This is a genomic window from Nocardia sp. NPDC057272 (genome assembly GCF_042668615.1).
GTDB lineage: Bacteria > Actinomycetota > Actinomycetes > Mycobacteriales > Mycobacteriaceae > Nocardia.
Genome location: NZ_JBHUYK010000011.1, coordinates 1 through 55792, shown reverse-complemented (window position 1 = coordinate 55792; position 55792 = coordinate 1). Strand labels below are relative to the sequence as shown.

The following is a 55792-nucleotide window of genomic DNA, read 5'->3' as shown; positions in this document are numbered from 1 at the left end:
GCACCCACCCCGAGGTCGCCTCGATCCTGGTCACCCATCACCTCGAGGAACTCCCGAGCACCACCACCCACGCCCTCCTCATCGCCAACGGCCACACCGTCGCCGCGGGCCCCGCCACCGACGTCATCACCACCGACCACGTCTCCACCGCCTTCGCCCACCCGATCGAAGTCCGCTACGACGGCCGCTGGAGCGCCCGCGCCCGCTGAACACCGAATGCCCACCCGGGCAACACTTCACGCGCCGCGAGCCACCGCGCATAACGGCGTCGGAGGGAGCTAGACCAGCTCGACATCGTCGAATCCGACGGTCAGTTTGTGTCGGCGCTCGCGCAGGACATTTCCCTCACGATGGACGGTTCCCTCCCCGAACTCGATTCTCAGCTCCGCGCGTCGTGCGTCGACCTCCCGGACAACCCCGCAGATGCCGCTGAACGGGCCCGCCGGGAAATACACGACATCGCCCGGTCCGTAGTCGGTGAACCCCACGGCGCCACTGTAATTCACGTCAGCGGGCATCGCCGTTGTGTGATGGGACAAAGGGGGGAAGGATCGGTTCGTAGAGGTGGCGAGCGCGCTGCCGGTCGATGTTTTCGAGATCGAGAAAGTAGGCGGACTGCCACCGCTGCGACTTCTGCGCTTGCTTGTTCCGGGTCGCGGACCACGGCGGGTACAGGCGGAACCCGCGTTTGCCGCCATGACCGGCTACGGAAACGATTCCGTCTTCGACGAGGGCGCTTCGCGGGAAGACGAACTGTCCGGCACGCGATTCCTCGCGAACGGTGATCACCAGCAGGTCGACACCGTCCTCCACGGCGAACGGCTCGGTCGAGCCGTCCTCGGCACGCTGCCACACGGTTACGAACAGACCCGGCTTCGCCGGAGTCCGCTTGCCCACCCGGAATCTCACCCAGCCACGACCGGCCTCGGCCACGGATGCTCCGTATTCCGCGTTCTGCGTCTCGAGAACCGTGGCCGACATGTCCAGTCCCAGCGAGGCGATGAGGTTTCGCGCCGCGAGGAGGTCAGGGTGCGTCATCCGAGGCTTCGAAATCGGCGTCGAAGTTGTCGAGGAGTTCGTCGGCTCGGGAGAGAGCTCGGTCCAGTTCGTCGGTGACGGTGTCCAGCACAGACATGCCGTCGAGCATCCCGGACAGCTCGGAGTGCAGGGCGTGGAGTTCGGCGATGGCGGGGTCGACGGTGGTCCAGGCGACGGTGTCGGACCACCAGGTGTCGCGTTGGATCCAGGACCAGACGATGTCGCGGACCAGCAGGGCGTCGGTGGTGAACAGCTGGCGGTGTTCGGCGCCGGTGGTGTGCTCGAGTTCGTAGGTGCCGTCGTCGAGGTAGCGCGCCTGGATGGAGTCGGTCGGGGTGCGGGTGAGGAGGAGGAAGGGGTGCTCGGGCGCCGGATCGGTGGCGGAGGCGCCGGGTCGGGCAGGGTCGACGGGGTGTGGCTGCGCCGAGCCGTCACCGACGTGGACTACGACTTCGGGCTGGTCGTCGCGCTGGGCACCCATCGGGCCAGTGTGCCGGATCGGCGAACATCGTGAACAGCCGGACCGATGAATCGGTGACGCGTACAGCGTCTACATCGACAGCAGGTTTTCTGTCGACAGAGAGGCTCCACCAGTGCGCGAAAACGAAGTCAGGGCCGAGACCGCACGGCAGCGTGCCGAGACGGCGGAGTTCTTGGCGGGCTTGGACGAGGCCGCCTGGGACGCGCCGACACTGTGCGCCGGCTGGCGGGTGCGTGAGGTCGCCGCGCACCTGAGCATGCCGTACCGGACCTCGCTACCGCGTTTCGTCCTCGGCATGATCACCGCGCGCGGCAACTTCGATCGCCTGGCCGACCGGGCGGCCCACGAGGACGCCGCACGGCTGAGCACCGCCGAATTGGTCGCCGCCATCGGCGACAACACCGAGCACCCGTGGAAGCCACCGGGCGGCGGCTTCGCGGGCGCGCTGAGCCACGATGTGATCCACGGCCTCGACATCACCGTCGCTCTCGGCCACACCGATCCGGTTCCCCTCGACCGCATGCGCATGGTGCTGGAAGCGCTGAACCCACGCTCGGCCAAGTATTTCGGCGTCGACCGCGGGAATCGCGTTGCGCGCAGACGATCTCGACTTCAGCTACGGCGAAGGCGAGGTGCTGTCCGGACCGGCGCAGGATCTGCTGCTCGTGCTGTGCGGGCGAAAACTCCCCCCGGGCCGTCTCGATGGCGAGTCGGCGGCGCGATTCACCAGCCGCTGACAATCGAGCTGCGCCACACCATGACGGCGGGTAGCCTCGCACCGATGACGTGGACAGCTCCCGAACTCGAGCCGACCAGAACCCTGGTCGGCGCGGACGAGCGGCCGATGTTGCAGTCCTGGTTGGACTTTCATCGCCAGACCCTGCTCGGCAAGTGTGGTGGACTCGACGGCGAACAGCTCGCCACGCGCTCGGTGGAGCCGTCCTCGCTGTCGCTGCTCGGCCTCGTCCGGCATCTCACCGAGGTGGAGCGAGGCTGGTTCCGGACCTCCGCCGCGGGCGAGGAGGTCGAACCGGTCTACAGCTCCGAGGCCGAGCCCGACGCCGATTTCGACGACCTCGCCTCGCTACCCGCCGAGGCGGTGTTCGCGGCCTTTCACGCCGAGGTCGCCGCCTGTGACGCCGCCGTCGCCGAGCTCTCCCTCGACCACGTGTTCCACGTGCCGTGGCGCAGCGACGAGTACACGTTGCGCTGGGTGTACCTGCACATGATCGAGGAATACGCCCGCCACAACGGCCACGCCGACCTGCTGCGCGAGCGGATCGACGGCGTCACCGGCAGCTTCTGAGTCAGGCGTCGCCGGTCACGACGCCGGGGGTGAGCTGGTCGAGATCGTCGATGACGGTGTCGGCCAGGGCGAGGGCGTCGGGCAGTGGCGGGAACTCCGGGCGCGGCGCCGCGATCAGGCGCATCCCGGCATTGTGGGCGGAGCGCAGACCATTGGTCGAATCCTCGACGGCCGTACAGTCGTTCGGCTCCACGCCGAGTCGCTGTGCGACGGTGAGGTAGACGTCGGGCGAGGGCTTGCCGCGTCCGACCTCCTCGGTGGACAGCACCACGGTGAAATAGTCGAGCAATCCGGACTTCGCGAGCACCAGATCGATCAAGGTGGCCGGTGACGAGCTGGCCAGGCCGAGTTTCCAGGAACCCGCGCACCGCCGCACCGCGTCGACCGCGCCGGGCAGCAGCGGGACGTGGTGGGCGTACTTGTCGGCCATCAGGTCGATGACGGCGGCAGCCACCTCGTCGGCCGGTTCGGCCACACCCAGCTCGTCGGCCAGGTACGACGACCACTCGACGGTGTTCATCCCCATCATCTTCTTCTGCGAATCCGGTTGCCACCGGCCACCTTTGAGGACCACGTACTCGTGCCTGACCTGTTCCCAGATCGGCTCGGAATCGATCAGCACGCCGTCCATATCGAACACAACCGCCGCGATACCCATGCGTTCAGCCTTTCGCCGCTCACCCGGAGCGGCACCACCGGCTGGTGCGCCGACGCTCCGGTACGTAGGACCTACTCGGTGATCGGGACCCAGCCTAGTTGACCCGACACCGATCCCCGGCGCGAACATCCAGCTCGGCAGCGATAACGTGTTGCATATGGACGATACACAGGTCGGCAGCTCGCTCCCGGACGAGAAGCATCACGAAGGCGGATTCCGGCCGGTTGCCGAGCTGATCCAGGCACGCAAGGACCGCGGCACCGACAACACGGTGGGCGGACCGCACTACGGCGAGCTGATCGATCAGGTCCGCGCGCTGATGGACCGGGCGCGGCTGGTCAACCCCTCCGACGAGCTCGCCAAAGAGGCCATCGCCACTCTCGAACAGCTCAACGCCCGCCTCGACGAGGCCGTGGTGGACGAGTGGTCCTCGCCCAGCTGGACCCGCACCGACCTGCCGGCGCGGGGCAACATCACGCTGCCGCCGTACACGGTGGTCAGCGGTGACCGCGACGGTGTCACCGCGAAGGTCACCTTCCGCACCTTCCACCTGGGCGGCAACAACGCCGCACACGGTGGGCACATCGCACTCGCCTTCGACGACATCATCGGCATGACCGCCGCGCTGTCCACCAGGTCGGTGACCCGCACGGCCTCACTGACCCTGGACTACCGCTCGATCACGCCCCTCAATCGCGAGCTGACGGTGCGCGCGTGGACCGAACGCGTCGAGGGCCGCAAGGTGTACCTGCGGGCGACGCTGCACGACGGCGAACGGTTGTGCGCCGAGGCCAAGGGTCTGTTCATCGTGCTCAATCCCGGCCAGCCGTGACCGCGCGCCGACATTGCGATCGACGTGATCGCAATGTCGGCCGTACGGTCCGAGGTGGCGCAATAGCGGTTTGTCCGCGGATACCCGCAGGTCGTGTGAGCCGCCACCCGGCGTAGAAACATCCGCTGAATTCTCCCCCCGATCGCGGCGCGCGGAGTGCCTCGTAATCGCCGCTATCGTCGCTGTTCATGCAGGTCAGCGAGAAAACAGGGGCTACGGAGCCCACCCCGATCCGCGGTCAGCGCGCCGATCGGGCGCGCCGGGTCGCCGACATCCTGCGCCACCAGATCCTGGCGGGCGCGGTGGCGGGCACGGTGCCCGGCGAGCAGGAGCTCGCCGCCGAGCACGGCACCTCCCGCAATACCGTGCGCGAAGCGCTGGCGCTGCTACGCGACGAGGGACTCATCGATCGCGCCCCGAAGCTCGGCACCCGGGTCGCCGCCCGCAAGTTCGACCACGGCCTCGATGCGCTGCTCGGACTGCAGGAGACGCTCAAAGGGCACGGCACGGTCCGCAACGAGGTCAGGGCCGCTACCACCATCACCGCTCCCCCGGCCGTCGCACGCCGGCTCGAGCTGGCGCCGGGCGACAAGGTCGTCTACATCGAACGCCTGCGGTTTCTCGCCGATCTGCCCCTGAGCCTCGACCTCACCTATCTCGCGCCCGATGTCGGCGCTGAAGTGCTCGCCCACGATCTGGAGACCACCGACGTGTTCGTGCTCCTCGAACAGGTCACCGGCCGGCCGCTGGGCGCCGCCGAGCTCGCGCTGGAAGCCGTCGCGGCCGACCCGCACACCGCGACCACCCTGGATACCCCGGCCGGTGCGCCCTTGCTGATGCTCGAACGCCTCACCCACCTCGACGACGGCCGCCCCGTCGACCTCGAATACATCCGCATGCGCGGTGACCGCATCACGATGCGCGGCAGCCTCACCCGCAGCACCCCCGAATGGAAGGTCCTGTAATGGCACTGGTCCCCCAGCGCGCCGACGTCCCGGTGACGATCGACGAATCACTGTGCATCACCGGCTGCACCCTCTGCGTGGACATGTGTCCGCTCGATTCCCTTGCCATCCACGATGATTCGGGCAAGGCCTACATGCACGTCGACGAGTGCTGGTATTGCGGGCCGTGCGCGGCCCGCTGCCCCACCGGCGCCGTCACCGTCAACATGCCCTATCTGCTCCGCTGAAACCGGGAATCCCACGCATGAAGATCACTCGATTCGCCCCTGTCGCTCTGGCTCTCGCGCTCACCGCGGCCGGCTGCTCGCTCGAAAGTTCCGACGCCGCACCGGCGGGCACCGTCAAGGTCGTCATCGGCTACCAGTCCAAGACCATCAACACCGTCACCGCAGGCACGCTGCTGAAAGCGCAGGGTTACCTGGAGCAGCGGCTACAGAAGATCACCGATGGTGGTGGCGCGAAGTACCAGGTGGAGTGGCAGGACTACGACACCGGAGCACCGATCACCGCCCAGATGGTGGCGGAGAAGATCGATATCGGCTCGATGGGCGACTACCCGTTGCTGATCAACGGCTCTCGTACGCAGGCCAACGAACGCGCACGGACCGAGCTGGTGTCGATCACCGGCTACAACCCCAAGGGCGCGCTGAACATGGTGGTGGTGCCCAACGACTCACCCGCTCGTTCGCTGACCGATCTGGCCGGGCAGAAGATCTCGGCCAGTGTGGGTTCGGCGGGCCACGGCACCTTGGTGCAGGCGCTGAGCCGGGCCGGGATCGACCCGGCCAAGGGCGTGGAAGTACTCAACCAGCAGCCCCAGGTCGGGGCGACCGCGCTGGAATCACACCAGGTGAGCGCCCTGTCGCAGTTCGTGGCGTGGCCGGGTCTGCTGGTGCAGCAGAACAAGGCGAAACTGCTCTACGACGGCGCCGAGCTGAATGTGCCGACCTTCCACGGCGTGGTGGCGCGCCGGACGTACGCGGCCGATCATCCGGAGGTGTTGCAGGCGTTCCTCGCGGCGCAGCTGGACGCGACCGCGTTCCTCAACGAGAAGCCTTTCGAGGCAGCCGATCTCGTCGCCAAGGGCTCCGGCCTGCCGCAGGAGGTCGTGTACCTCTACAACGGTCCCGGCGGCACCAGTTTCGACACCACGCTCAAGGCGAACCTGATCGCGGCGTTCAAGGACGACGTGAACTACCTGAAGTCGATCGGCGATTTCGCCGAGCTCGACATCGACGCCTTCGTCGAGGACGGCCCACTGCGGCAAGCCTTCGCCGAGACCGGCCGTGGGAACTACGACGCGGAGCTGGCGTCGGGGGTCAACCCGAGCAAGGTGACCGGTACCGATCCGATCTGCGCGGTGGCGGTGAGTGATCCGGCGCTGGCCGGTGAGGTCTGGGTCGACGGCGCCGACAAGCCCCAACCCGCCGCGAACCCCGGCTGCTTGCTGCGGGCGGTGCAGGCAGCGAAGGCGCAGGGCAAGACGATTCGCGCGGTGTATGTCCCCGATGCCGAACTGGGGACTCGCTGGTTCGCCGACAAGGCCATCTGGCTGCGCGAGGGCGCGCGATACCTGCCGTTCACCACGCAGGCAGCGGCCGACCGCTACCGCGGCACCCACCCCGCCGCCGCGCCGGTCTCCTATGAGCAAGCCGTGACGGAAGTCCGCGGATGAGCACAGTTTCCGGGCTGTCCACCCCGATCGGGATCGACCCCGACAGCGCAGATCCCACGGCTCTCGATGCCGAGAGCGCACCCACCCGATCGGTGTGGGTGTCGCGGGCGATCCGGGTGGCCTCGGTGGCCGCCGCCATCGGCCTGTGGCAACTGCTCACCGTGGGCAATGTGCGTGCGGGGCTGCGGTTCGACACCCAGCCGACGGTGACCGAGATCGTCGCCGAGTTCGGCGAGCATCTCGGAACCGGCCAGTACTACCTCGATGTGGCGCAGTCGCTGATCCGGATCGTCACCGGATTCGGGCTGGCCGCGGTCGTCGGAGTACTGGCGGGCATCGGGCTCGGCCGGTCACGGCTGCTCGCCGATGTGTTCGGGTCGCTGGCCGAGCTGATCCGGCCGATTCCGGCGATCGCGCTGGTGCCGGTGGCGATCCTGCTGTTCCCCAGCGACGAGTCCGGCATCGTGTTCATCACGTTCACCGCGTCGCTGTTCCCGGTGCTGGTGAGCACCAGGCATGCGACAAGGGCGCTGCCGACCATTTGGGAGGACGCGATCCGCACGCTGGGCGCGTCGCGGCGCGAGGTGCTGACCAGGGTCGTCGTGCCCGGCATCCTGCCCGGGGTGTTCAGCGGGTTGTCGGTGGGAATGGGCGTGGCCTGGATCTGCCTGATCTCGGCGGAGATGATCTCCGGGCGGCTCGGCATCGGCTACCGCACCTGGCAGTCCTACACCATCGTCGACTACCCGGCCGTGTTCGTCGGGATGATCACCATCGGTGTCCTCGGTTTCCTCACCTCCGGAATCGTCGAACTGGCAGGCCGTCGGGTGACCCGCTGGCTGCCGCGAGAGGTTGCCTCTTAACCCTTCCCCACGGATAAATCCGGGGGATTTCCAGCTCGGACCGCACCATCAACCGCCCCGAAGGGAGGCCAACAATGTCTGATGTCTTCAGCACTGACACGGTCGAGTTCCACCGTGGCCGCCAGGATTACAGCGGCGGCGTTCCGGTCGCGGTCTGCGGTGTGCCCACAGTCCCCGCAACAGAAGATCCGTACATCCAACGCAAGCCGCTGCTTGGCTCTCGCTCCACAGCTCGCGCAGGTCATGGTTGTGTAGGCGGGCGGAACCAGCACCACCCTTCGCCCCGCCCGCGTAGCACGTTCGATCAACTCTCGTTTCGCGGCACCGATCGCAGCGTCCGCCGCTTTCCGCGCCATCGTGGAGCGGGCGAGGAACTTCGGCTTGAAGTCCTCAACCGCGATGGTGTGATGGTCGGCGACGACGCGGCGAGCCCATACCCGCGCGGTGTGGGTGTTCTGCCTGGCCGCTTTCTTGTGCAAGCGGGCGGCTTCACGCCGAGCCTGCCGGTAGCCGTTGCTCTGTGCCTGCCCCTTCGGCCGTCGACGGCGGGCCATCTTCCGCTGAGCACGCGCGAGTTCAGCAGCGCACCGCTTCCGATGCCCGAGATACGGCAGATCATGGTCGGGGTCGGTCGTGGTCGCGGTCGTAGTTATACCCCAGTCGATCCCGATACTGCCGGTCGCGACAGGAAGCGCGTCGACCGATCGGCGTACGACGAACGAGGCGTACCAGTGGCCGAGGCTGTCTCGGTAGACGCGGACCGAGGTTGGTGCGCAGGGCAGTTCCCGCGACCACACCACGGGAATGCTGACGCCTTTCGGCAGGGTCAGACGACCACCGCTGATACCGAACCCGCGCGTCGTGTACTCCAGCGACGGCAGAGAGTTCTTGCGGGACTTGACGACCGGTCGGCCGCGCCCCTTCACCTTGAACGACTGGTCCAGCGCTTGAGAGTAGGTGCGCAGCGTCTGCTGTTGGGCGACCTGCGATCCCTCACGCAACCATGCGGTGCGGGCACGCGCTTCGGTGAGCATCTTCGACAGGCGCGAGAAGTTGGGTTTACCGCCCTTGCGCCGCTGATGGACGGCTTCGTTCCACAGGAATCGGCAGCGATGCCATTCGGATTCGAGCGCGCGCGCCGCGTGCGCGCCGGGACGCAGACGGTAGGTATAGCGCACGACTTCATCCACACCAAAAGTTATACAGCTGTAGAAGTCTGCACCGAACGAGACGCCCCATCATCGAGCTGGAAACCATGCCCGACCATGTGCATCTGCTCGTCTCGTGCGATCCGCAGTTCGGGATTCACCGGCTGGTCAAGCAGATCAAGGGCCGATCCTCCCGAGTGCTGCGCGCCGAGTTCCCCGCCCTCATGCTCACCGACCTGGCCCGCTCTTCGGCCGAGTCCCGCCTGCCCACCCTTTGGACCAATTCGTACTTTGTCGCCTCTGTCGGCGGCGCAACCCTGGAGGCAGTGAAACGCTATGTCGAGAACCAAAAGGACGCTTGAAAGGCACTCCCATTCCTCCCCACAGATAGATCCGCGGGTTTCCTTGGAGCTTTCCCGATGACCACGACCACCGCCACGCCGACCGTCTCCGTCGGCATGCGTTTGAGCCTCGAGGCCGTCCGCATCAGCTACGGACCCAAAACCGTGGTGCGCGACGTCGATCTGACGGTCCCGGCGGGTGAGATCCTGGTCCTGGTCGGCAAATCCGGCTGTGGCAAGTCGACGTTGTTGCGTGCGATCGCCGGGCTGCGTAAACCCACCGCCGGGGTGATCCGTGCCGACGAGGACGCGGTCGCCGGCCCCTCGGCAGATCGCGCGCTGGTGTTCCAGGACGACGCGCTGCTGCCGTGGCGCACCGCGCGCGCCAATATCGATCTGGCGCTGCGCCTTCGGGGCGTGTCACGCAGCGACCGCGCGGCACGGTCGCAGCGCTGGCTCGACGAGGTCGGGCTCAGCGGCTACGCCGACTATCTGCCGCGCGATCTGTCCGGCGGGATGCGCCAACGGGTTCAGCTCGCCCGTAGCCTGGCGGGCTCGCCGCGCGCGGTGCTCATGGACGAGCCGTTCGGCGCGCTCGACAGCCAGACCCGTGCGGAGATGCAGCGCCTGCTGGTCGACACCTGGCGCGCGCACCCGACCACGATCGTTTTCGTCACCCACGACCTCGACGAAGCCCTGCTGCTCGGCGACCGGATCGCCGTGCTCGGCGCGGGTTCGCTGCGCGCGGTCGTCGAGGTACCCGACCCGCGCGAACCGGTGGACCGGAGCGCCCTGCGGGCCCGAATCCTGGAGACTCTGTGAACATTCCCGAACTGTCCGACCGCGTTCGCCTCGACTGCGACGTGCTCGTCATCGGCGGCGGCACCGCGGGCACCATGGCCGCGCTCACCGCCGCCGAGTCCGGCGCGAACGTGCTGCTGCTCGAGAAGGCGCATGTGCGCCATTCCGGTGCACTCGCCATGGGCATGGACGGTGTGAACAACGCTGTCATCCCCGGCAAGGCCGAGCCGGAGGACTACGTCGCCGAGATCACCCGCGCCAACGACGGCATCGTCGACCAGCGCACCGTGTATCAAACGGCGACACGGGGTTTCGCGATGGTGCAGCGTCTCGAGCGGTACGGGGTGAAGTTCGAGAAGGACGAGTACGGCGAGTACGCGGTGCGCCGAGTGCATCGGTCGGGGTCGTATGTGCTGCCGATGCCCGAGGGCAAGGACGTGAAGAAGGCGCTCTATCGCGTACTGCGCCAACGCAAGATGCGGGAGAAGATCCGCATCGAGAACCGGCTGATGCCGGTGCGGGTGCTCACCGCCGACGGGCGCGCGGTAGGCGCGGCCGCGTTGAACACGCGCACCGGCGAATTCGTCGAGGTGGCCGCGAAGGCGGTGATTCTGGCGACGGGCCCCTGCGGTCGGCTCGGTCTGCCCGCGTCGGGCTATCTCTACGGCACCTACGAGAACCCCACCAACGCCGGTGACGGCTATTCGATGGCCTACCACGCCGGTGCGGAGCTCTCGGGTATCGAGTGCTTCCAGATCAACCCGCTCATCAAGGACTACAACGGCCCCGCCTGCGCGTACGTGGCCAACCCGTTCGGCGGGTACCAGGTCAACGCCGAGGGTGAACGCTTCGTCGACTCCGACTACTGGTCGGGGCAGATGATGGCCGAGGTGAAGCAGGAGATCGAATCCGCACGCGGACCCATCTATCTCAAGGTCTCGCACCTGCCGGACGAGACGCTGTCGACCCTTGAATCAATTCTGCACACGACCGAGCGGCCGACTCGCGGGACCTTCCACGCCAACCGGGGCCACGACTACCGCACCCACGATATCGAGATGCACATCTCCGAGATCGGTTTGTGCGGTGGACATTCCGCGTCGGGCGTATGGGTGGACGAGAACGCGCGAACCACCGTGCCGGGCCTGTACGCGGCGGGCGATCTGGCATGCGTGCCACACAACTACATGATCGGTGCGTTCGTCTACGGCGATCTGGCCGGCGCGCACGCGGCCTCCACCTTGACCGAACTCGATACCCCTGCCGAACTGCCCGAGGATCAGCTCGCCGAAGCACACGAACTGATCTACCGGCCGTTGCGTCAGCCCGAAGGCCCGCCGCAGCCGCAGGTCGAGTACAAGCTGCGCCGGTTCGTGAACGACTATGTGGCGCCGCCGAAAACGGCCGCCAAGCTGTCGATCGCCGTCGAGACCTTCGAGCGGATGCGCGCCGAAGTCGACGGGATCGGCGCGCAGACACCCCACGAACTCATGCGTGCCGTGGAGGTGCAGTTCATTCGCGATTGCGCCGAGATGGCCTCGCGCAGTTCGCTCACACGAACCGAGTCGCGCTGGGGCCTCTATCACGACCGCGCGGATCTGCCCGATCGCGACGACGAGTCGTGGAACTTCCATTTGAACCTGCGCAAGACCGTCGACGGCGAGATGGAATTCGTCAAGCGGTCGGTGGCGCCGTATCTGGTGCCGGTGCCCGGTCTCGATGATGTGCCGTCGGCCGAGCCGATCGTCGAGGTGATCGCCCAGCCCGACCTGGTGGGAACGCGAGCGCCGCAGCGCGAAGCCCCGGTCCGGAGCGAGGCGGCGCCGGTGTCGCCGTCCTCGCCTCGACTGGTCACTCTGCTCGCGCTGGATTCGCCTGCGGTCGAGGAGCTTTCGAGCTACCTCACCGACCCCGATCCGGTGGTGCGGGTGGCCGCACTGTCGGTGCTCACCGAGAACACCCCGGACGGATTCGCCGATGAGCTGATCCGGGCACTGGGCGACGAGGCCGCCTCGGTCCGCCGGGCGGCCACCGAGAGTCTGCGGGAACTGGTAGAGGTGCTGGCGGGGGCCGGTGCGCTGAGCGAGCATCTCGGCTCCCCCGATCCCCTCGTCCGCGCGACCGTCGTCGATCTGCTGCGGGCTTTGCGGGCCGGGTCTGCCTCGGATTACCGTGCGGCACTGGGCGATACCGATCATCGCGTCAGGATCGAGGCGGTGCGCGCACTGGTCTCGCTCGACGACGCCGATGCGGTGTCCACGATCGCGGGCGATGTCAACCGTGAGGTCCGCATCGCGGTCGCACACGGACTCACCTCGATCGGGAGCGGCGGCGTGGACGTGATCCGCGTGCTCGCAGGCGATCCCGATCCGCTGGTCCGCGCTGCCGCCCTCACCGCCTACGCCGCGCTGGGTACCACGGAGGAAGATGTCGCCGAACTCAGCGCGGCACTGCGTCATTCCGCCTGGCAGGTGCGTGTCGGTGCGGCGCGCGGGCTGGCGGGCTCGACCCCGGAGGCGGGCGTGGTGCCGTTGAGCGAGGCGCTCACCGACCGTCACCTCGATGTGCGCAAGGCGGCGGTACTGGCCCTGTCCACCTGGCCGGGTAGTGCCACCGCCCTCGACGCGCTCGAGTCGGCGACTACCGATCCCGACGCCGACGTCCGCGCCTACGCCCGGCGCGCGGTGACCGCCGCGGGTCGCACCCCGGTCGACGCTGTTCGCGCCGACGCGGAACTGACCGAGGCCAGGGCGTGATCGGCAACTCGCCGGGGCGGTGCCGCAGCGCGACCGCGGCACGATCGTCGCCGCTGTGGGCAGCTGGCGCCGGCTCCGGCACGCAGCGGCCGAACACCGAGGAATACCTCGGTGACCGGGCGGCCGAGACCGAGGATCCCGGTCGTCGCACTCCGGGTTTCGTGGACCCGTCGACGTCGCTATGCCACCGTTCACCGGGCAGCGCGCTCAGGATTATCACAGCTCACCGTCGGTAGGCTGGCCCGATGAGCGCACTTCCTGCCACCCTGGTGAGGGTCACCGACAACCTGGACGCGGTGACGACGATCGGCCACGAGGACGATCCGGCCGACGTCGGGTCCTCGCGGGCCGACGTCGAAGCGATCTGGGCGTCGGTGCGCGCGTGGTACGCGATGGGCACGACACCCGCCATCCAGGTGTGTCTGCGCCGCAACGGCGGGATCGTGCTGAACCGGACGATCGGTCACGGTTGGGGCAACGCACCCAGCGACCGACCGGATGCCGAGAAGATCCTGGCGACGCCGGAAACCCTGTTCTGCGGATTCTCCACCGCGAAGGGTGTCGCCGCCACGCTGATGTTCATGCTCATCGAGCAGGGCGCCTTCGCGCTGGAAGACCGGGTGGCCGACTATGTTCCCGAGTTCGCGGCCCACCGCAAGGGCGTGATCACCGTCGGCGATGTGCTGTCGCATTCGGCGGGCATTCCGTTCATCACCGCACCACACAGCGGAACCGCGGCGGTCCTCGACGAGGACCTGGCTGTCGCCGCTCTCACCGACCTGGTGCCGAGCTGGGCGCCCGGCCGCTTTCGCGTCTACCACGCGCTGACCAGCGGATTGATCCAGCGCCTGCTCGTCCAGCGCGCCACCGGCAAGCGGATGCGCGAGCACCTCGCCGAACAGGTGCTGACCCCACTCGGCTTCCGCTGGAACAACTTCGGCGTCGATCCCGCCGATGTCGGCAAGGTCGTGCCGAGCGTCAAGACCGGCCCGCCCCAACCCCGGCTCGCCCGATTCCTGGCGAACAAGGCCCTGGGCGGGCATCTGGACAAGGCGTCGAAGGCCACCAACGATGCTTTCCTGGCCGCCGAGCTCCCCTCCGGCAACCTGGTCACCACCGCCTACGAACTCTCCCGCTTCTACGAAATCCTCGCGCGCGGTGGCGAACTGGACGGAACGAGGATCATCGGGACCGGTACCCTGCGCGACGCGATCGCCCCCGCCGATCGCATGCTCGGACTGGCCGGTCGCGTCAGCCGCGCAGGATTCGAGCTCGGCGCCCGCCGGTCCAAGTTCGGCCGCGACACCGGGTCGCACTTCGGCCGCAGCGGTCTCACCACCCAGTACGGCTGGGCCGACCCCGATCGTGGCCTGTCCGGTGCGGTTCTCACCAACGGCAAAGCGAGCACCGACCTCGATCGCCCGTGGCAGCTGGTCGCCCAGATCTCCGACACCCTGCGCCCACTGCCGCCCGCCGCGCGGCTGTTCCGCCCCTGACCCGGCGAGCGACGTCGATCAGAAGAAGGTGCCGCTGAAAGGCAGTGAGGCAGTGGCGAAAAGGTCGTCGGCGGCGTCGACGGCACCCGCGCGGTGCTCGACGACACGACCGGCGAGGGCGAGCTGGCGCCATGTCGACCCGCCGAGGTAGATCGCGCCGAGGGTGGCGACGTCGACGGTGACATCGGCGGGGTCGTCGACTCCGGCCACCTGCTCGGCGGAGATCCGGTACCGGCCGGTGTTGGCGGTGCGGATCGCGTCCTCGACCTCGATGATCACCGGCGGCGCGTCGCGATAGGTCCGGCGGGCCAGTGCGGTGGGGACATCGACCAGACGAAGCCAGGTTTCGTCGTGCACCCCCGCGACGCCGACCGCGCGTTCGTCGGTGAACAGATGCCGCAGCGGCGCGTCCACCGGCGCGAACGCGAAACTCACCTTGTCGACGAGATCGACCGAGAGCAGGTGCCGGATCAGGCCGAGGTAGGCCTGCGGGGTGGTCGCGACGAGGTCGTCGACGACGATCGTGCGTTCGCGGCTGGTGAACCAGTTCGCGGTGTCGACCGGGTGGTAGCGCGCGAACCCGTCCTCGGCGCCGACCGGGCCGTGCGTCACGGTGTACACCGGTTCGGCCGCGGTGCGTTCCTTCAGCTTCCACCAATAGCCGGGCCGATCGATCGCCCCGGTCCAGGCGATCGCGGCGGTCGCGTAGATCTGCGGGAACAGCTTCCACGCGTCGGCGGGTTCGACGAAACGCACCGGACCGGACGGCGGGACCGTGTCACGCAGGCGGGCTCGACCTCGGTGCAGGTCCAGGCGTGCGAACGAACTCGCCACGCCGTACCCGAAACGCTCGTAGATCGAACCCTCGGACGCGCGCAGGGTCGCCACCACTTCCCCTCGCTCGGCGATGTCGTCGAGCTGTCGGCGCAGCAGGGTGGTGAGCACTCCGCGCCGGGTGTGGGTGGGTAGCACACCGACATGGGTGACCGCGGCGTGTGAGACGCGCGCGCCACCGGGAACGACCAGCCAGCTGGTGTAGGACTCCGCGGTGCCGACCAGCCGGCCATCGATGCGAGCGCCGAGCGTGCGGCCCGGTTCGGACAGGTGGTCGCGATGTGGTGGCAGCGGCGGCAATCCCACCATCGCGGCCCGGAACAGCGCGCCCGCGGCGTGCAGGTCGTCGTCGCCGTGCAGGGTGTCTACGTCAACAGCCATCCCCTCACTGTTCCCTATCCGGGGCGGCGCCTCTACTCCGGATCGACCACGACCACGATGCCGGTCGGCGCTTCGAGCAGCTCGAGCGTGCGCGCGGCGGCGGTGTCGACGTGGATGCGTGGGTGCGCCGGCGGGGTGGACTCGTAGTACGTTCCGGGACCGTAGAACTGGCCGTAGCGCAGGACGACGCCACCCGCGGCGAGGACGGCGGATTCGTGGGTCGCGATCGCGTCACCACGGCCCGCCGGCGGCGTCCAGGCGATGCTCTGGGCGAGAAAGCGTTTCGCTCCGGCGGCCGCGGCCGCCGCGAGCAGATTGGCGGTGCCCTCGGTGCGGATACGGGAGTTCGCCTCGCCGGAGCCGGCCAGTCGCGCCACATCGTCGGGCAGGTCGGTGAGCTGGTGCATGACGAGGTCGGGGGCGAAGTCGAGCACCGCGGTGGTGAGGCCGTCGGCGTCGTAGACGTCGTGGACCACCGCGGTGGCTCCGCTGGCACGGACCGCCGCCGCTTTACCCGGGGAACGGGTCAGGCCGGCCACTTCGTGACCGGCGCCGACCAGCAGTGGCAGCAACCGTGATCCGATGACGCCCGTGGCGCCCGCGAGAAAGATACGCACAACCCCGACACTAGCGGGGCCGGCGATCAGGCCCCGATGACCGCGTTCATGATCGTGCCGGCGCTGGTGGCGACCGCGCCGCCCGCCATGGCGCTGGCGATCATCTTCGGCGATTGCAGGCCGCCGCCGTTCCACTTCTCCCAGGCGAAGCGGCCGCCGCCATAGGTGATGGCGGTGACGCCGGACAACAGGATCATCCAGGTGAAATACCGGCCCAACTGCATCACCTTGTCGGCCATCGGCGGCGCTTCCGGCGTGGGATTGCCCACCTGGGCGACAACGACGTTATAGGTGTCATGCACTGCGGCCAGGATCATGCTCACGATCGGTGCTCCTTCGTCGGTTGTTCGTGGTGAAGCCGATGTCGAGAACTCGTGACGCGGTAGAACCCAGATATGTTGAACATTCAACCTCATGGGCGGTTCGGTGACGTGGGCGACACTCCGCGTAAACCATGACCGCAGTCACAGCCGCGGATCCATGCCCGCGTCGCGCCGTGCCCCTAGTATCGAACGTGCGGGGCTCGTTCAGATTCGGCGCGACGAGGCGCTGACCACCACCTTCATCGCACGACTACCGTACCGCGAGGAGGGCACCATGGCTTTCCTGATTCCCTTGTTCGTCGCGTTTCTTCTGGTAACCGCAGCAGTGGTCCTGGCTTCCTACGCCACCGTTTCCCTGACCTATTGGTTTGAATCACGCCGGATCCGTCCGGAACAGTCCGACCCGCAACCTGCACGCTGAGCCCTGTTCCGACCCGATGTCCCGGTACCCGGCGCGGTACCGGGACATCGTCGGTTTCGTACCCGATCGCAGTCAGGGCAGATCGAGACCGGACTGCGATGCGATCACGGCCGCCTGCACACGCGACTGCACACCGAGCTTGCTCAGCACCCGGGAAACGTGCGTTTTCACCGTGGCCTCGCCGATGCGCAGGCGGGTGCCGATCTGGATGTTGGACAGACCGGCGCCCAGACCGGCGAGCACCTGCCGTTCACGGTCGGTGAGTGCGGACAGATCGGGCGGTGGCGCGACATCGGCCGCGCGAGGCAGCGCCGCGATCACCGCGCGCGTCACCTTCGGGTCGAGGACCGCGTCTCCTTCGGCCACCGCCAGCACAGCGCTGACCAGGTCGTCGCCACCGACGGACTTGAGCAGGAATCCGCTCGCACCGGCCGAGAGCGCGCCGAGGACGTATTCGTCGATGGCGAAGGTGGTGAGGACCAGCACTTTCGCGCTGGTCTGCGCGACGACGGCGGCGGTCGCCTCCAGCCCGTCGACGCGCGGCATCCGCACGTCCATCAGCACCACATCGGGGCTCAGGGCCCTGGCTTGGCGGACCGCGGCGGCGCCGTCGGCCGCTTCACCGATCACCCGCACCTCACCGGACACTTCGAGCAGCATCCGCAGACCCGCGCGGATGGTGGCGTGGTCGTCGGCCACCAGCACTGTGACTGTCACTTGTCTCCCAGGGGAATTCGCGCGCACACCCGCCAGGTGCCGTCCTGTGCGCCCGCGGTGATGGTGCCGTCGACTGATTCCGCGCGAAACATCATGTTGCGCAGCCCGTTTCCCTGCCCTACCGGAGTGCCGGGTGGGATCGGGTTCATCGCCGTCACCACCAATCGTGTCGCATCGCGGTGCAATTCGATATCGAGGGGTGCGCCGGGGGCGTGTTTGGTCGCGTTGGCGAGAGTCTCGCTCAGGATCCGGGTGAGGACGGCCTCGACCGCGGTGGACAGTTCAAGGTCAGCGGGTCGGCGTAATCTCACCGAGCCGCCGGCCGCCTCGGCCGCGTCGATCAGGCCGTCGAGGGAGGCCAGTCGCGTGGTCACCGCGGTGTCGTCGGGCGCGGTGAGCAGTTCGATGGTCGTGCGCATCTCCTCGACCGCGGCCAGACTGCTCGAGCGGATCGTCGACAGCACCGCGGTGTTGGCGGGGTCCTTGAGGGCGACTTCGGCGAGGATCGCGACGGCGGAAACGTGGCCTGCCACCGCGTCGTGCAGGTCACGGGCCAATCGCCGGCGCTCCTCGCCGATCGCCGCGGACCGTTCGGCGTCGCGGGCGGCGAGTTCGGCGCGGGCCGCGGCCCGTTCGGCCTCGACCGTGCGGCGCGAGGCCCGCACCGAGCGGGCATAACCGAGCGGCGACCACGTGAGCGCGACACCGATCAAGCCGGTGTAGAAGGCCGCTCTGACGCCGAACACGGTGAGCGCCAGCAGCGACCCGCCCAGGGTCACCGTCACCGAGAACCAGCCGACCACCGCGCCCAGCCGATCCGATCCGGTGCTGACCGCCAAGAAGATCACGTCGGTCAGCGCGATCCACAGTGGCAGCGACGGACCCAACACGAAGTCACCGGCCAGCAGCGCGACCATCAGGCCGAAGGCGAGCGCGGGTCTGCGCTGCGCGGTCAGCTGGATCGCGAACGCCGCGCACAGCAGCGCCACTTTCGCCGGTGGTGGATACAGATCGTGGTCGACCACGACCGCCCAGCCACCCGCCGCCCACAACAGCAAGCCCACCAGGAACACCCCGACGGCAGCCGCGGTCGAGCTGTCGAAAACGTCCGCGAGCCGGCTCAGGAGCGTGCGGGACGTGGGCATGCCCCATTTCAGCACATCGCCCGCACGGGCCGGGTCCCCCGAAAGACGGACCGGCGGCGGACCACAAGCGGGACGACGGTGGACCGACGTGCCCGGCACAGTGGGGGAATGAACGAACTGAGCAACCCCGTACTGCTGACGATCGCCGCGTGCGAAGTCGGTTTCTGGGTGCTGGTGGTCGGCGGATTGCTGCTGCGCTATGTGATCCGGGTGCCGCGTGCGAGCACCGTGACGCTGGCTCTGGTGCCGGTCCTGGATGTGGTGCTGGTGGTGGCGGTAGCGATCGACCTGCACCGTGGGGGCGAGGTGACCTTCGCCCATCGTGTCGCCGGGATCTACCTCGGCTGCACGGTGATGTTCGGTGGCCGGATGATCCGGTGGGCCGACGAGCGATTCGCCCACCGCTTCGCCGGTGGACCGGTCCCGGTGAAGGTCCCGAAGTACGGGCCGGAACGCACCCGCAAGGAATGGGCCGATTTCTCCCGCTGGCTCGGTGCGGCGGCTATCGCCGGCGCGCTCACCCTGGCGTTGAGCTACACCGTCGCCGACGCCGCGCAACGCGAGCAGTTGATGGGGGTGTTCGGCAGCCTCGGGGTGATCACCGTGATCTGGCTGCTCACCGGGCCGGTGTGGGTCACCGGGTCACGGCGCGACTGAACGCGATGCTCGGGATGATCGGTTCGATCACCCCGAGCATTCCGGGCTCAGACGGTGGCCGCGGACTGTTCGCTGATCACCTCACCGATCCACGGCAGCACCGCGGACCGCACGTCGATCGTGCGCGGGAGCAGCCCGTTGGCCGCGAGGAGGTCGGCGGCGCGTTGCTGTTCGTCGAGGAAGTCCTCGCTCACCGGGTGCACGCCGAACGGACGGCCACGCAGTGCCGCTTCCCAGGCATCCAGGTCGGCGGGGATGCCGCGTGCCTGTGCGTCGTCGACGAAGTACTGGGCCGCCTCGCGGGGGTTGGCGGCGATCCAGGCGTCGGACTCCTGCAGCGCGGCCAGCACCGCTTCCACTGCGGCGCGGTTGCTTTCGGCCAGGTCGCGACGGGTGAACCACAGCGACGGGTGGCTGAAGACCGAGGCGGTGTCGACCAGCGTGGCGAGCTCGGTGGCCGCCTCCACGTCCTGAAGACCGGGGTAGGTACCGACCCAGGCGTCGAGTTCACCGGCCAGCAGCGCCGCGCCGCCCTCGCGCACGTCGACATCGACCGGTTCGACGTCGGCCCAGCTGAGACCGGCCTGGTCGAGGGCGAACAGCAACAGGGTGGTCTGCCACGAGCCGTGCGCGATGCCGACCCGCTTGCCTTGCAGATCCGCGGCGGAGGTGATGCCACTCGCCGCGGTCGCGACCAGCCTGCCGTTCTCCACGCGCGGGCCCGAGATGCCGAGATAGACCATGTCGCGCTGGTTGGCGAGCGCGGTGATCGGCGGGGTGAACCCGGTGCCGATGATGTCGTAGCCGTCCTCGGTGAACAACCAGTCCGAATGTTCGCTCGGCAGCGCGGTTGTGGGATCGACTCGCTCGGGCTGCGGCAGCGCACGCAGGTCGACCCATTCGACCTCGGGCAGCGACCGCTCCAGGATCGCGCGATGGCGCAGGACGAACAGCGAATTGTTGTGCGGGAAGTAGCCGACCCTGATACCACTCATCGCGCGTCTCCGATCAGGCCGAGACGACGGGCCTCGTCGGCCAGACCGCTGCGCTGCCACTGCACGGCGAGATTCGACGGATCGAATTCTACCGAGCCGCCGAGGGTTTCGGCGATCGCCTGATACTGCGCGCCCTCCTCGAGCAGCACGACGAACTTCGCCAGTTCCAGCAGACCGGAGCGACCGATCACGTTCGCGCCACCGTTGGCCTCGAAGATCGCGACCAGGTGCGGGTCGACCTCCAGGCGGCCGAGGATGAAATCGCCCGCGCCGATCGTGCGGTCGATGTGCGGCGGGATCTCGCGCGAGAGGGTGAGTCGCTGCGAGGCGGCGTAGCGGATCGGCAAGGTGCGGTGGGTCTGTGCCCAGCCGCCCAGCCACGGAGTGTGGATGTGGACGACGGAGGTGATCTCGGGGTGGGCGCGAAACACCTTGGCGTATCCGGTGACGAATCCGGCAGATCCCTTGCCGGACAGCACTTCTCCGTCGAAGGTGGCGACAACCGGCTCGACGGTCCGGTCGTCGGCCCACGGGCCCGGCTCGTTCAGGGCGACGGCGATCTCCTCGCCGGGCACGCGCTCGACGAAGTTGACGGTGCCGTTACCGGTGACGGTTCCGGTCTCCCGGAATACCCGGAACGCGGTGTCCGCGTCACGGGTGACCGCATCGACGAAGGCGGTGACGGCCTCCGGCAGACGGGTTTCGGTGGTAGTCAAAGTGGGCTCCTGCGTTATCGGGCCGTCGCGAGGACGGTGTCGGTGGACGGGGTGGTGAGCCGGGAACGGCCCAGCAGTGGCAGTACTTCCTCGCCGACCCGGTAGGCCTCTTCCAGGTGCGGGTTGCCCGCGAGGATGAAGGCGTCGACGCCGAGGTCGATCAGTTCGTCGAGCCGCTGGGCAACCTGCTCGTAGCTGCCGACCAGGCCGAAGGCCGGGCCGCCGCGGATCAGGCTGAATCCGCACCAGACGTTGGGCTGGACTTCCAGATCGCGGTAACCGGTGATGGTTTCGGGCACCCAGCCCTTGATCCGGGCCGCCCCGACGGAGTCGCCCTGGGCGGCACGGTTGGCGGCGTCGCGGTCGACGAAGGCCCAACCCTTCTCGATTTCGGCCCAGGCCGCTTCCTCGGTGTGGCGGGCGACAATGTCGATGCGGACCGCGAACTTGGGTGTGCGGCCGGTGGTTTCGGCGTTGCGGCGGACACCGTCGAACTTGGCGCGCAGGTCCGCGTAGGGCTCGAGCCAGGACAGGTAGTAGTCGGCGTGGCGGCCCGCCGCGGCGACGGCGGCACCCGAGGAGCCGGAGAAGTAGACCTCGGGGAAAGGCTGTCCGGCCAGACCCGGTGGCAGTGCGGCGCCTTCGGTGCCGAAGAAGCGGCCGTCGTGGTCGAAGGGTTCGCCGTCCCAGACCCCACGCAGCACGTCGAGGAATTCGCTCGTCCGCGCGTAGCGGTCGTCATGGGAAACCTTGTCCCCCCACCACAATTGGGCCGGTCCGCCGCCACCGCTGATGATGTTGTAGACGAGCCGCCCGCCGGTGGCGCGTTGCAGACTCGCCGACATCCTGGCCGCCTGCACGGGATGGAGGAAGCCGGGCTGGAAGGCCACCATGAAGCGGTAGGTGGTGGTCTCGGCGGCGAGCGCGGCGGCCACGGCCCACGGGTCGTCGGTCACCGGGAACGAGGGCAGCAGCCCGCCGAGGAAGCCCGCCGATTCCGAGGCCTTGGCGACCGCGGCGACATGGTCGAGATAGCTGTACTGATCGAGTGCGCCGTCGCGGATGGCCGGTGCGATATTTCCGGGCCCGTAGCCGCCCGCGTTGCCCCGGTTGTAGCGGCGCGGGGTGCGCAGGGAGGCGTGGTCGCCTTCCATGCCGATGCGCCAGTAGACGTCGATGGTCATGCGGTGAGCTCCTGCGCGGTGGGGAGGGTGCGGCCTGCCGGGTCGGCGAGGAACAGCAGGTGTTCGCCCGCGCGGTGGATTTCCTCGATGTTGGGGTGGCCCGACAGCACGAAGGTCTGCACCCCTGCTGCCTCGTAGGCCGAGAGTTGCTGTGCCACCTGCTCGTAACTGCCCACCAAGCCGATGCGCTGGTCGTAGCCGAGGGCGTCGAAGCCCGCCCACCGGCCGTCGCCGAGCGCGTGTTCGGTCGCGGCGTCGGGACGGTCCAATTCGGCCCACTGGCGGTGGACCCTGGCCCAGGCTTCGTCCTCGGTCTCCCTGGCGATGATCGGCAACTCGAGACCGACCCGGACCCGGCGCCCTGCCGCAGCGGCCCGCTCCCCCAGTTCGGTGACGGCGGAGGATATTCCGCCGGCCTGCTCGGCGAAGAGGTGGACGTCGCCGTGCGCGGCCGACAATGCCAGCGCGGCGGGCGACGTACCGCTCAGGTGGACGGCCGGGAACGGCAGACCGGACAGGATGCCGCGAAATCCCCCGTCGATGACGTCGTAGTACCGGCCCGCGTAGTCGAACCCGGTGCCCGCGAATCCCGCTGCGCTGATCTCGCTCTCGTTCCAGACACCGCGCGCGACGGTGAGGAATTCCGCGGCGCGGTCGTAGCGCTCGTCGCCGGTGACGCGATCGCCGCGCGAGCGGGCCTCGGCGGCGTCGGTGTCGACAGCCAACCGCCAGTTCAATCGGCCCGCCGAGTGCCGCTGCAGGGTCGCCGACACCTTGGCCGCGTACACCGGTGTGCCGAAGGCGGGCTGGAATTCGACCGTCACCCGGGTATAGCGGGTGGCGCGCAGGGCGGCGGCCGCCACGATCCAGGATTCCTCGCCGAGCGGGTCGTAGGGCGCGAGCACACCGTCGAATCCGTTCAGTTCGGCGGCATCGACGATCTGGGCGAGATCGTCGAACGGACCGAAGCGACCCGGACGTACATCGGTGGTCTCGAGGGGAGGTGTCGGCAGGCCGAAGCCGCCGCGACCGCGCAGAGCCGGGTCGGCGCGCCGACCGTCGCCGCGGCTGGGCAGCCGCCACACGAACTCGGTCATGCGGGCACCCGCTCGGCGGCGACGAGTTCTCGCGCGCGAGCCAACGGCTCAGGGGCCACCCAGGATTCGAGATCGAAATCGGCGGCCAGGAACCCGTGGGTGTAGAGGAACTGCTTCTGTACGCCGAGCAGTTCGACGCGTTCGCCGGTGAGCGAGGGATGCAGGCCGCGATGGAACTCGTCACCGTAGGCCGCGGCGACACCGTCGGGACCGGACAGCGTTTCGCGCTGCAGCACCGCGCGGACTCCGTCGAGATCACCGGCGGCCCAGTCGGCGGCGCGCAGGCTCTGCGCGAGGAAGCCGACGACGACCTCGGGCCGGGATTCCAGCAGGTCCGCGTGCACGGTGATCGGGCGCGGAGTGCCGTTGTTGACCCGCAGGTGCTTGGTGGCCGAGGCGTCGAGATCGACCGCGACGCGCAGCCCGTTCTCCTCGGCGACTTCCTGGGCGCGGGCGCCCTTGACGTAGATGGCGTCGACCTTGCCGTCGAGGAGTTCCTCCACACCCCACGTCGTCGAGCGCCGTGCGCTCTGGATCGCGGTGCGCACCTGCGGATCCCGCTCGACATCGAGCTCGACGACCCGGACATCGGCCAGGGTCAGCCCGGCGGGGCGCAGCGCGTTGGCGAAGCCGTGCAGTGCCATCGCGCGCGGGAAGCTGCGTGCCTGGTCCTGGGCCCATGCGGGGACGCCGATGCGCAGACCGGCCAGGCCCGCCGCGTCGGTGACCGGCGAATCGGGGCCGACCAGGATCGCCTGGGACTCGTCGATCCAGGTGAGCCCGATCAGGCGGGTGGGTGAACCCTGCGCGCGAGCGGCCAGGGCGGGCACATTGCCACCCTCCCGGATCAGACCGGACAGGTCGTGGGAGAAGTGGTGGCCGGCGAGCTCGGGGCCCGCGTCCTGGAGAACGCCGAATTCGAGGCCGGCGCTCGCGGCGGTCTCGCCGAGCCAGCCGAGGCTGTGCGCGAGACCGCTCGCGGTCGGCACGGGGCAGCGGGTGTACCACAGGGTTTCGGTCATGACAGGCTCCTGGTGTGTGGTCCGACGCCGAGCTGGGCGAGGAATTGCGTGCGGTACCCGAGGGTTTCGGGTGCCGCGTGATCGCGCGGGTGGGGTAGATCGATGACCTCGTCGACGGCGAAACGGCCGTGGTCGAGGATGATCACCCGATCAGCGAGGCGGATCGCCTCGTCGACGTCGTGGGTGACCATGAGGACGGCGGGCCGGTGCCGGGCGACGAGATCGCCGACCAGGTCCTGCATCTGGAGCCGGGTGAGGGCGTCCAGTGCCGCGAACGGTTCGTCGAGCAGCAGCAGTTCCGGTTCGCGCACCAGCGCCCTGGCCAGTGCGGCGCGCTGGGCTTCACCGCCGGACAGGGTGGCGGGCCACTGGCCCGCTTTGCCGTCGAGGTGGACTTCGTTCAGTGCGCGCAGACCGGCTTCGCGTTGCGGCTTACCGCGCCGCAGGCCGACGATGACGTTGGCCAGTACCCGCTTCGACGGGATCAGGCGGGGCTCCTGATAGACCGTCGTGCGTCGGGCAGGCACCAATACCTCACCGGCATCGGGGGTTTCGAGCCCGGTGAGCAGACGCAGCAGGGTGGTCTTGCCGGTGCCGCTCGGGCCGAGCAGCACCACGAACTCGCCGCGGCGGATGGTCAGGTCGACTCCGTCGAGAACTGTCTTCTCGCCGAACGCCTTACGCAGACCGGTGATCGATACCGCGACCGGGGCGGGGGCTTCGGTCTCGACTGGGACCGGCGCGGCTGTTGTCGTCGTCATCGGATCGCCACCTGCTTCCGCCATGGCATCGCGTAGCGTTCCGCGAGCCGCACGAGTGCGTCGAACACCAGACCGAGCAGCGCGTAGAGCACGACGCACAGCACCATGTAGTCGGTGCGGTTGTATTCCTGAGCGAGGGTCACCAGGTAGCCGACGCCCTGCTGGGTACCGACCTGCTCGGCGGCGATGAGCGCGGTGATGCTGATCGACAGGCACACCCGCAGCGCCATCAGAATCCCGGGCAGCGCGGCGGGCACGATCACCTCGACCACCAGCCGGGTGCCGGTGAGCCCGAAACTGCGTGCCGCCTCGACCATCTTGCGGTCGACATTGCGCACGCCGAGATAGGTGTAGGCGTACATCGGCGCCGTCGTCGCCACCGCGATGAGCAGGATCTTGTACAGCTCGTCGATCCCGAACCAGGCGATGAACAGCGGAACCAGCGCCAGGAACGGCACCGCCCGCACGATCTGCATGGTCGAATCGACCAGTTCCTCCCCGAGGCTGGACAATCCCGACAGCAGGCCGAGCACCAGCCCGACCGCGACGCCGATCGCCACACCGGCCGCCGCGCGCCCGAACGAGGCGAGCGCGAAATCCACCAGCCGGCCGCTGTCGAACAGTTCGACGAACGCCGACCAGACCGCGCCGGGACCCGCGATCACCCGCGGCGAGATCGCGCCGCTCGCCGACCCGACCCACCAGACCAGCACGATCGCGGCGGGCAGAACGGCGCGCAGGCCGAGTGACAACCATCGCGGCCGCTGCCGGGCGACGCGCGCCCGGGGTGGGGCCAAGGCGAGGGTGCTCATCTCACTTGCCCTTCAGCGCGGCGAGCTGGTCCGGGGTGAGCTTGGATTTCAGGTCGTAGAAGATGTCGGCGGCGGTGATCCGGCGGGAGATGACGCCGTTGTCGGCGAAGGTGTTCACCACGTCGGCCAGGTCGACGGCATCGGATTCGGCGGGCAGGCGGGGCACGGTGACCTCACCGCCGACCCGGACCGCGTCGGCGAGCCGGTCACCGGTCAGCGCACGCGGGCCGGACTTCTCGAAGACGTTCTCGAAGTCGGCGGGCGCCGCCTTCTGCTTCGCGGTGAGTCCCTGCAGTACTTCCAGGTACTTCGCGGCGATATCGGGGCGTTTGTCGAGGACCTCGGTGCGGAACACCACCACGGTGTTGTCCTTGGAGCCGACGGACTTCTCGGTGGCGATCTCCTTGGCGCCCGCGGCCTTGGCCTCCTGGTAGGGCACCAGGAACGAGGCCCACGCGTCGACCTTGCCGGTCGCGAAGGCCGAAGCGGCGTCCTTCTGCTGCAGGGGCACCCGGGTCACCTTGTCGGCCGGAATGCCCGCCTGGGCGAGCGCTTTGAGCGTGATGTACTCGCCCTTGCCCGCGGGATTCACCGCGATCCGCTTGCCCACCAGGCCCGCCACGGTGGTCACGCCCGACTCCGGGGTCACCACGATGCCGCTCTGATCCTGACCCGCCGGGTCGGCCACGGCGACGATCTTCACGCCGACGTCCTTGGACAGCGCGCCGACGACGGGGCTGAACGCGGCGCCGGAGACATCGAGTTCGCTGGTGTTGAACAGCTTCAGCATGGAGCTGAAACCCGGTGTGGTGCTGACCCATTCGATCTTGGCGCCCAGCGGGGCGAGTGCGGCGTCGAAGGTGCCGTCGCGCTTGCCGACCGCGAGCGGGCCGCTGTTGCCCGGATCGGTGACCTTGAGAACGAACGAGGCTTGCGCTCCCTGTTCCGGCGTGGAGTCGGAGCCACACGCCGCGACGAGGGCTACGACGGGGACGATCGCGAGGGCGATCCGCGAGAAGGCCGGCAGCCTGCGGGACATCGGGGCTCCTGTTCGGGGCTGGGGGTTGATGCCTTCGCAGCGTAGGAGCGGGTGTGGTCTCGAACGAGGTATGCCTTTCCACGGATCGGAAAGCTTGACAGCGGTGGACTTGTCGTTCTATGGCGAGTGATCGGGGTTCGCGGGCGCTTGTTTTCCACATAGCGGAAATTTGGGAGGTCGAGCGGTCGAACACCTGTGTTACCGTCGGCTCTGTGGAGACCTCCAGCGTGCAGACCGTGACCAGGGCCCTCTCGGTACTCGACTGCTTCCGCGGCGGCGAGGAGCGTGGAGTCTCGGAAGTCGCCCGCGCCCAGGGCTTGGCGGTCAGCACCACCCACCGTCTGCTCGGTGCGCTCGTGCAGGCCGGGTTCCTGGAGAAGGACGCCGAGTCCAGTCGCTACCGCATGGGTGGCGCGCTGGCCGAATACGGTCAGATCGCCTATCGCCAACACCGGATCTACCTTGCCGAGCCCTACCTCGAGCAACTGGCCGCCACCACCGGAGCGACCGGGTCGGTGGCCACCCGCCACGGCATCCACGCCGTGCTGCTCGGGACCAGCCGGTGGCGCGAGAGCGACGGACACAGGCTCCAGGGCGTGCGACTGCCGTTGCACGCCAGCGCACTCGGCAAAGCGTTGCTGGCCTGGTCGGATGCCAGCGATGACGAATTGCGTTCGCTGCCTTACGAAGAGGGCACCGAGCGTTCGGTGTCGAGCCCCGAGGAACTGCGCGCGGAACTGATCACCACGCGCGAGCGCGGCTACGCGTTCAACGATCGCGAACTGGATCCAGGATTTCGCACCATCGGCCTGCCGATCCTGGATCCACAGGGGCGCTGCCGCTTCGCCCTCGGCATGCGCGGACCCGCGACGCTGATGATCGACGAGCGGGTGCCGTTCTTCGTGGAACTGGCCAAGGTCACCGCGGCCGATATCGCGGCGCGATTCGCCGCCGACTGACGACTTCCCCCGACACCGATCGCGTCACACCCTCGGAAAATGCCGCGCGGAAACCGTCGCGCCCCCGATACCGTGAACCCGAGTGGTTAGTCGATGCAACGAAAGGACCTCGGTGGCTACCGATACCGTGAGCCCGGCTGTCGGTCTGCGATCCGAACGAGGTCCGATCCTGGCCTCGCTCATGCTCTCCACCGGGCTGGTGGCCCTCGACTCGACCATCATCGCCACAGCGGTGCTCACCATCACCGACACTCTCGGCGGGTTCGCGATGTTCCCGTGGCTGTTCTCCATCTACCTTCTCGCGCAGGCCGTGACGGTGCCGATCTACGGCAAGCTCGCCGACATGGTCGGGCGCAAGCCGGTGATCCTGTTCGGGATCGCGGCGTTCGCGGTGGGGTCACTGCTGTGCGGGCTGGCCACGAGCATGGTGGCGCTCATCGCCTTCCGGGCGATCCAGGGCATCGGAGCGGGCGCGATCCAGCCGATGACGATGGTGATCGCCGGTGACCTGTACACGCTGGCCGAACGCGCCAAGGTCCAGGGGTACCTGGCCGGGGTGTGGGCGAGTTCGGCCGTGCTCGGCCCGCTGCTGGGCGGCTTGTTCGCCGACCATCTGAGCTGGCGGTGGATCTTCCTGATCAACCTTCCGCTGTGCGCGGTCGCGGCCTGGATGTTGGTGCGCCACTTCACCGAATCGGCGGTGCGCCGCACCCAGCGCATCGACTACCTCGGCGCGATCCTGCTCACCGTCGGTGCGGGTGCCTTGATCCTCGCCCTGCTCGAGGGCGGTCAGGCCTGGGAGTGGACCTCGCAGGTCTCGCTCACCCTGTTCGTGGGCAGCATGGCGGTGCTGGCGCTGTTCGCGGTCGTCGAGCTGCGGACGGCGAATCCGATTCTGCCGCTGTGGATCTTCACCCGGCGCGTGGTGATCGCGAGCAGCACGGTCTCCCTGCTGGTCGGTGCCGTCATCCTCGGATTGACCTCGTACGTGCCGACTTTCGCCCAGGGCGTGCTCGGGACCACCGCGCTGGTGGCAGGGCTCACCGTGGGTGGGCTCACGCTCGGCTGGCCGCTCGCCGCGACCCTGTCCGGCAGGCTGTACCTGCGCTGGGGATTCCGCATCAGCGGCGTCGTGGGCAGCACGATCGCCGCGCTCGGCTGCGCGACCACGCTGCTCGTCGGCCCGCAGTCGAGCGCATGGCAGATCGCGGCCTCGTGCTTCCTGATCGGCTGCGGCATGGGCCTGGTCGCCTCCCCCACCCTCATCGCCGCCCAGGCCAGCGCCGAATGGCACGAACGCGGCGTGGTCACCTCCGCCAACATGTTCGCTCGCTCCCTCGGCAGCGCACTGGGCGTCGCGCTGTTCGGCGCCATCGTCAACGCCGGCATCCACAACCCCGACCACCCCACACCCGGCGAACTCGCCCACGGCATCCACCTGGTCTTCGTCGCGATGCTCGCCATGGCTGTCGTCATGCTCATCGCCGCAGCGACCATGCCGGGCCGCAGCCACGGCGCCGCGACGATCAGCGCGCCGTGATCCACTGCGCGATGTCGGCCACGACCATCCCTTTGCGGCGGCGCGTCATCCGCAGCCATCGAGGCGGTCTGTGTGTCGCGACCAGCGTCGGTCGGCGAACCTCAACCTAGGTCGTCGAGCTGCTGCGCAGGCACGTCGGGCCTTTCCCGCCCGACGAACTCGTGGCGCATGCCCCGCAGAGAGACGAGACGGCTGCCGAGATCGGCATCGGCCCCGGGTTCGATCCCGAGATCCTCTCGGATCGCACGACGCAGCAGGCGGACGCCGAAGCCCACTGAGTCGTCCAGAAAGCGATAGAGTGCCGCGACCTCCGCAGCGTCGTCCTCGTCCAGCTCGAGCGCTGTGCGATGGGCGATGTCGAGGCAACGATTCACCTCGGACGCGAAATCGAGCGCTCGATCGGACACCACCATCTGCGCACGGGAATAGCTGACGCGCAACGCTTCCCGCGCTTCCTCGAACCTGACGAGATCAGGAGTGCGCCCGCCGCTCTTCTCGTCGAGATAGTGCCGGATAGCCGTTCGACAGGAATGCGCCGTGGTGTTGAGATCCGCGTAGACCGCGCGCTTCTCGTCGGTGGCCTCTTTCCGGGCGAGTTCCCGCAGTTCCTCCGCCCGGTTGTCGCGCTGCACCTTCGCATCGATTCGCTTGCTACGAATCGCGAAAGCCTGCGTCACGATGCCGCCCCCGAGCGTGCCGACAACCGTGATCGAGGCAACCGCCACATTGGTCCAATCCATGGTGGCCATTCTCTCTGCACCCCAATAAAATTCACCACCCGCGCGACCATTCCGCGGCGCCACGGCGGTAGGTAGCTTCCTACCATGGTGGGAATCGGCAATTCCGAGGACAGGACCGCGGACGAAGTCCAGCGCCGGAAGCGACGAGCGGGCTCGTTCGGCGCGCAGGCAGCCGTCTACGCCGAGCATCGGCCGGACTATCCGGAGGCGGGGATTCGGTGGGCGCTGGAGGCCGTCGCGGAACGGGATGGGGTTGTCGTTCTGGATTTGGGGGCGGGGACGGGCAAGCTCACCGGAGGCTTACTCGCTGCGGGGGTCGAGGTGATCGCGGTGGAACCCGATGAGGCGATGAGAGCTGAACTCGTTCGCCTCTATCCCGGCGTGACGGCGCTGTCCGGGGCGGCGGAGGCGATTCCGCTGGCCGACGGGTCGGTGGACGCGGTGCTCGCCGGGCAGGCGTTCCACTGGTTCGATCAGGCGCTGGCCTTTCCCGAGATCGCGCGGGTGCTGCGTGCGGAGGGGGTGTTCGCCGCGATCTGGAACAACGACGACAACAAGGTCGACTGGGTCGCGGGGCTGCGGGACGTCTCGCGCTCGTCGGCCTCGTTTCCGCCGTCGTCGTCCGATGACGCGCTGCCCGCGCATCCGCTGTTCGAGCCGTTCGAGTACGCCGAGTTCGCGCACAGCCAGCGGCGGACCGCCGAATCGCTGACCGCGTCCATCGGCACCAATTCACACACCGTGGTCATCTCCGCGCACGAACGAGCCGAAGTGCTCGGCCGGATCCTCGACTACCTGCGTGCGACACCGGAGACCGCCGACGGCGAGTTCGATTTCCCGCTGCGCACCGAGGTGATCCGCACGGTCCTGGGCCCGAATTCACCCCGGTGAGCGCCGATCACGGACACGAATGAACCCGCGCCGGACCGCGGGTTTCACCGTGCCGAGGTTCGCCGCCGCCATGACCGGACTCGGCTGTCGCGCCCGCTATGCCGAGCGTTCCTCCGATCTGCGCACCACGTCGACGATTTCATCGGAGGCGAATTCGACGACGCGACGCACGCGGGAGTTGGCGACCGGCGCCAAGTCCACGACGATCGACGCGCCCGCGGCGGGTTCGGTGATCGCGGTGATGCGGTCCTGGAGGAAGCCGCCGTCGGGGACCGGGACGCGGATGATGTCGCCGACTGTCAGAGCTTCGGCGCGGATTCGGCCACCGGTCGCGGTGGGATCGTGCGTGCCGCAACGGGTGTGGCCGACTGTTGCACCGAGGCCACGTTCGGCGATGGTCCACCAGACGGGTGAGTCGGGATCTTCCGGGCCGATTCGGGTGTGCCAGGACAGGATCCGGTCGCGTTCGGCTTCCGCGTCGGCGCGAGTCTCGTGCAGGGACAGCTGGCGCCGGACCGGAGCGTTGCGGGGCCGGGTGGTGCCCGCGGCGCCGTCGACGACCAGGATCCAGCGGGCGCCGACGGCTTCGTCGCGGCGGGCGGTGACCCGTTTGGCCAGGGCGAGGCCCGGCGTGGCGCCGAGTCGGTCGGCGGCCTCCTCGATGCTCTCGACCAGCCCCAGCGCACGCAGCAGTTCGGCGACCGACAGTTCCGAGGTGGCCAGTTCCTGGGCCAGCGCGGGCATGGGGGTGCGCCTGCGCCAGCCGATGCGGGCGCAGTGCTCGTGGCGGGTGAACCACAGGCCGCTGCGGGAGCGGCGGTGATGGTCGATCACCACCGCCCACCAGTCCCATTCCGGTTCGGCGACAAGGCGTGTGCGGATCCAGCGCTCCCGTTCGGCGGTCGGTACCCGTTCCTCCGGCGGCACGAAGTTGCGCAGCGCGGCGCGCACCGCCGATTCGGTACGCCCGACTGTGATCGCCGTGCGGGCCAGATCGGCGCCCGCACGCAGATCGTCGGCCAGTATCCGGTATTCCGATTCCCGCCAGGTGGTTCCGTGCTGGCGTGGCGGCCGCAGATCGCCGCGGTTCTCGTCACTCATCTCGTGTGCCCCCGTTCTCGCACCGCCCGGCCACACTCGCGTCCGGGCTGGTTGTGTGACACTTCGACGATACCGAGGGGGTACGACAGAAAACGGCTCTCTGCCAGCGGCTTTCCAGCAAACGGAGCTATCCGGTGTGCACCGCGTCGCGACGGCCGAAGGCGTAGTAGCCCGCGCAAACCAGCGCCGCCCAGACCGCACCGACGACCAGCGCGGTGCGCCCGCCATCGGTCCACAGCAACAGCACCACGACCAACCCGAGGAAACCCAGTGCGGCCCATGTGGTGACAGGAGCGCCGGGCAGCCGGTAGTCGCTGCCGGGCAACTCGCCGGCCCGAACCTTGGCGCGATACTTGATGTGGCACACCAGGATCACGCTCCACACGACGATGATGCCGACGGTACTCACCGAGGTGATGTAGGTGAAGGCCTTGTCCGGCGAGATCGCGTTGACGACCACCCCGATGACCATCGCGCCCGCCGAGGCGCAGATGCCGGGGAACGGCACCGCCTGCTTGCTCAAGATCGCGAACTTCGCGGGCGCTTCGTCACGCAACGCGAGGCTGCGCAGCATCCGGCCGGTGGAGTAGATGCCCGAATTACACGATGAGAGTGCGGCGGTGAGCAGCACGAAGTTGATGATGCCCGCTGCGGCGGGGATGCCGATCTGCTCGAAGACCTCGACGAACGGGCTGCGCCCGGCGTGGAAGCTGCGCCAGCTCGCCACCGACATGATCACCACGAGCGCACCGACGTAGAACAGACCGATCCGGAACGGCAGGGTGTTGATCGCCTTGCGCAGCGTGGTCTTGGGGTCGCGGGCTTCTCCCGCTGTCACGCCGACCAGTTCGACACCGACGTAGGCGAACACGACGATCTGCAGCACCAGCAGGGTCTGACCGAACCCGTGCGGGAACATGCCACCGTCGGCCCACAGGTTGGTCACCGTGGGATCGGCGGCGTGGCCGAAGCCGAACACCAGCACGCCGATACCGATCAAGATCATCGCCAGGATCGCGGTCACCTTGATCGCCGAGAACCAGAACTCGCCCTCACCGAAGAATCGCACCGAGATCAGGTTCGCGGTGAACAGCACCGCGAGCACGACCAGCGCGGTCACCCACTGCGGGATATCGAACCAGTACTGGACGTAGTGGCCGGCCACGGTGATCTCGGCCATACAGGTCGACACCCACACCGCCCAGTACGACCAGCCGGTCGCGAACCCGGCGAACCGGCCGAGGAACTCGTGCGCGTATTCGGCGAAACTGCCCGAGACCGGGCGGTAGGTCAGCAGCTCGCCGAGCGCGCGCATGATGACGAAGATCGCCAGCCCGGCGGCGAGATAGGCCAGGATCAGCGACGGACCCGCCTGTTCGATCGCCGCGCCGGAGCCGTAGAACAGGCCGGTGCCGATCGCACCGCCGATGGCGATCATCTGGATGGTGCGCGGGTTCAGGCCGCGTTCGTACCCCTCCGATTCGGCCGCAGGGGCGGACGCCACGGGGGCGTCGGTGGATAGGCCGGAGCCATCGGCTGACATGGAGCAGTCCTTCCGTCGCGTCGATCAGTCGTGCACGCTACCGCCCCGCAACCGTGGCCGGTGTCACCACCACCGGTGCGCGGAAATACCGGCAGTCCGTCGCGGGTTGGCCTCCATAGGGGTAATACACAACTCGAGGAGGCTCATGAGCGCCGTCACGCTGTCGGTTCTGGATCTGGCACCGGTGCAATCGGATGCGACAGCCGGTGACGCGTTGCACGCGACGACCCGCTTCGCACAGCACGCCGAGGAGCAGGGCTTTCGCCGATTCTGGGTGGCCGAGCACCACAACATGCCCGGCATCGCCAGTGCGGCGCCGGCGGTGGTGCTGGCGCATCTGGCCGCGTCCACCTCGCGGATCAGGGTCGGTTCGGGCGGGGTGATGTTGCCGAATCATCCGCCGCTGGTGGTCGCCGAACAGTTCGGCACACTCGAGTCGCTGCATCCCGGACGGATCGATCTCGGGATCGGCCGCGCACCCGGCACCGATCCGGTCACCGCGCGCGCACTGCGCCGTAGCGCCGAAGGACTCGGTGGTGACGCGTTTCCCCAGGAACTCACCGCGCTGATCGGCTTCTTCCGTGGCGCCGATCCGAACGGGATCGTGGCGAGCCCCGGCCTCGGCGCGGAACCGCAGGTATGGCTGCTCGGCTCGAGCGGCTACAGCGCCCAGGTCGCCGCGGTGCTGGGTCTGCCGTTCGCGTTCGCCCATCACATCGCCCCCGACAACACCGTCGCCGCGCTGACGCTCTACCGCGACAACTTCCGGCCGTCGCAGACCCTGAGCGAGCCGTACACGATCGTGGCCGCGTCCGCGATCTGCGCCGACACCGATGCCGAGGCAGACCGCCTTGCCGCACCCCGCGATCTCGCCTTCGCCAATCTGCGCTCGGGCCGCCCGCAGGCACTGGCCACCCCGGAGCAGGCCGCGGGCTTCCCCGGCACCGACGCCGAACGCCACTTCGCGGCGCAGCGCCGGGCCGCGCAGTTGCAGGGCTCGCCGGAGACGGTCCGCGCCCAAGCCGCACAACTGCTCGACGCCACCTCCCCCGACGAGCTCATGCTCAACATCCTCGTCTACGACCTCGACGCCCGCATCCGCTCGCTCGACCTGACCAAGAAGGCGATCGACGGCTGAGCGGTTGCCTGACTCAGCGCAGCCGGAATCCCCTGGCGGCCAAGGACTCCCGCAACCGGTGGCGGCCGTTGAGGGAGGCCGCCGAGGCCAGCCGGGCGAGGGTGCGCTCGGTCCACGAGAACGGCAGGCCCTGGTCGGTGTAGATCTCGCCGATCCGCTGTTCGTACTCGGCGACCGGCTCGCGCTGGACAGGAAGGTCGTAGGTCTCGTGATGCAGCACCGCCGTCTGCGGTAGGCGCGGCTTGACCCTGGTGCCCTCCGCCGGGTCCGGGTGGCCGACAACCAGGCCGAAGACCGCGAAGACGTGGTCGGGCAGATTCAGCTCGGCGGCAACCGCTTCCGGGTCGTTGCGCAGCGCGCCGATGTAGACGGTGCCCAAACCGAGGGATTCGGCGGCGACCACCGCGTTCTGTGCGGCGAGCGCGGCGTCGACGAAGCCGACGTAGCTGGATTCGAGATAGTCGGCGCCCTCCAGTGGTGCGTCGTGATCGTCGGCGAGCTGACGCAACCGGGCGAAGTCGGCAGTCCAGACCAACAGCACGGGCGCCTGCTCGATATGCGCTTGACCGCCCGCGATCGCGGCCAACCTGGACCGGCGCGCCGGATCACGGACCTCGATGACGCTCCACACCTGCAGGTTCGACGACGTCGCCGCCGACTGCGCGGCCGAGACCAGCAGCCGAATCGTGTCCGGCGATACGGGATCCGGGAGATAGCGGCGCACCGACTTGTGCGCGTGCAGCACCTCGAGCACCGGATTCCACTGGGCCGGAATCTCGGTGGCCGGGTCCGCGTAACGCTGCTGTACGGGGTGGGCGGGGCTCGGTGCGGTCTGCGTCATAGGGATATCGTCGGCCAACTCGCCGCGGCCGTCTGCGGTAACCCTCACCGTGAACCGAACGGCTGCCTCGGTCCGGCCGGTCGATACAGTGGACGCGGGGAGCCCACCGACTGGTGGGACGAAGAGAGTGCGTCATGGGCAAGGTGTTCGATCGGATCGACGACAAGTTGCGGGCGTTCATCACCGAACAGCCGATGTTCTTCATCGGCACCGCGCCGTCCGTCGGCGGCCACGTGAATGTCTCCCCCAAGGGCTATCGCGACACCTTCGCCGTGCTCGACGACCACACCGTCGCCTATCTCGATCTGTTCGGCAGCGGCTCGGAAACGATCGCCCATCTGCGCGACAACGGCCGGATCACCGTGATGTTCTGCTCGTTCACCCGCACCACCCGCATCCTGCGGCTCTTCGGCGCGGGCCGGGTGGTGCGCCCCGACTCCGACGAATTCGACAGGCTGCGTGAGCATTTCGGCACCGGTCACACCGGTATCCGTTCGGTGGTGGTGATCTCGGTCGACCGGATCGCCGACTCGTGTGGCTGGTCGGTGCCGAAACTCGAGCTCGTCGAGGAACGCTCGATCCTCGACGAAGCCCATACCCGCCGTACCGACGCCGATTTCGCCCGCCGGATCGCCGGCGACAACGCCACCAGCATCGACGGGCTGCCCGCACTCGAGCCGGATCATCCGGTGCCGTCGACCGTGCGGCGCTGAGGTCAGCTCGCCGGTACCGAGGTGACCGCGATCGCCGGCTCGGACAGGCTACCGAGGTAGAGGGTGCCGTTGTGTTCGGCCACCGCGGTGACCAGCGCGTAGTCGGCGCCGTCTCGCTGCAGGTCGTGCACGAGGGTGCCGTCGAAATCGAACGCGAGCACCCAGACCGAACGAACGGGCGCGGGCGTCAGGCGATCCGGCAGCGCGTCGACCAGTCGTCGCAGGATCCCCGGGAGCGGGAAGAGCCTGTCCAGCAATGGGTTGCGTGGGGAGACGATACCGACCCAGACCAGTCCGTCGCTGCCCACCAGCATGTTGTCGGGTGAACCGGGCAGGTTCTCGGCGACGTAGTCCGTGGTGCCCGCGCGCGGACCGGTCAGCCAGTAGCGCGTGATCCGGTAGGCGCCGGTCTCGGCGACCAGCAGACAGGATCGGTCGGGGGCCAGGACCACGCCGTTGGCGAACTGGAGACCGTCGACGAGCACCTCCAGGTGTCCGTCCGGATCGCGGCGGACCAGCGCTCCGCTGCCGGAATGTTCCAGAATGTCGGTCATCCACTCCTCGAACGGCCACCGCCGCGACGAGATCGAGAAATAGATCGTGCCATCGTCGTCGCGAATCACGTTGCTGGGGAACGCGATCGGGACACCGTCGAGCTCGGCGACGACGACCTCGAGTTCCGCGCCCGCCTCGGCCAGCCGGAGGATGCCCCGACCCGCGACGCAGATCAGCAGTGCGCCGTCGGCCTCGACGTGCATGCCCAGCGGCCTGCCGCCGGCGTCGGCGATCCGCTCGACCTCACCACCGGCCGGATCGACGCGCCAGATCGCGCCGTCGTCGGTCCCGGTGACGATCCGGCCGTCGGGCAGCACCACGACATCCTCCGGGCCGTTGCCCGGCAGCGGCAACAGGCGGGTCGGCGGCATCGGCGGATCGCTCTGGGTCTGTCGCGCACGAGCGGTGGGGCGTGGCGGAGTCCAGCGGTGAGGGCGCATCTGCATGCCCAATTGCTACCACGATGCGCGTCGCCACGGGCCCGGTGGCGGAATGGACGGCACCGCAGGCAGTTCTGCGGCAGTCCGGTTCCACGGTCGGCGACGCACGAGCCCGCGGGCGGTTAAAGTGCGGCGGTGAACACCGGATCTGCCAGCTCGCTGCTCGATCGTCTCCTCGCACCCCAGCCCGCACCCGCCTGGTGGTTGGTGCTCGCCACCGCCGCGGTGGCGTTGATTCTGGTCGGCTACCGACCGCTGTGGCGGCTGACCCGCGCCGCGGTGACCGTGGCGCACGAGGGCGGGCACGCGTTGGTCGCGCTGCTCACCGGGCGCAGGCTGCACGCGATCACCCTGCACACCGACACCTCGGGGCTGACCGTGTCGAGCGGCAAACCGAGTGGTCCCGGCATGATTCTCACCGCGGCCGCCGGATATCCGGCGCCGGCGCTGCTCGGGCTCGGCTACGCGGCGCTGCTCGGGACGGGCCGGGTCACGGTGATGCTGTGGGCGACGCTGGTGATGCTGGCGGCGGTGCTGATCAAGGTACGCAATGTGTACGGGCTGCTCACCGTGTTCGTGCTCGGCGCACTGGTGTTCGGAGTGTCGTGGTTCGGCAACGATCTGCTGCAGGCCGCGTTCGCGTATCTCGCGGCGTGGTTCCTGCTGGCCGCCGGGGTGCGGCCCGTCTTCGAGCTGCAACGCAGCCGGCGCAGGCAACCGGGGCGAACGGACTCCGATGCCGACCAGCTGGCCCGGTTGACGCATCTGCCCGCGGTGCTGTGGGTGTTGTTCTTCAGCGCTGTGTGCCTGGCGGCGCTGGTCGTGGGCGCGATGTTGATGCTGGCCCCGGTCGAGGAGCTGCACCCGCTGCTTCAGCGGTGATCGGCGATCCAATGGTCGACGGCCTCGGTGACGAGCACACTCGGCGGCTGCAGCGCGTTGAGGGTGACACCCGCTTCGTCGGGTTGCAGCGGTTCGAGGGTGTCGAGCTGGGAGTCCAGCAGGATCGTCGGCATGAAGTGACCGAGTCGGCCGGTCATCCGGCGGAGCAGTTCCTCGCGGGTGGCGGCCAGGTGAACGAAGTAGGTCTGCGGCGCCTTCTCGCGCAGGCGGTCGCGATAGGCCCGCCGCAACGCCGAGCAGGTCGCCACCCCGCCGGTCGCCTGGTGCTCGGCGAGCCAGTTCGCGACAGTGTCGAGCCAGGGCAGCCGGTCCTCGTCGGTGAGCGGGATGCCCGCGGCCATCTTCTCGATATTGGCCAGCGGATGGAAGTCGTCACCTTCGGCGTACGGGACTTCGAGCCGGTCGGCGGTCAGCGCGCCGACGGTCGTCTTCCCACACCCCGACACGCCCATCACCACGATGACAGGTTCGACCACAGCGACCTCCTCGTCTCCACAGCACGCCCACGCATCCTGCCCGACCGAGGGTAGCGGGGCGCCGGCTCCCCCTTCGTCGATCAGGGAATGGGACGGTCGGTGGGCAGGTTGACGAAGCTCGGCGCCGCGGGGTCGAGACGAACGTGCTGGGGCTCGAGGCCGCTGGCGTTCAGCATCGGCCGGAACGGCAATGCCTTGGGCGCGTTACCCGCGAAGACGTCGATGCGCAGCCGGTGTCCCGGCGCCAGCACCGCCTGGGTCGGGATGACGGCCACATCGATGTCGGTGGGTGCGCCGGGGACCACCGGCAGCAGCCGGTCGACGGTGAGGGGGTTGAAGGGCGCGGTGAAGTCGCCGTTGATCGAGCGCGCGCTGCGCCGTTCGTCGACGGCGCGCATCGACGAGGTGAGCTGGCCGGTGGTGAGCACCGTCGAGGTCCCGTCGGGTGCCACGTCGTTGACGGTGACGTTCCAGAACCCGTCGGTGGCGTCGTGGATCGTGTTGAGCCGCACGTTGATCGGGCCCGAGATCACCGTCTGTTCGGTCAGCGGGGCGCTGGTGAAGGTGAGTCCGTTGCGTTCGGCGATGCGGGAGTCCTTCGCGCAGGTGTCGAACGCGGCCGCCATACCCGCCGAGCCCTGTGCCGCGTCGCGCGAGCAGACCTGATTCAAACCCGGTGCGACGGTGAGTGTTTCGGTAGCGGTAGGCCCGGTGGCGCTGAGCGATCCGTCGTGCAGACTGTCCTCGGTGCTGCCGCTGGGGGCGGCGGAGAGATAGACGCGGCGATGCGTGACGCCGGGCTGCGGGAACTCGCGCAGCGTCACCCAGCTGCCACCTTGCTGTTTCACCGTGACCGGCCCGAATCCCTCGATGCCGCTGTCGATGTCCTTGAGCCACTTGTCGAACCAGGCCCGCTGCAGAACGTCCAGGCGCGGGGGCGCGCCGGGAACTCCGGTGCCCGCACCGGGATTGGCGTGATAGGTGTCGCCGACGACGAGCTGCTTGCGCCCGGCGGGCAGCGGGATCTGTTCGTAGAGCTTGGTCGCACTGTTGGCGAAGATGTCGTGCCAGCCGCCGTAGACGAAGGTGGGCACCGTGACGTTCTCCGGGTGGCCCATGATCGCCTCGCGGAACGCCGAGGTGTCGTCGAGCGCGCCGTCGAGCGCGGGGGGCATGTTCGACAGCGAGGGGGTGAGCAGCGACTGGGCGAGCAGGTCGAAGTTGGTGGTCGGGTCGGCGAGGCGATCCTTGAACCAGGTCCAGTCGAAACTGCCGTCGACCATCGAGGCCACGTCGGGGACGAGTTTGAGCTGGTTGACCGAGTTCAGCCACAGCGGCAGGAAGGTGGTGCCGACGCCGCCACCGGGAGCGACCACGTCGCGCATGAGGTCACTGCCGGGCTCGACCGGGAAGATCGCCTGCAACGCGGGCGGGGCGTTCTCGGCGGCCCGCAGCTGGTTGATTCCGGAGTAGGAGCCGCCGCTCATCCCGATGCGCCCGTTCGACCACGGCTGCGTGGCCGCCCAGTCGATCACCTCGCGGGTGTCGAGTTGTTCGCGCGCACCGAGGGTGTCCCATTTGCCCTGCGATAGACCGGTTCCGCGCACATCGGCCACGATCACGGTATAGCCGGCGCTGACGAGTTTGCGGTCGACGCCGAGCATGGTCTGGATCATGCCGCCGTCCAGTGCCTGCATCAGGTCGCCGAAACCGCTGATCGGGGTGGTGGACAGGTTCAGCCTGCGCACGATGTCGACGGCGGTGGACTGCAGGCCCGGGATCGCGGCGGCCGATTCGATCAGCCCGGTCATGAGTTTCGAATACGGCGTCAGGCTGACGATCACCGGAAGCGGCTTCTGCTCGATCACGCCCGCGGCGTCGGCCGGGCGGTAGACGTCGGCTTTGAGGACCACGCCGTCGCTCATCGCGATCTGGACCCCGCGCTCCACCCGCACCTCGGGATAGGCGCCAGGGCCGTCGTGCTGGGCGGTCCACCGCGCGGTCGGCGCGTCCGGCGGCTGTCCACCGGCGGGACCACCGCCGCAGCCGAGCACGACGACCACCGCGAGGACCGTCACCAGAATCCGGACGAACCCGCGTTCCGAACCTCTACCCACCATGTATCGCTCCCGACCGGTTCGTTTCCGACGTTGACCAAGCCACCGCACGATCGGCGCGGAAACTGTAACAGGGGTAACGAGTTTGCCGGGCGAGCGTCGGCCCGCTCGGACTGTCGCAGTGAAGACACGTTGTTCCAGTTCAGCGTGGTTGCGGCTCCGCGTTCATGTCGGTGGCTGGTGGTTGACTGACCCATGCCGGTGCGGTTGGGACCGGCCTTCATCCATCGCCGAGGAGGACGTTCGACAATGCCGACACGCTACGAAGCTTGGCCGCAGGGGACTCCCTGCTGGATCGACTGTCAGGTCGACGACACCACCGCCGCCCGCGACTTCTACCGGACGCTGTTCGGTTGGGAGGTCCAGGACGGTCCCGCCGAAGCCGGCGGCTATCTCATGGCCACACTCGACGGCCGACCGGCGGCGGGCATCGGTCCGAAACCGGAGGGCATGGGCGAGATGCCATCGGTGTGGACCACCTACTTCGCGGCCGAACGCGCCGACGAGATCGCCGAACGGGTGAGCAAATCGGGCGGACAGGTGTTCATGCCGCCGTTCGATGTCCTCGACGTCGGGCGGATGTTCATCGCCGCCGACCCGGCAGGCGGGGTCTTCGGCGTATGGGAAGCCAAGGCCCACCACGGTGCCGGCGTGTTCAACCAGCACGGCGCCTATTGCTGGAACGAACTGCACACCCCCGCCTACGACCAGGCACACCAGTTCTACAACACGGTATTCGGCTGGCAGTACAACGAGATCGGCGACGGGGAAACCTTCACCTACTCCACCTTCGCGCTGCCCGGTGACAGCCACGAGATCGGCGGCATGATGGACGCCTCAGCGCTGAGTACCCCGCCCTACTGGCTCACCTGGATCCAGGTCGACGACGCCGACGGCTCGCTGGCCGTGGCCACCGAACTGGGAGCTTCGGTGATCATGGGCCCCGACGACAGCCCGTTCGGCCGGATGGGCATTCTGCAAGCGCCCCAGGGCGAGGTGTTCGGCGTGATCGATCCGGCCAAGGCGGTCGGCGAGGTGCCCACCGGGTCCTGACCCCGTCACGGTGTGACGATGGCGAAGTTCGGGTCCGGCTTGTCGATCAGTCCGGGCAGCTTCGCCAGTGCGGTGGCATCGCCGTCGAGGGCGATGTCACCGCTCGCGACACCCTTGCGCAGGTCGGCGCCGCCGACCAGGGTGGCGATCAGGGTCTGACGGGTGAGAGTGATCGTCGCGTCGGGCGCGGGCAGCGCGTCACCGGGGAATCGGTCGTAGTGCACCAGCACGCCGTTGCGCAGTTCGACGCGGTGAACGCGGTTGTCCTCGTTGCTGATCCGCCAGTCGGTGCTCATCCGGACATCCCAGGCCTTCGGACCGTCGATCCGCAGCGACACCGCGTCGAACACCTGCTCCACGCTCAGCGCTGCGGCCATCGCCGCGGAGTCGGCCGTGGTCGGCGTGCCGAAGGAACCGTTGCGCAGTTCGTGGGCACCACTGAGATAGAAGTTGCGCCAGGTGGCGTTCTCCGCGCCGTAGGCGAGCTGTTCGAAAGCACTGGCCTGCAAGTCTTTTGCCGTCTTGTTGGTAGGGTCGGCGAAGATCACGTAGTTCACGACTTGGACGACCCAGCGGTAGTCGGCGGCGTCGTAGGCCTTCTGCGCCGTCCGCAGAGCCGCGTCGGCGCCGCCCATCGCGTCGACGTGGCGGCGCGCGTTCTCCACCGGCGGGTGTTCCCACAGGTGCGCGGGGTTGCCGTCGAACCAGCCCATATACCGCTGGTACACGGCCTTGACGTTGTGGCTCACCGAGCCGTAGTAGCCGTGCGTGGACCACGACGCGGTCAGCGCGGGCGGCATCCGCAGCATTTCGGCGATCTCGGCGCCGACGTAGCCCTGATTCAGCAGTCGCAGCGTCTGATCGTTGAGGTAGCCGTACATGTCGCGCTGTAGCGACAGGAACTCCACGATCCGATCGGTACCCCAGATCGGCCAGTGGTGCGAGGAGAACACCAGCTCGGACCGGCGGCCGTAGCGGTTGATCGAATCGGTGAGGTATTTCGACCAGACATGCGGGTCGCGCACCAGCGCGCCGCGCAGGGTGACGATGTTGTGCATGGTGTGGGTGGCGTTCTCGGCCATGCACAGGACGCGGCGATCGGGGAAGTAGAAGTTCATCTCCGACGGCGCCTCGGTGCCCGGCGTCAGCTGGAAGACCATCCGCACGCCGTCGACGGTCTCCTCCTGGTCGGTGCGGGTGACATGCACGGTGGGCGGGATCAGGCCGATCGTGCCGACCGAAGTGGTCTGTCCGAGACCGGATCCCACCTGACCTTTCGGACCGCGCGGCAGGGCGGCGCCGTACATGTAGGCGGCGCGGCGGGCCATCGCCGTACCGGTGTAGATGTTCTCGGCGACGGCGTGCTCCATGAATCCCGACGGCGCGATCACCGGGCAGCGACCGGCGGCGACGTCCTGCGGGGTGATGACGCCGTAGCTGCCACCGAAGTGATCGACATGGGAGTGGGAGTAGATCAGGCCGGTGACCGGCCGGTCACCGCGATGCTTGCGATAGAGCGTGAGCCCGGCCGCCGCGGTCTCCGCCGAGACCAGTGGATCGATGACGACCACGCCGGTCTCGCCTTCGATCAACGTCATGTTCGACAGGTCGAGGCCACGGATCTGGTAGAAGCCCGGCGCGATCTCGTAGAGGCCCTGCTTGACGGTGAGCTGGGACTGCCGCCACAGGCTCGGGTTCACCGATTGCGGACAGGAACCGGCGAGGAAGTCGTAGGAGTCGGTGTCCCACACCACTTTCCCCGACGGATCGGTCACCGTGCCCGGCTCGAGGGAGGCGATCCAGCCGCGGTCGGCGTCGGCGAAGTCGGCGGTATCGCCGAAGGGCAAGGTGTCGGCCAGCGCGCGGTTGGCATCCAGGATGGCCTGGGTCGGCTCGGTCTGGGTGCTCGACGGGGTGACTCCGGCCGGTCGGTCACCACATCCGGTGACGGTCGCGCCGACCGCCACCGCCGCAGCCGCGCCGACTCCGACACCCAGCATCCCGCGCCGCGACAGCTCGCCCCGGCCCCTGTGTGCAGTGCTCACCGTTACTCCTTCGTTCCACGACCGTCCGACCCGGACGACTATTGCAGACTAACTGCAATATCTGTGTTACTTCTGAGCAATCGCCGTACCGGGCAGCGCGGCCAGCTGAATATCGAGCAGCAACCGGTCCTCGGGGTCGGTCATATCGATGCCGAGGATGGCCTCCACTCGTCGCAGCCTGTAGCGCAGCGTGTTCGGATGCACGCGCAACGCAACCGCGGCGGCGCGCACCTCACCGTGCGCCCGCAGATAGGCCTGAACCGATACCCGCAGGTCAGCGGCGTGCGTTCGATCGTAGGCGTCGAGATCGGCCAGGCGCGGATCGTGCAGGCGCGGGCGCTCGCGGATCAGCTCCATGATCTCGGCCAGCAGCACCGCGGTCCTGGCATCGGCCAGCGTGGCGACCCGGCCACCCGTGGGGTCGGCGACCGGGCTGTCCAGCACCCGGTCGACCTCGGCGCGCGCCCCCGCGACCGCGGTGAGCCCGGCGACCGGTGCGGCGATCGCGGCCCGCACGATCAGTTCGCGCGTGTGCTCGAGCTGGGTAACCAGCTTGCGCACCCACGAGCCGACGCCGCGCTCGGAATGGTAGGCCGGCAACAGCACATAGACCCGCTCGCCGATCGACTCGGTCACCGAATCGTCGCGGAAAGCGCTGGCGTGCAACCGGATCAAGCCACTCGACGCGGCCAGTCCCGCGGCCGGGCCGATCGGCGCGAAACCGATCACCGCGGCGGGACCGGTCGTCGGCAGGTTCAGCGCGGCGGCGACCGAGGGCACGTCGACGCCGTCACCGTGCGCGCCGAACAACCGGCGCACGAGCAGTGCCTCGGTCGACGGCGCGTCCAGCCGCCGCGCGATGATCCTGGCCGCCACCGCCGACGCGCCGCGCAACACCTGTGCCGCGTCGGGTCGCAGCGGCCCCGCGCCCTGCTGCAACCAGATGGTCCCGAGCATTCTGGCTTGCGCGCCGTCGGCGCCTCGCCGGATGCCGACGACGAGTCGGCGGCGGATATCGAGCTCGGGATGTTCGGGGACGTCGACGACCTCGTCACCGCGCCGCACCCGGTCGAACACGCCCCATTCCCGCAGGATCCGCAGGTAGTCGCTCGGGCCTTCCCGGCCGAGGATGGACTGGATGCGCAGCTGATCGGCCGAGGCGTCCGAGGCCGAGTAGGCCAGGACGTGCGATTGGGGGTCCTCGATCGAGACCATGCCGCCGGTTTCCCTGGCCAGCACCTGGGCCAGCCCGAACAGGTCGGTGTCGGGGGCGAGCAGGTCGTGCTCATCGGAGGCGGCGCGCTGACCGGGTGAACGGGCCAGCATCCGCCGGATCAGGGAGAACACCTGGTCCCAGCGCGCCTGCTGGTGCACGTGCACCAGCGCGACGCCCGCGGTGTGGGCGGCGGCGCGCACCGCGGGCGAGTCGTTGGCGCTCTTGGTCATGAGCACGCGTGGCCGCTGCGCGGGGTCGCGGTCGCCGACTTCGCGCAACCAGCGCTCGGTCGCGTCGACGTCGACGCCGACCAGCAAGTACACCTCGGGCAGGGCGCCCTCGGCGTCGAGGTGTTCGGGCAGGTCAGCGGGCTCGGCCAACGCGACCGTTCGCACCGCGACCTCCTCGCCCGCGGGCGCGTCGACGAGGGTCGCGACGGCGTGGTCGAGCGCGGCGAGCAGCCCGCGCAGCGTGGTGGAGCCGTCGGGCATCGGGTACCTCCGGTTTGGTCGATCGGACAAAGACAAGCTCGGATATTCATCCGATCAGATGATTATGACTGCTGCCGATCGGTGTTGACTACGTCACATCCCGCTATCCCTCACGACGCAGGAGCCGCACTCATGGACGCCATCGCGACCACCCCGCCACCGATCAACGAACCTGTCGGCACCTTCGCTCCGGGCACCCCGGAACGCCACCGCCTCCAGACCGCGCTCGCCGAGTTGTCCGCCTCCCCCACCGAGATCAGCCATGTGATCGGCGGTCGCCATCTGCCCGGCGACGGCCCGTCCCACGACGTGGTCCAACCTCATCGCCACGCCGCCGTCCTCGGCACCCTGCACGACGCGAGCACCGCCGAAACCGCCGCCGCGGTCGAGGCCGCCTGTGCCGCGGCGCCCGCCTGGCAGGCGATGCCGTTCGACGATCGAGCCGCGATCTTCCTGCGTGCCGCCGACCTGCTCTCCGGGCCGTGGCGGGAGAAGATCGCAGCCGCGACGATGCTCGGGCAGTCCAAGTCCGCCTACCAGGCCGAGATCGACGCACCGTGCGAGCTGATCGACTTCTGGCGGTTCAATGTCTCGTTCGCCCGCGAGATCCTGGCCGGGCAGCCGATCTCCTCGCCGGGGGTGTGGAATCGGATGCAGTACCGCTCGCTCGAGGGGTTCGTCTACGCGGTGACACCGTTCAACTTCAGCGCGATCGCGGGCAATCTCCCCACCGCGCCCGCGCTGATGGGCAACACCGTGGTGTGGAAGCCGGCCAGGAGCCAGGCCGTGGCGGCCTATCTGACGATGCGATTGCTCGAGGCGGCCGGACTGCCGCCCGGAGTGATCAACCTGGTCAACGGGCCCGGCCCGGTGATCTCCGATGTCGTGCTGGCCGACCCACGACTGGCCGGCGTGCACTTCACCGGGTCGACGGCCACCTTCCAGCACCTGTGGCGCGAAGTCGCACAGCGTTTGGACGGCTACCGCACGTATCCGCGGCTGGTCGGCGAGACCGGCGGCAAGGACTTCGTGCTCGCGCACCCGTCGGCCGATCCGGCGGTACTCACCACCGCGCTGGTGCGCGGCGCGTTCGACTATCAGGGCCAGAAGTGCTCGGCCGCTTCGCGAGCCTTCATCCCGCGTTCGGTGTGGGCGACGATGTCGGAGGACCTGATCGAACGGACATCGAACCTGCGCTATGGCGATGTCACCGATTTCACCAATTTCGGTGGGGCGCTGATCGATCGACGCGCCTTCGACCGCAACACCGCCGCGCTCGAACGCGCCAAGGCCACACCGGGCCTGACCGTGGTGGCCGGCGGACACAGCGATGACAGTGTCGGCTGGTTCGTCGACCCCACCATCGTGGTCGGTGACGATCCGACCGACGAGGTCTTCGGCACCGAGTACTTCGGCCCGATTCTGGCGGTGCACGTCTACGACGACAGCACCCCGACCGCCTTCGCCGACGCGATGGACCTCGTCGACAGCGGCAGCCCGTACGGGCTCACCGGCTCGGTCATCGCCCAGGACCGCACCGCGATCACCGCGGCCACCGACCGGCTCACCTTCGCCGCGGGCAACTTCTACATCAACGACAAACCGTCGGGGGCGGTCGTGGGCCAGCAGCCCTTCGGCGGTGGACGCGCGTCCGGCACCAACGACAAGGCCGGTTCCCAGCAGAACCTGCTGCGCTGGACCTCCGCGCGCACGATCAAGGAGACCTTCGTTCCGCCCACCGAGCACCACTACCCCCACCAGGCACCGGAGGTCGGCTGATGTCTGCTCTGCTGCGTTCGACCATGCTCGCCGCCGCGCGGTCACCCCGACTGGAGCGCACCATCACCCAGCTGCCGATCAGCCGGGCGGTGGTCGCCCGCTTCGTGGCGGGCACCAGCACCGAGCAGGCGGTGCGGGCCACCGAATCATTGTTGCGCTCAGGACGTTTCGTCAGCATCGACTACCTGGGCGAGGACACCACCGACCTGGCCGGCGCCGAGGCGACCGTCGCGCAGTACCGGACCTTGATCGCCGCGCTCGGCGCACTCCCCCAGGCCGAGGTGGCCACGGGAGCTGTTCGGCCACTGGAGGTGTCGGTGAAACTGTCCGCGCTCGGACAGGCCGTGCCGGGCGACGGTCACGCCATCGCCCGCGAGCACGCCCGCCAGATCTGCGCCGCCGCCGAGGCCGCGGGGATCTGGGTCACCGTCGATGCCGAAGACCACGCCACTACCGATTCGACGCTGTCGATCGTGCGCGAACTCCGCGCGGACTACCCCTGGCTGGGCACGGTGTTGCAGGCGTATCTGCGCCGCACCGAGGACGATTGCCGCGCGATGGCGGGCCCGGGCTCGCGAATCAGGCTGTGCAAGGGCGCCTATGACGAACCCGAGTCGGTCGCCTTCCGTGACAAGGCCGAGGTCGACGCGTCCTATATGCGGTGCCTCGGCATCCTCACCGCGGGCGCGGGCTATCCGATGATCGCCTCGCACGACCCGGCCGTGATCACCGCGGCCGGGGTGGGCGTGCAGTCGGCGCAGCGCAAGACCGAGGAGTACGAGTACCAGATGCTGTACGGCATTCGCGCCGACGAACAGCAGCGACTCGCCGCCGCGGGCAACCATGTTCGCGTGTATGTCCCCTACGGTGACCAGTGGTACGGGTACTTCATGCGCAGGCTGGCCGAAAGGCCCGCCAACCTCGGGTTCTTTCTGCGCGCGCTGGTCGGCACGCGCGGAAGGTGACCGGCTGTGCCGAACGATCATCGCCGCTGAACATTATTCACTCTCGACGCCCGCGGTTGCGCGTGGCGGTGTACTCGGATGAGCCCACCGTGACGCGGCGGTGTGCGCCGATGGAAGGAAACGCGAATGTCTTTCGCAGAGCTGCGCACCCAGATGTTGCGCCGCAAACCATTGATCGAGGTCGAGGACGAGATCCCGAGCGACGAGCGCCTCGCCAAATCACTCGGGCTCTGGCAGCTCACCGCGATCGGCGTCGGCGGCATCATCGGCGCGGGCATCTTCACGCTGGCGGGCTCGGTCGCGCACTCGGTCACCGGTCCGGCGGTGCTGATCTCGTTCCTGATCGCCGGTGTCGCCAGTGCCGCGGCAGCGCTGTGCTACGCCGAATTCGCGGGCATGGTCCCGAAAGCGGGCTCGGCCTACACCTACGGCTACGTCTCCCTCGGTGAACTCGCCGGCTGGTTCATCGGCTGGGATCTGCTGCTCGAGTACATCGCGGTGGCGGCGGTGGTCGCGATCGGTGTGTCGGGCTATTTCGGGTTCCTGCTCGATCAGATCGGGCTGACCCTGCCGGAGTGGATGCTCGGCGCGCCCGATACCGGGGACGGCCGGGTGGTCGACCTGTTCGCGGTGCTGTTCTGTCTCGGCACCGCGTGGGTGCTCTCGCGCGGCATCGGCAGTGTGGGCCGGTTCGAGACGGTCGCGGTCGGCATCAAGGTCGCCCTGGTCGTGCTCATCGTGGTGCTCGGGGTGTTCCATATCGACAGCGCCAACTACGAGCCGTACTTCCCGTTCGGCACCGGCGCGGTGTGGACCGGTGCGGCGACGGTGTTCTTCGCCGTGTTCGGCTATGACGCGATGAGCACCGCCGCCGAGGAATCCATCGACGGTCGCAAGCACCTGCCCAAGGCGATCATCTACTCCCTGGCGATCGCGATGGTGCTCTACGTGCTGGCCACGCTCGTGCTCACCGGTATGCAGAAGTACACCGAGATCAGCCCGACCAGCGGTTTCTCCACCGCGTTCGAATCGGTCGGGATGCCGGGCGTCGCCAACATCATCGCGGTCGGCGCGATCGTCGGCATCATCACCGTGGTGCTCACCTTCATGCTCGGCGTCACCCGGGTGTGGTTCGCGATGAGCCGCGACGGGCTGCTGCCGATCTGGTTCGCCAAGACCCACCCCACCCGCAAGGTCCCGACCAGGGTCACCTGGATCGTCGGCTTCGGCGCGGCGATCCTGGCCGGCGTGCTGCCGATCAACACCGTCGCCGAGCTCACCAACATCGGCATCCTGATGGCCTTCATCGTGGTGTGCGTCTCGGTGATCGTGTTGCGGCGCACCAGGCCCGACGCTCCGCGTTCGTTCCGGTTGCCGCTGATGCCGGTGATCCCGCTGGTCGGGATCGGCTTCTCGGCCTACCTGATCTGGTCGCTGCCGTGGGAGACCTGGGTGCGCTTCCTCGGCTGGCTGGTTGTCGGTCTGATCGTGTACTTCGCCTATTCGCGCAAGCACTCGGTGATGAACCGGACCGCGCCGGAGCCGAGCAAGTAGGCCGCCAGACAACTGTGCTGTGATGGGTCGATGAGATCGGAGCAGGACGCCGCGGCGGGCGCGGGGCAGGCGCGCGCGCCGCGACGGCGGCGCGATCCCGCGAAAACGCGCGAGGCGATCATCGACGGACTGCTCGCCGCGGTGACCGCGGGCGATTTCGCACCGACCGCGCGCGAGATCGCCGCCAGAGCGGGCACCTCCGAACGCAGTGTCTTCGTGCATTTCCCCGACCGGGAAGCGTTGCTGGTGGCCGCGACGGAGCGCCAGTCCGAGATGGTCGAGGGGTGCCTGGTCGTTCCGGACCCCTCGCCTGCCCTGGCCGAGCGGATCACGGTCGCGGTCGCGCAGAGCGCCGCGATCTTCGACCTGCAGCGCGTGCCCCGGCTGCCCGGTCTGCAGGAATCTCGATCGATCGACGCGATCGACGCACGGATGCGGCGCACCGACGAACGCATCCGCGCCGTGCTGGCCGCGCTGTTCGCACCCGAACTGTCGCGCCCCGACGGCGAACTCGACGACGAGCTGCTCGATCTGGTCGACGGCGCCCTGGCCTGGCCGACGCGCCACCACCTGCAGGACCGGCGCGGACTGTCGGGCGAGCAGGCATCGGCCACGATCGAGCGTGCGGTGCGCTTGCTACTCGCTCAGCGCTGACCCGGGTACGAGCACCCGCTTGAGGATCTTGCCGGTCTCCCCGCGTGGGAGCGCGCTCAGGAACGTGACATCACGCGGGACCGAGAATCGACTCAGCCGGTTGCGGATGTAGGTCCGCACCATGTCCGAATCCAGTCCCGCACCTTCGCGTTTCACCACGAACGCGGCCAGCCGCTGACCGAACTCCCGGTCGGGGACGCCGACCACGGCGACTTCGCTGATCTGCGGCAGGTGGGCGAGTGCCTCCTCGACCGGTCGCGGGAAGACGTTCTCGCCACCGGAGATGATCATCTCGTCGTCGCGGCCCGCCACGAACAGCCGTCCCCCGGCGTCGAGATAACCGAGGTCGCCGGTATCGAGCATGCCGTCGGCCTCCTCCGGCGGCGCGGAGTTGACGTAACCGTCGAAGAGCATGTGATTGGCGACGAAGATGTGTCCGGTGGAGCCGACCGGCACCGGCCGCAGGTCGGGACCGAGCACCGCGACCCGGGTACCCAGCGGCGGGCGACCCGCTGTCGTGGGCGAAACCCGCAGGTCGTCGGGGGTGGCGACGCTGGCCCACGAGACCTCGGTCGAGCCGTACACGTTGTAGAGCACGTCACCGTAGCTGTCCAAGAATCGCAGCACGGTGGCGCCGGCCAGCGGCGCACCACAGCTGACCACGAACCGCAGGCTCGACAGGTCCAAGCCCGCACGGACCTCGTCGGGCACCTCGAGCAGACGTTCCACCATCGTCGGAACCACGATCAGCGTGGTGATCCGGTGTTCGGCGACCGCGCGCAGGCAGTCCATCGCATCGAAACCGTCCGACAACACCACCGTGGCGCGCAACGCGGTGCTCAGCTGCAACCCGGCCAGACCCCAGGTGTGGAACAGCGGCGCGGGAATGAGCATGACCTCCTCCACCCGCAGCGGGATCCGCGAGAGCAGCGCGGCGATCGTGCCGAACCCCTTGGCGTGCGGGCGGCGCGCGCCCTTGGGCGAACCGCTGGTGCCGGAGGTGAGCACGATCAGCCTGCCGGGATGGGCCGGCACCGGAAAGTCGGTGTGCGCCTGCGTGATCAGGTCGTCGATCGTGGTGCGGTCGGGATCGGGCGGACAATTGTCGGTGGTGTAGCGCGGTACCTCGCTGTGCAGGTAGCGGATCAGCGTTTCCAGCGCGCCGTCGACGAAGACGGCGCTCAGCCGGTGGCGCTGCACGATCTCCTCGATCCGCCGCCCCGACAATCCCGCGTTGAGCAGCGCCACGTCGACGCCGAGTTTGCCCGCGGCGACCATGGTTTCGACCATCCCCGCGTGGTTGCGCGCCAGCAGGCCGATGGCGTCACCCTTGCGCAGACCGATCGAGTGCATCGCGGCGGCCAGCGCGGTGGACCTGGCGTCGACCTCGGCGAAGGTGCGATGACCGCCCGCATCGATCAGCGCGAGCCGATCGGGTTCGTACGCCGCGCCCGCCGCGTAGCCACCGGCCAGGTTGAAGCCCCACTTCGACAGGGAGCGAAGCTGTCTCACGATCGACATCGGCTCGGGCCGCATCAGGCCGGTGGCCGCGATGCTGCGCGCCACCCCCGCATTGCGACGCACCATCGAGCGTTCGGCGTTGACCACCACCGAGGAACGGGTGCCCGCGATCGAGTCGGCGGTACGGCGTAGCCCCGCCTTCACCCAGTCGGTGACCAGCGAGTTGCCGCTCTGCTCGAGCAAGGGATGGATCCGCGCGGTCGCGAACAGGGTGATATCGAGGCGCGTGCGCTGCTGATCGCCACGCAAGCGGATCGCGGCGAAACTGCCGAGGACCGGGCTGCGCAGTTCGAAACTCTCGTACCAGCGGCCGATCACGAGAATGAACTCGTGCGTGCGGATACCGCCGCTCGCCGAACCGACCCGTACCTGCCAGTGGACCGCGCCGTCGGGGCGTTCCACCGGTTCGCAACTGCCGATCCCGGTGAACATGCGTGGGTAACTCTGGGGATCGAGCAGTACATCCCACAACGCTTGACGCGCGATCGTGAAATCCGCGCTGACATCGATGACGTCGTTGACCAAACTCCGTGCTCTACTTCCCGTCGGCCTGTTCGACCCAGCTGGTCGGCGGGCAAAAATGGGCGCTGCGGCCGATACCACCTCGCGGGTCGCCACGCTACCCGGCTGCGGCGCCCTGTCATCAAGAATCAGACAAAACCGGTGGTTCCGGAGCGTTTCGGCCGGATTTTGGTTTGTGCGCCACACGTGCCGACATCGCCGATGTGAAACTGTCCAATCCCTTGCACACCCTTCGAGGATGCCGAAGTATTGCTGGCAGTACCGACCCGATCTGCATGAGTCGCCGTGACACACGGCGCGACGAGCGAAGAGGTGTGGGCATGACAGCAAATTGGCCGAGTTCTCGGGATCCTTTCGACGACATCTTCCAGCGGTTCTTCGGTTCCGGAATGTCCTCGAAGCCACCGGTACAACGCATCGATCTGGGCAGGTTGATGACCGACAACGCGAAGTTGCTGGTCGGTACCGCGCGCGAGGCGGCCCAGGAATGGGGCAACCCCGAAATCACTCCCGAACACCTGCTGTACGCGGCCACCGAAGCAGAACCCGGGCGCAGCATCGTCGCCGAGCTCAGCCTGGATCCCGATCAGGTCGCCGAGCAGATGGAGGACTACCTCGACACCGGCAGGCCCAGCGAAGACGACCTCGCCGACATCACGCTCAGCCCCGCCACCAAGGTCGCGCTGCGCGCCGCCCAGCGCCAGGCGGCCCAATCCGGCAGCAGCTACATCGGCCCGGAACACATCTTGCTCGGCATCGCCTCGCTCCCCGACAGCGTCGCCGCGCAGGCGCTGGTCGCCGGGATCGCGGCCACCCAGAGCGGTGGCGTACCCGCGCCGGGAACCCCGAAGGCGACCGCGCCGTCGAAGCGGCAGCAACCGGAATCGGACACGCCCACGCTGGACGAGTACGGCCGCGATCTCACCGCCGAGGCCCGCGAGGGCCTGATCGACCCGGTTGTCGGCCGTGCGGAGGAGATCGAGCAGACCATCGAGATCCTGTCGCGGCGGCGCAAGAACAACCCGGTGCTGATCGGTGATCCCGGTGTCGGTAAGACCGCGATCGTGGAGGGGCTGGCCCAGCGCATCGTCAACGGGGACGTGCCGGTCACCCTCGCCGACCGCCGCGTCATCGCGCTCGACGTCGGCTCGCTCGTGGCCGGGAGCAAGTACCGCGGCGAATTCGAGGAGCGGCTGACCAAGATCCTCGACGAGGTCCGCGCGTACAAGGACGAGCTGATCATCTTCATCGACGAGCTGCACACCATCGTCGGCGCCGGCGGCGGTGGCGAGGGCTCGATGGACGCGGGCAACCTGCTCAAGCCCGCGCTGGCCCGCGGCGATCTGCACGTCGTCGGCGCGACAACCATCGATGAGTACCGCAAATACATCGAGAAGGACGCCGCGCTGGAACGCCGGTTCCAGCCGGTGATGGTCTCGGAGCCCTCGGTGGAGGACACCATCGAAATCCTGCGCGGGCTGGCCGACGTGTACGAGGAGCACCATCAGGTGCGCTACTCCGACGAGTCGCTGGTCGCGGCCGCGCAGCTGTCGGATCGCTACATCACCGACCGGTTCATGCCCGACAAGGCGATCGATCTGATCGACCAGGCGGGCGCCCGGGTCCGGCTCCGTTCGGGCACCCCCGACCCGGCGGTGAAGGCCAGGGACGAGGCGATCGCGCGGCTGTACCGGGAGAAGGACGCCGCGGTCGACAACGAGGACTACGAGAAGGCCAAGGCTCTCAAGGCCGACATCGCCGCCGCCGAGGAGGAGCTGGAGGAGTCCGGTGCGACGTCCTCGGAGCCGATCGTCGATGTCGTCGACATCGCCGAGGTGATCTCCAAGCGCACCGGTATTCCGGTGGCCGATCTGACCGCCGAGGAGAAGCAGCGCCTGCTCCAGCTCGAAGACGTCCTGCACAAGCGGGTGATCGGGCAGAACGAGGCGATCGTGGCGATCGCCGAGGCGGTGCGCAGAGCGAGGGCCGGACTCAAGGACCCGAACCGGCCGATCGGGTCGTTCCTGTTCCTCGGCCCCACCGGTGTCGGCAAGACCGAGCTCGCCAAGGCCCTCGCGGAAGCGGTCTTCGGCGACGAGGATCGCCTGATCCGGTTCGACATGAGCGAGTTCCAGGAGAAGCACACGGTCTCGCGGCTGGTCGGCGCCCCGCCCGGATACGTCGGCTACGACGATGCCGCGCAGCTCACCGACAAGGTGCGGCGTCAGCCGTATTCGGTGATTCTGTTCGACGAGGTCGAGAAGGCGCATCCCGATGTGTTCAATGTGCTGCTGCAATTGCTCGACGACGGGCGCGTCACCGATTCCAAGGGCCGCACAGTCGATTTCAAGAACACGATCGTGATCATGACGTCCAACATCGGGTCGCACGTAATCCTCGAGGCACCACCCGGCGACCTCGACTCGATCGTGCCGCAGCTCGAAGAGCTACTGCGCCAGCACTTCCGGCCCGAGTTCCTCAACCGGATCGACGAGCAGATCGTGTTCCATCGCCTGGACAAGGAGCAGCTGGAACAGATCGTCGAACTGATCCTGGATCGCACCCGGCGCATGCTCGCCGCCCAGGACATCGAACTCGAGATCAGTCAGTCCGCGGTGGACTGGTTGGGCGAGCGCGGTTTCCAGCCCGAGTTCGGTGCGCGGCCGTTGCGTCGCACCGTGCAGAAGGAGCTCGACAACCGGGTCTCGCGACTGCTCCTCGACGGCGGTCTCGACCCCGGCGGCACGGTGAAGGTCGACACCGCCGACGACGCCCTGGTCGTCACGGCGGTGAACCCGGCAGGTTCGCCCGACACCAATGGTTCGGCGCCCGCGTCCGCGACGAAGAAGGCGGCGAAGAAACCCGCCAAGAAGGCCGCGAGCAAGAAGGGTGACGACAAGAAGCTCGCGTCGAAGTAGCGAAACGACAACACTGTGGCCCGGTTCGTACGAACC

The 55792-nt window shown here is 68.5% G+C and carries 53 protein-coding genes (1 of these 53 cut by a window edge); 25 read left to right on the top strand and 28 right to left on the bottom strand.

The annotated features are described in order from the left end of the window. Positions 1 to 209: the end of an ABC transporter ATP-binding protein gene (locus ACFULV_RS17160; RefSeq protein WP_378657651.1), read on the top strand. 574 nt of this gene lie to the left of the window's left edge; 209 of the gene's 783 nt are visible here — the last part of the coding sequence; its start codon lies beyond the left edge, outside the window; the stop codon is at positions 207 to 209. A 69-nt stretch (positions 210 to 278) separates the two neighbouring features. Here ACFULV_RS17160 and ACFULV_RS17155 read toward each other — a convergent pair whose 3' ends face one another. Genes ACFULV_RS17155 through ACFULV_RS17145 form a run of 3 tightly spaced genes read right to left on the bottom strand, consistent with a single transcriptional unit; the run spans position 279 to position 1519 of the window. After that, the gene (locus tag ACFULV_RS17155) at positions 279 to 488 is read right to left on the bottom strand and encodes a hypothetical protein (protein ID WP_378657648.1); all 210 of its coding nucleotides are present in this window, start codon (positions 486 to 488) and stop codon (positions 279 to 281) included. Positions 489 to 507: 19 nt separating this feature from the next. Continuing rightward, on the bottom strand, positions 508 to 1038 hold the full coding sequence (locus tag ACFULV_RS17150) for a MepB family protein (RefSeq protein WP_378657645.1): 531 nt from the start codon (positions 1036 to 1038) through the stop codon (positions 508 to 510). Next, entirely contained in the window at positions 1025 to 1519 is a 495-nt protein-coding gene (locus tag ACFULV_RS17145) for a hypothetical protein (RefSeq protein WP_378631120.1), read from the bottom strand. The genes ACFULV_RS17150 and ACFULV_RS17145 overlap by 14 nt, the downstream gene beginning before the upstream one ends. 112 nt (positions 1520 to 1631) lie before the next feature. On the opposite strand from ACFULV_RS17145, the gene ACFULV_RS17140 reads away from it, so the two are divergent. Next, a complete protein-coding gene (locus ACFULV_RS17140; RefSeq protein ID WP_378657643.1) occupies positions 1632 to 2825 on the top strand; it encodes a DUF664 domain-containing protein in 1194 nt (397 codons plus the stop codon). Position 2826: 1 nt separating this feature from the next. On the opposite strand, the gene ACFULV_RS17135 is transcribed toward ACFULV_RS17140, so the two are convergent. Then, entirely contained in the window at positions 2827 to 3483 is a 657-nt protein-coding gene (locus tag ACFULV_RS17135; protein WP_378657641.1) for an HAD family hydrolase, read from the bottom strand. 157 nt (positions 3484 to 3640) lie between these two features. Between ACFULV_RS17135 and ACFULV_RS17130 the strand changes: the two genes are divergently transcribed. From ACFULV_RS17130 to ACFULV_RS17110, 5 genes are all read left to right on the top strand, one after another. Then, a complete protein-coding gene (locus ACFULV_RS17130; protein ID WP_378631114.1) occupies positions 3641 to 4315 on the top strand; it encodes a PaaI family thioesterase in 675 nt (224 codons plus the stop codon). 188 nt (positions 4316 to 4503) lie between these two features. Beyond that, entirely contained in the window at positions 4504 to 5280 is a 777-nt protein-coding gene (locus ACFULV_RS17125) for a GntR family transcriptional regulator (RefSeq protein ID WP_378657638.1), read from the top strand. After that, a complete protein-coding gene (locus ACFULV_RS17120; RefSeq protein ID WP_056816936.1) occupies positions 5280 to 5507 on the top strand; it encodes a ferredoxin family protein in 228 nt (75 codons plus the stop codon). The genes ACFULV_RS17125 and ACFULV_RS17120 overlap by 1 nt, the downstream gene beginning before the upstream one ends. A 17-nt stretch (positions 5508 to 5524) precedes the next feature. Then, a complete protein-coding gene (locus tag ACFULV_RS17115; RefSeq protein ID WP_378631110.1) occupies positions 5525 to 6955 on the top strand; it encodes an ABC transporter substrate-binding protein in 1431 nt (476 codons plus the stop codon). Beyond that, positions 6952 to 7818 carry an ABC transporter permease gene (locus ACFULV_RS17110; RefSeq protein ID WP_378657635.1) on the top strand — a complete coding sequence of 289 codons (867 nt, stop codon included), beginning with the start codon at positions 6952 to 6954 and terminating at the stop codon, positions 7816 to 7818. Before ACFULV_RS17115 ends, ACFULV_RS17110 begins: the two co-directional genes overlap by 4 nt. Here ACFULV_RS17110 and ACFULV_RS17105 read toward each other — a convergent pair. Next, positions 7815 to 9008 (bottom strand): RNA-guided endonuclease InsQ/TnpB family protein, encoded by a 1194-nt coding sequence (locus ACFULV_RS17105; RefSeq protein ID WP_378657633.1) that lies wholly within the window; start codon positions 9006 to 9008, stop codon positions 7815 to 7817. The two genes, ACFULV_RS17110 and ACFULV_RS17105, sit on opposite strands and share 4 nt — an antisense overlap. Here ACFULV_RS17105 and tnpA point away from each other — a divergent pair. From tnpA to ACFULV_RS17085, 4 genes are all read left to right on the top strand, one after another. Beyond that, the gene (tnpA, locus tag ACFULV_RS17100) at positions 8921 to 9328 is read left to right on the top strand and encodes an IS200/IS605 family transposase (RefSeq protein WP_378657897.1); all 408 of its coding nucleotides are present in this window, start codon (positions 8921 to 8923) and stop codon (positions 9326 to 9328) included. The genes ACFULV_RS17105 and tnpA overlap by 88 nt on opposite strands. 57 nt (positions 9329 to 9385) lie before the next feature. Then, positions 9386 to 10129, top strand: coding sequence for an ABC transporter ATP-binding protein (locus tag ACFULV_RS17095; RefSeq protein ID WP_378631105.1), 744 nt, complete (start codon positions 9386 to 9388; stop codon positions 10127 to 10129). Then, complete coding sequence (locus tag ACFULV_RS17090) at positions 10126 to 12864, top strand: fumarate reductase/succinate dehydrogenase flavoprotein subunit (protein WP_378657631.1); 2739 nt, start codon at positions 10126 to 10128, stop codon at positions 12862 to 12864. The genes ACFULV_RS17095 and ACFULV_RS17090 overlap by 4 nt, the downstream gene beginning before the upstream one ends. A gap of 245 nt (positions 12865 to 13109) precedes the next feature. Beyond that, positions 13110 to 14360, top strand: a complete 1251-nt coding sequence (locus ACFULV_RS17085; RefSeq protein WP_378657628.1) for a serine hydrolase domain-containing protein — start codon at positions 13110 to 13112, stop codon at positions 14358 to 14360. Positions 14361 to 14378: 18 nt separating this feature from the next. Here the strand turns inward: ACFULV_RS17085 and ACFULV_RS17080 are convergent, their stop codons facing one another. The 3 genes from ACFULV_RS17080 to ACFULV_RS17070 are packed head-to-tail and all read right to left on the bottom strand — an operon-like array spanning position 14379 to position 16509. Further along, entirely contained in the window at positions 14379 to 15575 is a 1197-nt protein-coding gene (locus tag ACFULV_RS17080) for a GNAT family N-acetyltransferase (RefSeq protein WP_378657625.1), read from the bottom strand. Positions 15576 to 15607: 32 nt separating this feature from the next. Then, on the bottom strand, positions 15608 to 16192 hold the full coding sequence (locus ACFULV_RS17075) for an NAD-dependent epimerase/dehydratase family protein (protein WP_378657623.1): 585 nt from the start codon (positions 16190 to 16192) through the stop codon (positions 15608 to 15610). 26 nt (positions 16193 to 16218) lie between these two features. Then, the gene (locus tag ACFULV_RS17070; protein ID WP_211300305.1) at positions 16219 to 16509 is read right to left on the bottom strand and encodes a hypothetical protein; all 291 of its coding nucleotides are present in this window, start codon (positions 16507 to 16509) and stop codon (positions 16219 to 16221) included. A 97-nt stretch (positions 16510 to 16606) separates the two neighbouring features. On the opposite strand from ACFULV_RS17070, the gene ACFULV_RS17065 reads away from it, so the two are divergent. Beyond that, positions 16607 to 16936: a hypothetical protein gene (locus ACFULV_RS17065; protein ID WP_378657622.1), complete on the top strand. Its 330-nt coding sequence runs from the start codon at positions 16607 to 16609 to the stop codon at positions 16934 to 16936. A 72-nt stretch (positions 16937 to 17008) separates the two neighbouring features. Here ACFULV_RS17065 and ACFULV_RS17060 read toward each other — a convergent pair whose 3' ends face one another. Both ACFULV_RS17060 and ACFULV_RS17055 read right to left on the bottom strand, forming a co-directional pair. Next, positions 17009 to 17653 (bottom strand): response regulator, encoded by a 645-nt coding sequence (locus tag ACFULV_RS17060; RefSeq protein ID WP_378631096.1) that lies wholly within the window; start codon positions 17651 to 17653, stop codon positions 17009 to 17011. Further along, positions 17650 to 18798 (bottom strand): sensor histidine kinase, encoded by a 1149-nt coding sequence (locus ACFULV_RS17055; RefSeq protein ID WP_378657619.1) that lies wholly within the window; start codon positions 18796 to 18798, stop codon positions 17650 to 17652. The genes ACFULV_RS17060 and ACFULV_RS17055 overlap by 4 nt, the downstream gene beginning before the upstream one ends. A gap of 108 nt (positions 18799 to 18906) precedes the next feature. Here ACFULV_RS17055 and ACFULV_RS17050 point away from each other — a divergent pair, with 108 nt between their 5' ends. Next, entirely contained in the window at positions 18907 to 19455 is a 549-nt protein-coding gene (locus tag ACFULV_RS17050; protein ID WP_378631093.1) for a hypothetical protein, read from the top strand. A 47-nt stretch (positions 19456 to 19502) separates the two neighbouring features. Here the strand turns inward: ACFULV_RS17050 and ACFULV_RS17045 are convergent, their stop codons facing one another. From ACFULV_RS17045 to ACFULV_RS17010, 8 genes are read right to left on the bottom strand one after another with little or no spacing between them, the layout of a single operon-like run. Beyond that, complete coding sequence (locus tag ACFULV_RS17045) at positions 19503 to 20450, bottom strand: ABC transporter substrate-binding protein (RefSeq protein WP_378657617.1); 948 nt, start codon at positions 20448 to 20450, stop codon at positions 19503 to 19505. After that, positions 20447 to 21166 carry a class II aldolase/adducin family protein gene (locus ACFULV_RS17040; RefSeq protein WP_378657615.1) on the bottom strand — a complete coding sequence of 240 codons (720 nt, stop codon included), beginning with the start codon at positions 21164 to 21166 and terminating at the stop codon, positions 20447 to 20449. Before ACFULV_RS17040 ends, ACFULV_RS17045 begins: the two co-directional genes overlap by 4 nt. 14 nt (positions 21167 to 21180) lie before the next feature. Continuing rightward, positions 21181 to 22350: an LLM class flavin-dependent oxidoreductase gene (locus ACFULV_RS17035; RefSeq protein ID WP_378657612.1), complete on the bottom strand. Its 1170-nt coding sequence runs from the start codon at positions 22348 to 22350 to the stop codon at positions 21181 to 21183. After that, positions 22347 to 23447, bottom strand: coding sequence for an LLM class flavin-dependent oxidoreductase (locus ACFULV_RS17030; RefSeq protein ID WP_378657609.1), 1101 nt, complete (start codon positions 23445 to 23447; stop codon positions 22347 to 22349). Before ACFULV_RS17030 ends, ACFULV_RS17035 begins: the two co-directional genes overlap by 4 nt. Continuing rightward, the gene (locus ACFULV_RS17025; RefSeq protein WP_378657607.1) at positions 23444 to 24469 is read right to left on the bottom strand and encodes an ABC transporter substrate-binding protein; all 1026 of its coding nucleotides are present in this window, start codon (positions 24467 to 24469) and stop codon (positions 23444 to 23446) included. Before ACFULV_RS17025 ends, ACFULV_RS17030 begins: the two co-directional genes overlap by 4 nt. Beyond that, complete coding sequence (locus tag ACFULV_RS17020; protein WP_378657604.1) at positions 24466 to 25230, bottom strand: ABC transporter ATP-binding protein; 765 nt, start codon at positions 25228 to 25230, stop codon at positions 24466 to 24468. Before ACFULV_RS17020 ends, ACFULV_RS17025 begins: the two co-directional genes overlap by 4 nt. After that, positions 25227 to 26042, bottom strand: a complete 816-nt coding sequence (locus tag ACFULV_RS17015) for an ABC transporter permease (protein ID WP_378631083.1) — start codon at positions 26040 to 26042, stop codon at positions 25227 to 25229. Before ACFULV_RS17015 ends, ACFULV_RS17020 begins: the two co-directional genes overlap by 4 nt. A 1-nt stretch (position 26043) precedes the next feature. Then, entirely contained in the window at positions 26044 to 27081 is a 1038-nt protein-coding gene (locus tag ACFULV_RS17010; protein WP_378657601.1) for an NrtA/SsuA/CpmA family ABC transporter substrate-binding protein, read from the bottom strand. Positions 27082 to 27293: 212 nt separating this feature from the next. Here ACFULV_RS17010 and ACFULV_RS17005 point away from each other — a divergent pair, with 212 nt between their 5' ends. Both ACFULV_RS17005 and ACFULV_RS17000 read left to right on the top strand, forming a co-directional pair. Further along, positions 27294 to 28040, top strand: coding sequence for an IclR family transcriptional regulator (locus tag ACFULV_RS17005; RefSeq protein ID WP_378657598.1), 747 nt, complete (start codon positions 27294 to 27296; stop codon positions 28038 to 28040). A 112-nt stretch (positions 28041 to 28152) separates the two neighbouring features. Next, the gene (locus tag ACFULV_RS17000) at positions 28153 to 29580 is read left to right on the top strand and encodes an MDR family MFS transporter (RefSeq protein ID WP_378657596.1); all 1428 of its coding nucleotides are present in this window, start codon (positions 28153 to 28155) and stop codon (positions 29578 to 29580) included. Between the two features lie 101 nt (positions 29581 to 29681). Here ACFULV_RS17000 and ACFULV_RS16995 read toward each other — a convergent pair whose 3' ends face one another. Beyond that, positions 29682 to 30320, bottom strand: a complete 639-nt coding sequence (locus ACFULV_RS16995; RefSeq protein ID WP_378657595.1) for a hypothetical protein — start codon at positions 30318 to 30320, stop codon at positions 29682 to 29684. Between the two features lie 84 nt (positions 30321 to 30404). Between ACFULV_RS16995 and ACFULV_RS16990 the strand changes: the two genes are divergently transcribed. Further along, positions 30405 to 31211 (top strand): class I SAM-dependent methyltransferase, encoded by an 807-nt coding sequence (locus tag ACFULV_RS16990; protein WP_378657592.1) that lies wholly within the window; start codon positions 30405 to 30407, stop codon positions 31209 to 31211. Positions 31212 to 31307: 96 nt separating this feature from the next. Here the strand turns inward: ACFULV_RS16990 and ACFULV_RS16985 are convergent, their stop codons facing one another. Both ACFULV_RS16985 and ACFULV_RS16980 read right to left on the bottom strand, forming a co-directional pair. Continuing rightward, the gene (locus ACFULV_RS16985) at positions 31308 to 32312 is read right to left on the bottom strand and encodes a hypothetical protein (protein ID WP_378657589.1); all 1005 of its coding nucleotides are present in this window, start codon (positions 32310 to 32312) and stop codon (positions 31308 to 31310) included. Positions 32313 to 32439: 127 nt separating this feature from the next. Beyond that, a complete protein-coding gene (locus ACFULV_RS16980) occupies positions 32440 to 33855 on the bottom strand; it encodes an amino acid permease (protein WP_378657587.1) in 1416 nt (471 codons plus the stop codon). A gap of 145 nt (positions 33856 to 34000) precedes the next feature. Between ACFULV_RS16980 and ACFULV_RS16975 the strand changes: the two genes are divergently transcribed. Further along, on the top strand, positions 34001 to 34993 hold the full coding sequence (locus ACFULV_RS16975) for an LLM class flavin-dependent oxidoreductase (RefSeq protein WP_378631070.1): 993 nt from the start codon (positions 34001 to 34003) through the stop codon (positions 34991 to 34993). 13 nt (positions 34994 to 35006) lie between these two features. On the opposite strand, the gene ACFULV_RS16970 is transcribed toward ACFULV_RS16975, so the two are convergent. Beyond that, positions 35007 to 35834 carry an NADPH-dependent oxidoreductase gene (locus tag ACFULV_RS16970; RefSeq protein ID WP_378657585.1) on the bottom strand — a complete coding sequence of 276 codons (828 nt, stop codon included), beginning with the start codon at positions 35832 to 35834 and terminating at the stop codon, positions 35007 to 35009. A gap of 134 nt (positions 35835 to 35968) precedes the next feature. On the opposite strand from ACFULV_RS16970, the gene ACFULV_RS16965 reads away from it, so the two are divergent. Then, the gene (locus ACFULV_RS16965) at positions 35969 to 36547 is read left to right on the top strand and encodes a pyridoxamine 5'-phosphate oxidase family protein (protein WP_378631067.1); all 579 of its coding nucleotides are present in this window, start codon (positions 35969 to 35971) and stop codon (positions 36545 to 36547) included. A gap of 2 nt (positions 36548 to 36549) precedes the next feature. Here the strand turns inward: ACFULV_RS16965 and ACFULV_RS16960 are convergent, their stop codons facing one another. Continuing rightward, positions 36550 to 37548 carry an SMP-30/gluconolactonase/LRE family protein gene (locus ACFULV_RS16960; RefSeq protein WP_378657583.1) on the bottom strand — a complete coding sequence of 333 codons (999 nt, stop codon included), beginning with the start codon at positions 37546 to 37548 and terminating at the stop codon, positions 36550 to 36552. A 129-nt stretch (positions 37549 to 37677) separates the two neighbouring features. Between ACFULV_RS16960 and ACFULV_RS16955 the strand changes: the two genes are divergently transcribed. Then, entirely contained in the window at positions 37678 to 38424 is a 747-nt protein-coding gene (locus tag ACFULV_RS16955) for a M50 family metallopeptidase (protein ID WP_378657580.1), read from the top strand. On the opposite strand, the gene ACFULV_RS16950 is transcribed toward ACFULV_RS16955, so the two are convergent. Both ACFULV_RS16950 and ACFULV_RS16945 read right to left on the bottom strand, forming a co-directional pair. Continuing rightward, entirely contained in the window at positions 38415 to 38897 is a 483-nt protein-coding gene (locus ACFULV_RS16950; protein ID WP_378657894.1) for a gluconokinase, read from the bottom strand. The two genes, ACFULV_RS16955 and ACFULV_RS16950, sit on opposite strands and share 10 nt — an antisense overlap. 104 nt (positions 38898 to 39001) lie before the next feature. Continuing rightward, a complete protein-coding gene (locus ACFULV_RS16945; RefSeq protein ID WP_378657577.1) occupies positions 39002 to 41041 on the bottom strand; it encodes a CocE/NonD family hydrolase in 2040 nt (679 codons plus the stop codon). A gap of 246 nt (positions 41042 to 41287) precedes the next feature. On the opposite strand from ACFULV_RS16945, the gene ACFULV_RS16940 reads away from it, so the two are divergent. After that, positions 41288 to 42091 carry a VOC family protein gene (locus tag ACFULV_RS16940; RefSeq protein WP_378657574.1) on the top strand — a complete coding sequence of 268 codons (804 nt, stop codon included), beginning with the start codon at positions 41288 to 41290 and terminating at the stop codon, positions 42089 to 42091. Between the two features lie 5 nt (positions 42092 to 42096). Here ACFULV_RS16940 and ACFULV_RS16935 read toward each other — a convergent pair whose 3' ends face one another. Together ACFULV_RS16935 and ACFULV_RS16930 are read right to left on the bottom strand one after the other, a co-directional pair. Then, on the bottom strand, positions 42097 to 44091 hold the full coding sequence (locus ACFULV_RS16935) for an alkyl/aryl-sulfatase (protein WP_378657892.1): 1995 nt from the start codon (positions 44089 to 44091) through the stop codon (positions 42097 to 42099). 111 nt (positions 44092 to 44202) lie between these two features. Further along, complete coding sequence (locus ACFULV_RS16930; protein WP_378657571.1) at positions 44203 to 45843, bottom strand: PucR family transcriptional regulator; 1641 nt, start codon at positions 45841 to 45843, stop codon at positions 44203 to 44205. A gap of 132 nt (positions 45844 to 45975) precedes the next feature. Here ACFULV_RS16930 and pruA point away from each other — a divergent pair, with 132 nt between their 5' ends. From pruA to ACFULV_RS16910, 4 genes are all read left to right on the top strand, one after another. Further along, the gene (gene pruA, locus ACFULV_RS16925; protein WP_378657569.1) at positions 45976 to 47622 is read left to right on the top strand and encodes an L-glutamate gamma-semialdehyde dehydrogenase; all 1647 of its coding nucleotides are present in this window, start codon (positions 45976 to 45978) and stop codon (positions 47620 to 47622) included. Next, on the top strand, positions 47622 to 48587 hold the full coding sequence (locus ACFULV_RS16920) for a proline dehydrogenase family protein (RefSeq protein ID WP_378657566.1): 966 nt from the start codon (positions 47622 to 47624) through the stop codon (positions 48585 to 48587). Before pruA ends, ACFULV_RS16920 begins: the two co-directional genes overlap by 1 nt. 126 nt (positions 48588 to 48713) lie before the next feature. Beyond that, entirely contained in the window at positions 48714 to 50141 is a 1428-nt protein-coding gene (locus tag ACFULV_RS16915; RefSeq protein ID WP_378631056.1) for an amino acid permease, read from the top strand. A 30-nt stretch (positions 50142 to 50171) separates the two neighbouring features. After that, positions 50172 to 50795 (top strand): TetR/AcrR family transcriptional regulator, encoded by a 624-nt coding sequence (locus ACFULV_RS16910; protein WP_378631054.1) that lies wholly within the window; start codon positions 50172 to 50174, stop codon positions 50793 to 50795. Here ACFULV_RS16910 and ACFULV_RS16905 read toward each other — a convergent pair. After that, the gene (locus tag ACFULV_RS16905) at positions 50778 to 52841 is read right to left on the bottom strand and encodes an AMP-binding protein (RefSeq protein ID WP_378657564.1); all 2064 of its coding nucleotides are present in this window, start codon (positions 52839 to 52841) and stop codon (positions 50778 to 50780) included. The two genes, ACFULV_RS16910 and ACFULV_RS16905, sit on opposite strands and share 18 nt — an antisense overlap. A 317-nt stretch (positions 52842 to 53158) precedes the next feature. Between ACFULV_RS16905 and ACFULV_RS16900 the strand changes: the two genes are divergently transcribed. After that, the gene (locus tag ACFULV_RS16900; protein WP_378657561.1) at positions 53159 to 55756 is read left to right on the top strand and encodes an ATP-dependent Clp protease ATP-binding subunit; all 2598 of its coding nucleotides are present in this window, start codon (positions 53159 to 53161) and stop codon (positions 55754 to 55756) included. The last annotated feature ends 36 nt before the right edge of the window (positions 55757 to 55792 follow it).

What these genes read in the sequence shown, in the direction of transcription:
- ACFULV_RS17150 (WP_378657645.1), bottom strand. Translation starts at nt 1,038, where the DNA reads ATGACGCACCCTGACCTCCTCGCGGCGCGAAACCTCATCGCCTCGCTG.
- ACFULV_RS17145 (WP_378631120.1), bottom strand. Translation starts at nt 1,519, where the DNA reads ATGGGTGCCCAGCGCGACGACCAGCCCGAAGTCGTAGTCCACGTCGGT.
- ACFULV_RS17135 (WP_378657641.1), bottom strand. Translation starts at nt 3,483, where the DNA reads ATGGGTATCGCGGCGGTTGTGTTCGATATGGACGGCGTGCTGATCGAT.
- ACFULV_RS17130 (WP_378631114.1), top strand. Translation starts at nt 3,641, where the DNA reads ATGGACGATACACAGGTCGGCAGCTCGCTCCCGGACGAGAAGCATCAC.
- ACFULV_RS17125 (WP_378657638.1), top strand. Translation starts at nt 4,504, where the DNA reads ATGCAGGTCAGCGAGAAAACAGGGGCTACGGAGCCCACCCCGATCCGC.
- ACFULV_RS17120 (WP_056816936.1), top strand. Translation starts at nt 5,280, where the DNA reads ATGGCACTGGTCCCCCAGCGCGCCGACGTCCCGGTGACGATCGACGAA.
- ACFULV_RS17115 (WP_378631110.1), top strand. Translation starts at nt 5,525, where the DNA reads ATGAAGATCACTCGATTCGCCCCTGTCGCTCTGGCTCTCGCGCTCACC.
- ACFULV_RS17110 (WP_378657635.1), top strand. Translation starts at nt 6,952, where the DNA reads ATGAGCACAGTTTCCGGGCTGTCCACCCCGATCGGGATCGACCCCGAC.
- ACFULV_RS17095 (WP_378631105.1), top strand. Translation starts at nt 9,386, where the DNA reads ATGACCACGACCACCGCCACGCCGACCGTCTCCGTCGGCATGCGTTTG.
- ACFULV_RS17085 (WP_378657628.1), top strand. Translation starts at nt 13,110, where the DNA reads ATGAGCGCACTTCCTGCCACCCTGGTGAGGGTCACCGACAACCTGGAC.
- ACFULV_RS17080 (WP_378657625.1), bottom strand. Translation starts at nt 15,575, where the DNA reads ATGGCTGTTGACGTAGACACCCTGCACGGCGACGACGACCTGCACGCC.
- ACFULV_RS17070 (WP_211300305.1), bottom strand. Translation starts at nt 16,509, where the DNA reads ATGATCCTGGCCGCAGTGCATGACACCTATAACGTCGTTGTCGCCCAG.
- ACFULV_RS17065 (WP_378657622.1), top strand. Translation starts at nt 16,607, where the DNA reads ATGGGCGGTTCGGTGACGTGGGCGACACTCCGCGTAAACCATGACCGC.
- ACFULV_RS17055 (WP_378657619.1), bottom strand. Translation starts at nt 18,798, where the DNA reads ATGCCCACGTCCCGCACGCTCCTGAGCCGGCTCGCGGACGTTTTCGAC.
- ACFULV_RS17050 (WP_378631093.1), top strand. Translation starts at nt 18,907, where the DNA reads ATGAACGAACTGAGCAACCCCGTACTGCTGACGATCGCCGCGTGCGAA.
- ACFULV_RS17045 (WP_378657617.1), bottom strand. Translation starts at nt 20,450, where the DNA reads ATGAGTGGTATCAGGGTCGGCTACTTCCCGCACAACAATTCGCTGTTC.
- ACFULV_RS17035 (WP_378657612.1), bottom strand. Translation starts at nt 22,350, where the DNA reads ATGACCATCGACGTCTACTGGCGCATCGGCATGGAAGGCGACCACGCC.
- ACFULV_RS17030 (WP_378657609.1), bottom strand. Translation starts at nt 23,447, where the DNA reads ATGACCGAGTTCGTGTGGCGGCTGCCCAGCCGCGGCGACGGTCGGCGC.
- ACFULV_RS17025 (WP_378657607.1), bottom strand. Translation starts at nt 24,469, where the DNA reads ATGACCGAAACCCTGTGGTACACCCGCTGCCCCGTGCCGACCGCGAGC.
- ACFULV_RS17020 (WP_378657604.1), bottom strand. Translation starts at nt 25,230, where the DNA reads ATGACGACGACAACAGCCGCGCCGGTCCCAGTCGAGACCGAAGCCCCC.
- ACFULV_RS17015 (WP_378631083.1), bottom strand. Translation starts at nt 26,042, where the DNA reads ATGAGCACCCTCGCCTTGGCCCCACCCCGGGCGCGCGTCGCCCGGCAG.
- ACFULV_RS17010 (WP_378657601.1), bottom strand. Translation starts at nt 27,081, where the DNA reads ATGTCCCGCAGGCTGCCGGCCTTCTCGCGGATCGCCCTCGCGATCGTC.
- ACFULV_RS16995 (WP_378657595.1), bottom strand. Translation starts at nt 30,320, where the DNA reads ATGGATTGGACCAATGTGGCGGTTGCCTCGATCACGGTTGTCGGCACG.
- ACFULV_RS16990 (WP_378657592.1), top strand. Translation starts at nt 30,405, where the DNA reads ATGGTGGGAATCGGCAATTCCGAGGACAGGACCGCGGACGAAGTCCAG.
- ACFULV_RS16985 (WP_378657589.1), bottom strand. Translation starts at nt 32,312, where the DNA reads ATGAGTGACGAGAACCGCGGCGATCTGCGGCCGCCACGCCAGCACGGA.
- ACFULV_RS16980 (WP_378657587.1), bottom strand. Translation starts at nt 33,855, where the DNA reads ATGTCAGCCGATGGCTCCGGCCTATCCACCGACGCCCCCGTGGCGTCC.
- ACFULV_RS16975 (WP_378631070.1), top strand. Translation starts at nt 34,001, where the DNA reads ATGAGCGCCGTCACGCTGTCGGTTCTGGATCTGGCACCGGTGCAATCG.
- ACFULV_RS16970 (WP_378657585.1), bottom strand. Translation starts at nt 35,834, where the DNA reads ATGACGCAGACCGCACCGAGCCCCGCCCACCCCGTACAGCAGCGTTAC.
- ACFULV_RS16965 (WP_378631067.1), top strand. Translation starts at nt 35,969, where the DNA reads ATGGGCAAGGTGTTCGATCGGATCGACGACAAGTTGCGGGCGTTCATC.
- ACFULV_RS16960 (WP_378657583.1), bottom strand. Translation starts at nt 37,548, where the DNA reads ATGCAGATGCGCCCTCACCGCTGGACTCCGCCACGCCCCACCGCTCGT.
- ACFULV_RS16950 (WP_378657894.1), bottom strand. Translation starts at nt 38,897, where the DNA reads ATGGGCGTGTCGGGGTGTGGGAAGACGACCGTCGGCGCGCTGACCGCC.
- ACFULV_RS16945 (WP_378657577.1), bottom strand. Translation starts at nt 41,041, where the DNA reads ATGGTGGGTAGAGGTTCGGAACGCGGGTTCGTCCGGATTCTGGTGACG.
- ACFULV_RS16940 (WP_378657574.1), top strand. Translation starts at nt 41,288, where the DNA reads ATGCCGACACGCTACGAAGCTTGGCCGCAGGGGACTCCCTGCTGGATC.
- ACFULV_RS16935 (WP_378657892.1), bottom strand. Translation starts at nt 44,091, where the DNA reads ATGCTGGGTGTCGGAGTCGGCGCGGCTGCGGCGGTGGCGGTCGGCGCG.
- ACFULV_RS16930 (WP_378657571.1), bottom strand. Translation starts at nt 45,843, where the DNA reads ATGCCCGACGGCTCCACCACGCTGCGCGGGCTGCTCGCCGCGCTCGAC.
- pruA (WP_378657569.1), top strand. Translation starts at nt 45,976, where the DNA reads ATGGACGCCATCGCGACCACCCCGCCACCGATCAACGAACCTGTCGGC.
- ACFULV_RS16920 (WP_378657566.1), top strand. Translation starts at nt 47,622, where the DNA reads ATGTCTGCTCTGCTGCGTTCGACCATGCTCGCCGCCGCGCGGTCACCC.
- ACFULV_RS16915 (WP_378631056.1), top strand. Translation starts at nt 48,714, where the DNA reads ATGTCTTTCGCAGAGCTGCGCACCCAGATGTTGCGCCGCAAACCATTG.
- ACFULV_RS16910 (WP_378631054.1), top strand. Translation starts at nt 50,172, where the DNA reads ATGAGATCGGAGCAGGACGCCGCGGCGGGCGCGGGGCAGGCGCGCGCG.
- ACFULV_RS16900 (WP_378657561.1), top strand. Translation starts at nt 53,159, where the DNA reads ATGACAGCAAATTGGCCGAGTTCTCGGGATCCTTTCGACGACATCTTC.